The organism is Pseudomonas sp. UMAB-40, assembly GCF_900095275.1.
In the GTDB taxonomy this organism is placed as follows: Bacteria; Pseudomonadota; Gammaproteobacteria; order Pseudomonadales; family Pseudomonadaceae; genus Aquipseudomonas; species Aquipseudomonas mandelii_B.
Genome location: NZ_LT607555.1, coordinates 1 through 53,647, shown reverse-complemented (window position 1 = coordinate 53,647; position 53,647 = coordinate 1). Strand labels below are relative to the sequence as shown.

At 59.6% G+C, this 53,647-nt stretch carries 62 protein-coding genes and 2 pseudogenes (1 of these 64 cut by a window edge); 29 read left to right on the top strand and 35 right to left on the bottom strand.

The window, feature by feature from the left end:
- From pqqC to K0F88_RS08440, 4 genes are all read left to right on the top strand, one after another.
- Positions 1-718, top strand: partial view of a pyrroloquinoline-quinone synthase PqqC gene (gene pqqC / locus K0F88_RS08455; protein WP_094471969.1) — the 3' portion only. Its footprint begins 35 nt before the window's first position; the window shows 718 of its 753 coding nt (coding positions 36-753); its start codon lies beyond the left edge, outside the window; the stop codon is at positions 716-718.
- On the top strand, positions 715-1,848 hold the full coding sequence (gene pqqE / locus K0F88_RS08450; protein WP_010455116.1) for a pyrroloquinoline quinone biosynthesis protein PqqE: 1,134 nt from the start codon (positions 715-717) through the stop codon (positions 1,846-1,848). Before pqqC ends, pqqE begins: the two co-directional genes overlap by 4 nt.
- A gap of 207 nt (positions 1,849-2,055) precedes the next feature.
- Entirely contained in the window at positions 2,056-3,219 is a 1,164-nt protein-coding gene (gene ercA, locus K0F88_RS08445) for an alcohol dehydrogenase-like regulatory protein ErcA (RefSeq protein ID WP_094471970.1), read from the top strand.
- Positions 3,203-4,930: a NahK/ErcS family hybrid sensor histidine kinase/response regulator gene (locus K0F88_RS08440; protein ID WP_219094819.1), complete on the top strand. Its 1,728-nt coding sequence runs from the start codon at positions 3,203-3,205 to the stop codon at positions 4,928-4,930. The genes ercA and K0F88_RS08440 overlap by 17 nt, the downstream gene beginning before the upstream one ends.
- Here K0F88_RS08440 and K0F88_RS08435 read toward each other — a convergent pair.
- From K0F88_RS08435 to copC, 9 genes are all read right to left on the bottom strand, one after another.
- The gene (locus K0F88_RS08435) at positions 4,915-5,799 is read right to left on the bottom strand and encodes an aldose 1-epimerase (protein ID WP_219094818.1); all 885 of its coding nucleotides are present in this window, start codon (positions 5,797-5,799) and stop codon (positions 4,915-4,917) included. The two genes, K0F88_RS08440 and K0F88_RS08435, sit on opposite strands and share 16 nt — an antisense overlap.
- 170 nt (positions 5,800-5,969) lie before the next feature.
- On the bottom strand, positions 5,970-7,250 hold the full coding sequence (locus K0F88_RS08430) for a TRAP transporter large permease (RefSeq protein ID WP_094471973.1): 1,281 nt from the start codon (positions 7,248-7,250) through the stop codon (positions 5,970-5,972).
- Positions 7,251-7,778, bottom strand: a complete 528-nt coding sequence (locus tag K0F88_RS08425) for a TRAP transporter small permease (RefSeq protein WP_094471974.1) — start codon at positions 7,776-7,778, stop codon at positions 7,251-7,253.
- A gap of 78 nt (positions 7,779-7,856) precedes the next feature.
- Complete coding sequence (locus K0F88_RS08420; protein ID WP_094471975.1) at positions 7,857-8,828, bottom strand: TRAP transporter substrate-binding protein; 972 nt, start codon at positions 8,826-8,828, stop codon at positions 7,857-7,859.
- Positions 8,829-8,890: 62 nt separating this feature from the next.
- Positions 8,891-9,784, bottom strand: coding sequence for an SMP-30/gluconolactonase/LRE family protein (locus K0F88_RS08415; protein WP_219094817.1), 894 nt, complete (start codon positions 9,782-9,784; stop codon positions 8,891-8,893).
- 53 nt (positions 9,785-9,837) lie between these two features.
- Positions 9,838-10,656 carry an NAD(P)-dependent oxidoreductase gene (locus K0F88_RS08410; RefSeq protein WP_219094816.1) on the bottom strand — a complete coding sequence of 273 codons (819 nt, stop codon included), beginning with the start codon at positions 10,654-10,656 and terminating at the stop codon, positions 9,838-9,840.
- Between the two features lie 267 nt (positions 10,657-10,923).
- Positions 10,924-12,219 carry an OprD family porin gene (locus K0F88_RS08405; protein ID WP_219094815.1) on the bottom strand — a complete coding sequence of 432 codons (1,296 nt, stop codon included), beginning with the start codon at positions 12,217-12,219 and terminating at the stop codon, positions 10,924-10,926.
- 240 nt (positions 12,220-12,459) lie between these two features.
- Positions 12,460-13,317, bottom strand: a complete 858-nt coding sequence (copD, locus tag K0F88_RS08400; protein WP_219094814.1) for a copper homeostasis membrane protein CopD — start codon at positions 13,315-13,317, stop codon at positions 12,460-12,462.
- A gap of 3 nt (positions 13,318-13,320) precedes the next feature.
- Positions 13,321-13,686, bottom strand: a complete 366-nt coding sequence (gene copC, locus K0F88_RS08395) for a copper homeostasis periplasmic binding protein CopC (RefSeq protein WP_219094813.1) — start codon at positions 13,684-13,686, stop codon at positions 13,321-13,323.
- A gap of 139 nt (positions 13,687-13,825) precedes the next feature.
- Here copC and K0F88_RS08390 point away from each other — a divergent pair, with 139 nt between their 5' ends.
- A complete protein-coding gene (locus K0F88_RS08390; protein ID WP_084320882.1) occupies positions 13,826-14,446 on the top strand; it encodes a TetR/AcrR family transcriptional regulator in 621 nt (206 codons plus the stop codon).
- A gap of 141 nt (positions 14,447-14,587) precedes the next feature.
- On the opposite strand, the gene preA is transcribed toward K0F88_RS08390, so the two are convergent.
- The 4 genes from preA to K0F88_RS08370 form a co-directional block, all read right to left on the bottom strand.
- A complete protein-coding gene (preA, locus tag K0F88_RS08385; protein ID WP_219094812.1) occupies positions 14,588-15,862 on the bottom strand; it encodes an NAD-dependent dihydropyrimidine dehydrogenase subunit PreA in 1,275 nt (424 codons plus the stop codon).
- A complete protein-coding gene (locus K0F88_RS08380) occupies positions 15,863-17,230 on the bottom strand; it encodes an NAD(P)-dependent oxidoreductase (protein ID WP_219094919.1) in 1,368 nt (455 codons plus the stop codon).
- Positions 17,231-17,385: 155 nt separating this feature from the next.
- Positions 17,386-18,825, bottom strand: coding sequence for a dihydropyrimidinase (gene hydA, locus K0F88_RS08375; RefSeq protein ID WP_219094811.1), 1,440 nt, complete (start codon positions 18,823-18,825; stop codon positions 17,386-17,388).
- A 261-nt stretch (positions 18,826-19,086) separates the two neighbouring features.
- Positions 19,087-19,380, bottom strand: a complete 294-nt coding sequence (locus K0F88_RS08370) for a hypothetical protein (protein ID WP_141213525.1) — start codon at positions 19,378-19,380, stop codon at positions 19,087-19,089.
- On the opposite strand from K0F88_RS08370, the gene K0F88_RS08365 reads away from it, so the two are divergent.
- A complete protein-coding gene (locus K0F88_RS08365; protein WP_219094810.1) occupies positions 19,379-20,863 on the top strand; it encodes an NCS1 family nucleobase:cation symporter-1 in 1,485 nt (494 codons plus the stop codon). The genes K0F88_RS08370 and K0F88_RS08365 overlap by 2 nt on opposite strands.
- Positions 20,864-21,029: 166 nt before the next feature.
- Positions 21,030-22,313, top strand: a complete 1,284-nt coding sequence (locus tag K0F88_RS08360) for a Zn-dependent hydrolase (RefSeq protein WP_219094809.1) — start codon at positions 21,030-21,032, stop codon at positions 22,311-22,313.
- 64 nt (positions 22,314-22,377) lie between these two features.
- Here K0F88_RS08360 and K0F88_RS08355 read toward each other — a convergent pair whose 3' ends face one another.
- Positions 22,378-22,791, bottom strand: coding sequence for a DUF6691 family protein (locus K0F88_RS08355; protein ID WP_219094808.1), 414 nt, complete (start codon positions 22,789-22,791; stop codon positions 22,378-22,380).
- A gap of 2 nt (positions 22,792-22,793) precedes the next feature.
- A complete protein-coding gene (locus K0F88_RS08350; RefSeq protein WP_219094807.1) occupies positions 22,794-23,228 on the bottom strand; it encodes a YeeE/YedE family protein in 435 nt (144 codons plus the stop codon).
- A gap of 80 nt (positions 23,229-23,308) precedes the next feature.
- On the opposite strand from K0F88_RS08350, the pseudogene K0F88_RS08345 reads away from it, so the two are divergent.
- Positions 23,309-23,488, top strand: a pseudogene (locus K0F88_RS08345) (RNA polymerase subunit sigma-24); the annotation flags it as partial.
- A gap of 78 nt (positions 23,489-23,566) precedes the next feature.
- On the opposite strand, the gene K0F88_RS08340 reads toward K0F88_RS08345, so the two are convergent.
- The 5 genes and pseudogenes from K0F88_RS08340 to K0F88_RS08320 all read right to left on the bottom strand — a co-directional run bounded on the left by K0F88_RS08340 (position 23,567) and on the right by K0F88_RS08320 (position 26,398).
- Positions 23,567-23,791: a hypothetical protein gene (locus K0F88_RS08340; RefSeq protein WP_094471984.1), complete on the bottom strand. Its 225-nt coding sequence runs from the start codon at positions 23,789-23,791 to the stop codon at positions 23,567-23,569.
- A 108-nt stretch (positions 23,792-23,899) separates the two neighbouring features.
- The gene (locus tag K0F88_RS08335; protein ID WP_219094806.1) at positions 23,900-24,634 is read right to left on the bottom strand and encodes an ABC transporter substrate-binding protein; all 735 of its coding nucleotides are present in this window, start codon (positions 24,632-24,634) and stop codon (positions 23,900-23,902) included.
- A 174-nt stretch (positions 24,635-24,808) separates the two neighbouring features.
- Complete coding sequence (locus K0F88_RS08330) at positions 24,809-25,189, bottom strand: hypothetical protein (protein ID WP_219094805.1); 381 nt, start codon at positions 25,187-25,189, stop codon at positions 24,809-24,811.
- Between the two features lie 274 nt (positions 25,190-25,463).
- A pseudogene (locus tag K0F88_RS08325) lies at positions 25,464-25,622 on the bottom strand (two-component sensor histidine kinase); the annotation flags it as partial.
- A 35-nt stretch (positions 25,623-25,657) separates the two neighbouring features.
- Entirely contained in the window at positions 25,658-26,398 is a 741-nt protein-coding gene (locus K0F88_RS08320) for a response regulator (RefSeq protein WP_219094804.1), read from the bottom strand.
- Positions 26,399-26,691: 293 nt separating this feature from the next.
- Between K0F88_RS08320 and K0F88_RS08315 the strand changes: the two genes are divergently transcribed.
- Complete coding sequence (locus K0F88_RS08315; RefSeq protein ID WP_219094803.1) at positions 26,692-26,937, top strand: DUF2790 domain-containing protein; 246 nt, start codon at positions 26,692-26,694, stop codon at positions 26,935-26,937.
- A gap of 312 nt (positions 26,938-27,249) precedes the next feature.
- Here the strand turns inward: K0F88_RS08315 and ppnN are convergent, their stop codons facing one another.
- Entirely contained in the window at positions 27,250-28,623 is a 1,374-nt protein-coding gene (ppnN, locus tag K0F88_RS08310) for a nucleotide 5'-monophosphate nucleosidase PpnN (RefSeq protein ID WP_010455076.1), read from the bottom strand.
- A gap of 225 nt (positions 28,624-28,848) precedes the next feature.
- Between ppnN and K0F88_RS08305 the strand changes: the two genes are divergently transcribed.
- Entirely contained in the window at positions 28,849-29,376 is a 528-nt protein-coding gene (locus K0F88_RS08305) for a DUF3087 domain-containing protein (RefSeq protein WP_094471989.1), read from the top strand.
- A gap of 167 nt (positions 29,377-29,543) precedes the next feature.
- A complete protein-coding gene (locus tag K0F88_RS08300) occupies positions 29,544-31,121 on the top strand; it encodes a sensor domain-containing diguanylate cyclase (protein ID WP_094471990.1) in 1,578 nt (525 codons plus the stop codon).
- A 2-nt stretch (positions 31,122-31,123) separates the two neighbouring features.
- On the opposite strand, the gene K0F88_RS08295 is transcribed toward K0F88_RS08300, so the two are convergent.
- Together K0F88_RS08295 and K0F88_RS08290 are read right to left on the bottom strand one after the other, a co-directional pair.
- Entirely contained in the window at positions 31,124-32,041 is a 918-nt protein-coding gene (locus tag K0F88_RS08295; protein ID WP_219094802.1) for a LysR family transcriptional regulator, read from the bottom strand.
- 21 nt (positions 32,042-32,062) lie between these two features.
- On the bottom strand, positions 32,063-32,437 hold the full coding sequence (locus tag K0F88_RS08290) for a DUF2784 domain-containing protein (RefSeq protein ID WP_094471991.1): 375 nt from the start codon (positions 32,435-32,437) through the stop codon (positions 32,063-32,065).
- Positions 32,438-32,605: 168 nt separating this feature from the next.
- Between K0F88_RS08290 and K0F88_RS08285 the strand changes: the two genes are divergently transcribed.
- Genes K0F88_RS08285 through K0F88_RS08275 form a run of 3 tightly spaced genes read left to right on the top strand, consistent with a single transcriptional unit; the run spans position 32,606 to position 33,830 of the window.
- Entirely contained in the window at positions 32,606-33,304 is a 699-nt protein-coding gene (locus K0F88_RS08285; RefSeq protein WP_094471992.1) for an AzlC family ABC transporter permease, read from the top strand.
- Positions 33,304-33,615 (top strand): AzlD domain-containing protein, encoded by a 312-nt coding sequence (locus K0F88_RS08280; RefSeq protein ID WP_010455066.1) that lies wholly within the window; start codon positions 33,304-33,306, stop codon positions 33,613-33,615. The genes K0F88_RS08285 and K0F88_RS08280 overlap by 1 nt, the downstream gene beginning before the upstream one ends.
- A 59-nt stretch (positions 33,616-33,674) precedes the next feature.
- Entirely contained in the window at positions 33,675-33,830 is a 156-nt protein-coding gene (locus K0F88_RS08275; RefSeq protein WP_219094801.1) for a hypothetical protein, read from the top strand.
- A 261-nt stretch (positions 33,831-34,091) separates the two neighbouring features.
- On the opposite strand, the gene K0F88_RS08270 is transcribed toward K0F88_RS08275, so the two are convergent.
- From K0F88_RS08270 to K0F88_RS08245, 6 genes are all read right to left on the bottom strand, one after another.
- Complete coding sequence (locus tag K0F88_RS08270) at positions 34,092-34,322, bottom strand: hypothetical protein (protein WP_094471993.1); 231 nt, start codon at positions 34,320-34,322, stop codon at positions 34,092-34,094.
- 179 nt (positions 34,323-34,501) lie between these two features.
- On the bottom strand, positions 34,502-34,774 hold the full coding sequence (locus tag K0F88_RS08265; RefSeq protein ID WP_094471994.1) for a hypothetical protein: 273 nt from the start codon (positions 34,772-34,774) through the stop codon (positions 34,502-34,504).
- A gap of 251 nt (positions 34,775-35,025) precedes the next feature.
- Positions 35,026-35,706, bottom strand: coding sequence for an SOS response-associated peptidase (locus tag K0F88_RS08260; RefSeq protein WP_094471995.1), 681 nt, complete (start codon positions 35,704-35,706; stop codon positions 35,026-35,028).
- A gap of 49 nt (positions 35,707-35,755) precedes the next feature.
- A complete protein-coding gene (locus K0F88_RS08255) occupies positions 35,756-36,469 on the bottom strand; it encodes an ABC transporter ATP-binding protein (protein ID WP_219094800.1) in 714 nt (237 codons plus the stop codon).
- 3 nt (positions 36,470-36,472) lie between these two features.
- Positions 36,473-37,309, bottom strand: coding sequence for an ABC transporter permease (locus K0F88_RS08250; RefSeq protein WP_219094799.1), 837 nt, complete (start codon positions 37,307-37,309; stop codon positions 36,473-36,475).
- Between the two features lie 62 nt (positions 37,310-37,371).
- Positions 37,372-38,358, bottom strand: a complete 987-nt coding sequence (locus K0F88_RS08245; RefSeq protein WP_219094798.1) for an aliphatic sulfonate ABC transporter substrate-binding protein — start codon at positions 38,356-38,358, stop codon at positions 37,372-37,374.
- 295 nt (positions 38,359-38,653) lie between these two features.
- On the opposite strand from K0F88_RS08245, the gene K0F88_RS08240 reads away from it, so the two are divergent.
- Complete coding sequence (locus K0F88_RS08240; RefSeq protein WP_219094797.1) at positions 38,654-39,601, top strand: ABC transporter substrate-binding protein; 948 nt, start codon at positions 38,654-38,656, stop codon at positions 39,599-39,601.
- A 147-nt stretch (positions 39,602-39,748) separates the two neighbouring features.
- Positions 39,749-40,648, top strand: coding sequence for a polysaccharide deacetylase family protein (locus K0F88_RS08235; RefSeq protein ID WP_219094796.1), 900 nt, complete (start codon positions 39,749-39,751; stop codon positions 40,646-40,648).
- A 112-nt stretch (positions 40,649-40,760) separates the two neighbouring features.
- Here the strand turns inward: K0F88_RS08235 and K0F88_RS08230 are convergent, their stop codons facing one another.
- Positions 40,761-41,651 carry a LysR family transcriptional regulator gene (locus K0F88_RS08230; RefSeq protein WP_219094795.1) on the bottom strand — a complete coding sequence of 297 codons (891 nt, stop codon included), beginning with the start codon at positions 41,649-41,651 and terminating at the stop codon, positions 40,761-40,763.
- A 127-nt stretch (positions 41,652-41,778) separates the two neighbouring features.
- On the opposite strand from K0F88_RS08230, the gene K0F88_RS08225 reads away from it, so the two are divergent.
- From K0F88_RS08225 to K0F88_RS08190, 8 genes are all read left to right on the top strand, one after another.
- The gene (locus K0F88_RS08225; RefSeq protein ID WP_219094918.1) at positions 41,779-42,927 is read left to right on the top strand and encodes a muconate cycloisomerase family protein; all 1,149 of its coding nucleotides are present in this window, start codon (positions 41,779-41,781) and stop codon (positions 42,925-42,927) included.
- A 10-nt stretch (positions 42,928-42,937) separates the two neighbouring features.
- Positions 42,938-43,228: a muconolactone Delta-isomerase gene (gene catC, locus K0F88_RS08220; protein ID WP_219094794.1), complete on the top strand. Its 291-nt coding sequence runs from the start codon at positions 42,938-42,940 to the stop codon at positions 43,226-43,228.
- Between the two features lie 55 nt (positions 43,229-43,283).
- A complete protein-coding gene (gene catA, locus K0F88_RS08215; protein WP_219094793.1) occupies positions 43,284-44,213 on the top strand; it encodes a catechol 1,2-dioxygenase in 930 nt (309 codons plus the stop codon).
- A gap of 208 nt (positions 44,214-44,421) precedes the next feature.
- The gene (locus K0F88_RS08210; protein ID WP_094472000.1) at positions 44,422-45,381 is read left to right on the top strand and encodes an AraC family transcriptional regulator; all 960 of its coding nucleotides are present in this window, start codon (positions 44,422-44,424) and stop codon (positions 45,379-45,381) included.
- 186 nt (positions 45,382-45,567) lie between these two features.
- The gene (gene benA, locus K0F88_RS08205; RefSeq protein ID WP_219094792.1) at positions 45,568-46,932 is read left to right on the top strand and encodes a benzoate 1,2-dioxygenase large subunit; all 1,365 of its coding nucleotides are present in this window, start codon (positions 45,568-45,570) and stop codon (positions 46,930-46,932) included.
- Positions 46,929-47,417: a benzoate 1,2-dioxygenase small subunit gene (benB, locus tag K0F88_RS08200; protein WP_094472002.1), complete on the top strand. Its 489-nt coding sequence runs from the start codon at positions 46,929-46,931 to the stop codon at positions 47,415-47,417. The genes benA and benB overlap by 4 nt, the downstream gene beginning before the upstream one ends.
- A gap of 10 nt (positions 47,418-47,427) precedes the next feature.
- Positions 47,428-48,441, top strand: coding sequence for a benzoate 1,2-dioxygenase electron transfer component BenC (benC, locus tag K0F88_RS08195; RefSeq protein WP_094472003.1), 1,014 nt, complete (start codon positions 47,428-47,430; stop codon positions 48,439-48,441).
- Positions 48,442-48,531: 90 nt separating this feature from the next.
- Positions 48,532-49,305 (top strand): 1,6-dihydroxycyclohexa-2,4-diene-1-carboxylate dehydrogenase, encoded by a 774-nt coding sequence (locus tag K0F88_RS08190; RefSeq protein ID WP_094472004.1) that lies wholly within the window; start codon positions 48,532-48,534, stop codon positions 49,303-49,305.
- A gap of 15 nt (positions 49,306-49,320) precedes the next feature.
- Here the strand turns inward: K0F88_RS08190 and K0F88_RS08185 are convergent, their stop codons facing one another.
- On the bottom strand, positions 49,321-49,683 hold the full coding sequence (locus tag K0F88_RS08185; protein WP_094472005.1) for an NUDIX hydrolase: 363 nt from the start codon (positions 49,681-49,683) through the stop codon (positions 49,321-49,323).
- Between the two features lie 212 nt (positions 49,684-49,895).
- Between K0F88_RS08185 and K0F88_RS08180 the strand changes: the two genes are divergently transcribed.
- On the top strand, positions 49,896-50,096 hold the full coding sequence (locus K0F88_RS08180) for a DUF2188 domain-containing protein (protein ID WP_094472006.1): 201 nt from the start codon (positions 49,896-49,898) through the stop codon (positions 50,094-50,096).
- A 113-nt stretch (positions 50,097-50,209) separates the two neighbouring features.
- Complete coding sequence (locus K0F88_RS08175; RefSeq protein WP_094472007.1) at positions 50,210-50,557, top strand: hypothetical protein; 348 nt, start codon at positions 50,210-50,212, stop codon at positions 50,555-50,557.
- An 18-nt stretch (positions 50,558-50,575) separates the two neighbouring features.
- Here K0F88_RS08175 and osmE read toward each other — a convergent pair whose 3' ends face one another.
- Complete coding sequence (gene osmE / locus K0F88_RS08170; protein ID WP_219094791.1) at positions 50,576-50,929, bottom strand: osmotically-inducible lipoprotein OsmE; 354 nt, start codon at positions 50,927-50,929, stop codon at positions 50,576-50,578.
- A gap of 13 nt (positions 50,930-50,942) precedes the next feature.
- A complete protein-coding gene (locus tag K0F88_RS08165) occupies positions 50,943-51,191 on the bottom strand; it encodes a hypothetical protein (RefSeq protein ID WP_094472008.1) in 249 nt (82 codons plus the stop codon).
- A gap of 178 nt (positions 51,192-51,369) precedes the next feature.
- Between K0F88_RS08165 and K0F88_RS08160 the strand changes: the two genes are divergently transcribed.
- The 3 genes from K0F88_RS08160 (at position 51,370) to K0F88_RS08150 (ending at position 52,317) form a co-directional block, all read left to right on the top strand.
- On the top strand, positions 51,370-51,594 hold the full coding sequence (locus K0F88_RS08160) for a hypothetical protein (protein ID WP_094472016.1): 225 nt from the start codon (positions 51,370-51,372) through the stop codon (positions 51,592-51,594).
- A gap of 65 nt (positions 51,595-51,659) precedes the next feature.
- Positions 51,660-51,995, top strand: coding sequence for a hypothetical protein (locus tag K0F88_RS08155; RefSeq protein ID WP_094472009.1), 336 nt, complete (start codon positions 51,660-51,662; stop codon positions 51,993-51,995).
- Between the two features lie 100 nt (positions 51,996-52,095).
- Positions 52,096-52,317 carry a hypothetical protein gene (locus tag K0F88_RS08150; RefSeq protein ID WP_094472010.1) on the top strand — a complete coding sequence of 74 codons (222 nt, stop codon included), beginning with the start codon at positions 52,096-52,098 and terminating at the stop codon, positions 52,315-52,317.
- Between the two features lie 19 nt (positions 52,318-52,336).
- Here K0F88_RS08150 and K0F88_RS32800 read toward each other — a convergent pair whose 3' ends face one another.
- A complete protein-coding gene (locus K0F88_RS32800; protein WP_094472011.1) occupies positions 52,337-52,567 on the bottom strand; it encodes a DUF6555 family protein in 231 nt (76 codons plus the stop codon).
- Between the two features lie 483 nt (positions 52,568-53,050).
- Positions 53,051-53,239: a hypothetical protein gene (locus K0F88_RS08145; protein WP_094472013.1), complete on the bottom strand. Its 189-nt coding sequence runs from the start codon at positions 53,237-53,239 to the stop codon at positions 53,051-53,053.
- Between the last annotated feature and the right edge of the window lie 408 nt (positions 53,240-53,647).

Genomic DNA, 53,647 nt, shown 5'->3' with positions numbered 1-53,647 from the left:
GCAAGCCCTGCGCGCCAAAGGCGCCTATTACCACATTCATCACCCCTTCCACCAAGCCATGTACGCCGGCCGCGCCACCCGCGAGCAGATTCAGGGCTGGGTCGCCAATCGCTTCTACTATCAGGTAAACATTCCGCTCAAGGATGCCGCGATCCTCGCCAACTGCCCGGACCGCGACGTGCGTCGTGAATGGCTGCAACGCATCCTCGACCACGATGGCGTGCCTGGTAGCGAAGGCGGCATTGAAGCCTGGCTGCGTCTGGGTGAAGCGGTGGGGTTGGACCGTGAGCAAATCCTTTCTCATGAACGGGTGCTGCCCGGCGTGCGGTTCGCCGTGGACGCCTACGTCAATTTCGCCCGTCGCGCCTGTTGGCAGGAAGCGGCCAGCAGTTCGCTGACCGAACTGTTCGCGCCGCAGATCCACCAGTCCCGTCTCGACGCCTGGCCCACGCATTACCCGTGGATCGACCCGTCCGGTTACGACTATTTCCGCACGCGCCTGAGTCAGGCGCGGCGCGATGTCGAGCATGGTTTGCGCATCACCCTGGCGCACTACGTCACCGTCGAAGGCCAGCAACGCATGCTGGAGATTCTGCAGTTCAAGCTCGACGTGCTGTGGAGCATGCTGGATGCGATGAGCATGGCCTACGAGTTGGGCCGTGCGCCGTATCACACGGTGACCACGGAGAATGTCTGGCACCGGGGGATCGCCCTGTGAACCTGATCGAACAGCCACCCGGTCCGCCCTTGTGGTTGTTGGCCGAGCTGACCTATCGCTGCCCGTTGCAATGCCCGTATTGCTCCAACCCGCTGGATTTCGCCCAGCAAGGCGAGGAATTGAGCACCGAAGAATGGATTCGGGTGTTCCGCGAAGCCCGGGAGATGGGCGCGGCGCAACTGGGTTTTTCCGGCGGTGAGCCGTTGGTGCGCCAGGACTTGGCCGAGCTGATCAAAGCCGCGCGGGACATGGGTTACTACACCAACCTCATCACCTCGGGCATCGGCCTGACCGAGCAGAAAGTCCGCGACTTCAAGGTCGCCGGGCTGGACCACATCCAGATCAGCTTTCAGGCCGCCGACGAGCAGGTCAACAACATGCTCGCCGGCTCGCGCAAGGCCTTCGCCCAGAAGCTCGCCATGGCCCGGGCGGTGAAAGCCCAGGGTTACCCGATGGTGCTGAACTTCGTCACCCACCGGCACAACATCGACCAGATCGCGCAGATCATCGACCTGTGCCTGGAACTGGAGGCGGATTTCGTCGAACTGGCCACGTGTCAGTTCTACGGTTGGGCCGAGCTCAACCGCGTCGGCCTGCTGCCAACCCGCGAACAATTGCAGCGCGCCGAGCGCATCACCAACGAATACCGCGAGCGTCTCGAGGCCCAGGGGCATCCCTGCAAACTGATCTTCGTCACCCCGGACTACTACGAAGAGCGTCCCAAAACATGCATGAACGGCTGGGCCAACCTGTTTCTCGACATCACCCCGGACGGTACAGCGTTGCCTTGCCACAGCGCCCGCCAGTTACCGGTGGAATTTCCCAACGTGCGCGAGCACAGCGTCTCGCACATCTGGACCGAATCCTTTGGCTTCAATCGCTTTCGTGGCGATGACTGGATGAAAGAGCCGTGCCGTTCCTGCGATGAAAAGCACAAGGACCTGGGCGGCTGCCGCTGCCAGGCATTCATGCTGACCGGCGATGCCGAAAATGCCGACCCGGTGTGCAGCAAGTCCGCGCACCACGGGGTGATTCTCAAGGCTCGCGACGAAGCGGATGCGCCGGGGCAGGGTATGGAGCATCTGACGTTGCGTAACGAGAAGGCTTCGCGGCTGATCTATCGCGGATAGCCCACCCTGCACACAACCCCCTGTAGGCGCCGGCTTGCTGGCGATGAGGCCCGCGAGCCATACGTCGCCAGTGCGGCCGCCATCGCCAGCAAGCCGGCGCCTACAGGGGATCTGCGGTGAATGGGGACCAGCCATTGGTCTGATTGCATTCGCGTCGGGATGGGTTAGTGTGGTTCTACCTTCAAAACAATAAAAACAGGCTTTCCAATGAGCCAGAGTCTCAGCCAGCTGCGTAAATTCGTTTCGCCTGAAATCATCTTCGGTGCCGGTTGCCGGCACAACGTCGGCAACTGCGCCAAGACCTTTGGTGCGCGCAAGGTGCTGGTGGTCAGCGACCCCGGTGTGATTGCTGCCGGTTGGGTGGCCGATGTCGAAGCCAGCCTGCAAGCCCAGGGCATCGAGTACTTTCTCTATAGCGACGTGTCGCCCAACCCGCGGGTCGAGGAAGTCATGCTCGGCGCCGAGCTGTACAAGGAAAATCATTGCGATGTGATCGTCGCGGTCGGTGGTGGCAGCCCGATGGATTGCGGCAAAGGCATCGGCATCGTCGTCGCCCACGGCCGCAACATCCTTGAGTTCGAAGGCGTCGATACCATCCGCGTGCCCAGCCCGCCGTTGATCCTGATTCCGACCACCGCCGGCACCTCGGCCGATGTCTCGCAATTCGTGATCATTTCCAACCAGCAAGAACGCATGAAGTTCTCCATCGTCAGCAAGGCCGTGGTGCCGGACGTGTCGTTGATCGACCCGGAAACCACCCTGAGCATGGACCCGTTCCTGTCGGCCTGCACCGGCATCGACGCGCTGGTGCATGCCATCGAAGCGTTCGTTTCCACTGGTCACGGGCCGCTGACCGACCCGCACGCACTGGAAGCGATGCGCCTGATCAACGGCAACCTCGTGCAGATGATCGCCAACCCGACCGACATCGCCCTGCGTGAGAAGATCATGCTCGGCAGCATGCAGGCCGGTCTGGCGTTCTCCAACGCGATCCTCGGCGCGGTGCACGCGATGTCCCACAGCCTCGGCGGCTTCCTCGATTTGCCCCACGGCTTGTGCAATGCGGTGCTGGTGGAACACGTGGTGGCGTTCAACTACAGCTCGGCACCGGATCGCTTCAAGGTGATCGCCGAGACCCTGGGCATCGATTGCCGTGGCCTCAATCACCGGCAGATTTGCGGGCGGCTGGTCGAGCACCTGATCGCCCTGAAACACGCGATCGGCTTCCATGAAACCCTGGGTTTGCACGGGGTCAGCACCGCCGACATTCCGTTCCTGTCGCAGCACGCCATGCACGATCCGTGCATTCTCACCAACCCGCGCGAATCCAGTCAGCGTGATGTCGAGGTCGTCTATGGCGAAGCCCTCTGACGAGCAGCAACGCGCGCTCGCCGGGCTACTGGGACTGGGCAGCCACTCGGCGCGCAATAGCCATTACCCGGAACTCGCCGCACGGCTGGACGAGCTGGAAGCCGAGCGCAATCGCTACAAGTGGCTGTTCGAAAACGCCGTGCACGGGATCTTCCAGGCCAGCCTGTTGCAAGGCATGCGCGCCGCCAACCCGGCGCTGGCGCGGATGCTCGGCTATCAGGACCCGCAAGAGGTGTTGTTCTCGCTGGCGGACCTGGCGAGCAACCTGTTTGTCGGCGGTGCCCGGGAGCTGGAAAACATCGGCGAAATCCTCCGCCACCAGGGCAGCCTGCACGGCTATGAAACCCAATTGCGGCGCAAGGATGGCAGCAGCCTCGATGTGTTGATGAACCTTCTGCTCAAACCCGATCAGGAAGGGCTGGTGGAGGGTTTTGTCGCCGACATCACCGAACGCAAACTCGCCCAGCAGCGCCTGCAACAACTCAATGACGAACTGGAGCAGCGGGTGACCGCGCGCACCGACGAATTGCTCGAAGCCAATCGCAACCTGCAACAGCAAATCACCCAGAGTAAACAGATCGCGGAAGCCTTGCGCGACGCCCGGGACGCCGCCGAAGCCGCCAACCGCAGCAAGGACAAATACCTCGCAGCCGCCAGCCATGACTTGCTGCAACCGCTCAACGCCGCGCGTTTGCTGATCTCGACCTTGCGCGAGCGCAAATTGCCGGACGTCGAGCAGGTGCTGGTGGAGCGCACGCACCAGGCGCTGGAGGGCGCTGAAGATTTGCTCACCGACTTGCTGGACATTTCCCGGCTCGATCAGGCTGCCGTCAAGCCGGATGTCGCGTTGTACCGCCTCGACGAATTGCTCGCGCCGCTGGTCTCGGAGTTCCAGTCGGTGGCTGAGGCCGCCGGGTTGAACCTGCGGGTGCACATGGGCGATTACGCGATTCATACCGACTTGCGTTTGATGACGCGGATCTTGCGCAACTTTCTCAGCAATGCCTGCCGTTATACCGATGAGGGTAGCATTCTGCTGGGGGCCAGGCGGCGCGGCGACATGCTGCGCCTGGAAGTGTGGGACACCGGGCGCGGGATCGCGGCCGACCGGCTGGACTCGATCTTCCTCGAATTCAATCAACTGGATGTCGGGCGCGCCGCCGACCGCAAAGGCGTGGGGCTGGGGCTGGCGATTGTCGAGCGTATTGCGAAGATTCTCGGCTATAAAATCGGCGTTCACTCACGGCCGGGACGCGGTTCGATGTTCAGCATTGACGTGCCGATTTCCCATGAGGTTCCGCTGCCGATCAGTCTGGCTGCGCCGCAGCCGGGCACGGGTAATCCGCTGCCGGGCCGGCGCCTGCTGGTGCTGGACAACGAAGTGAGCATTCTGGAGAGCATGAGCGCGCTGCTCGGGCAGTGGGGCTGCGAGGTGGTCATTGCCACGGATGAGCACTCAGCGCTGGCGGCCCTGCAGGGACGGGCGCCGGAACTGATTCTGGCGGACTACCACCTCGATCACGGGGTGGTGGGCTGCGATGTGGTGCGGCATTTGCGCGAGCATTTCAGCCAGACGATTCCTGCGGTGATCATCACCGCCGACCGCACTGACCAATGTCGGCGCTCGTTGCAGCGACTTGGCGCGCCGCTGCTGAATAAACCGGTGAAACCCGGCAAGTTGCGTGCGGTGCTGAGTCAGATGTTGGGGTAGTCGAGAGGGCGATAGTGCAGGCTCAAACCCAGTTCGGTGGATTGACCTTGCTCCAGCAGACGCAGCCCCGGCCGACCCGGCAAGTGGTGGGCGTTGACCGGATGGCTGACCGGTTCGATGCAGAAAAACCCCAGGCCCACCGGGCAGTAGAGCAGGTAGTAATCGCTGCCGGTGGCCTGGCATTCCAGTTCATAACCGAGCTCGGGCTGCTGGATCAGGCAATGACCGTCCCATGTGCAGAAACCGTTGTCGACCAGCGTGTCCGGCAGCGTTTTGAGCTGATGAAAGTCCCACTCGGCGGGCACGTCCATCCGTTCGGTCGGCAGTTTCGATTGATCGCATAACCAGACTTTTTCCGCCTTGGCCTGTAGCCGGGTGTTGGCGGTGCGCGGAAAGTACGGGTGCAGGCCGAGCCCATGCCACGCAGGGTGTTTGGCCAGGTGGGTGACGTGCAGATCGATACTCAATCGGCCCTCTTTCAGATGAAACCGCTGCCGGGCGCGATAGGCGAAGGGTGCAGCGCTGTTGAGTTGCAGGACGACTTCGTCATGGGTCTGCGACATCACCTGCCACGGTTGTTGCCAGGCACTGCCGTGAATCGGCAGCGGATCGGTGAGGCTGTTGGGCGTCAACGCGAGCCAGCCATTGGGGCAGTCAAAACCTCCTTCGGCGATGCGGTTAGACCAAGGGGCCAAGGGATAGCAACCGAGTTTGCCTGGCAGGCCGGTGTTCAGCGCGTGGGCGTCGTTGTGGCGCAGCAGCGGTTGCCCGGTGCTGCGAACAGTCCAGTTGACAACGCTGCCGCCGAGTTCGGGGGCGAGGGTGAGGTGGGTGAGATCGTCTGTGAGTTCTAGAATATTTGGCGCCATGATTTTCCTGCTAATGAAGTGCTTTTGTGGCGAGGGAGCTTGCTCCCGTTCGGCTGCGAAGCAGTCGAGAATCCAGTCAACTTGGTTTGTCTGACCGAATGCAGGGGGCGGCTTCGCCCCCCAGCGGGAGCAAGCTCCCTCGCCACAGGGAGTCTTGCCCGACACCGGTTTTACAACACCAGATTCGGCAACCACAGCGACAGCGCCGGAATGTAGGTCACAGCCATCAGCACCAGGAACAGCACGCCGTAGAACGGCAGCAGCGCTTTCACGGTTTTCTCGATACTGACTTTGCCCACGGCCGACCCCACAAACAATACCGCGCCCACCGGCGGCGTAATCAACCCGATTCCCAGGTTCACCAGCATGATCATGCCGAACTGCACCGGGTCCACGCCAATGCCCAGAATCACCGGCATCAGGATCGGCGTCAGGATCAGGATCAGCGGCGCCATGTCCATCACGGTGCCGAGCAGCAGCAACATGACGTTGATGCACATCAGGATCACGTAACGGTTGTCCGACAGGGTCAGGAACATCGTGGTGATCTTCGACGGAATCTGCATCAGCGTCATGATGTAGCCGAAGCTCGCTGCGAAGCCGATCAGGATCATCACGATCGAAATCGTCCTCACCGTGCGGTGCATCAGTTTCGGTAGCTCGCTCCACTTGTAGTCGCGGTAGATGAACATGGTCACGAAGAACGACCACAGCACCGCAATCGCCGCCGATTCGGTGGCGGTAAAGATGCCCGACAAAATGCCGCCGAGGATGATGACCATCGCCATCAGGCCCCACATCGCTTCGCCGCAGATTTTCAGTGCCTGTTTCAAGGGAATGACTTCGCCCTTGGGGTAGTTGCGCTTTTTCGCGAAGATCAGGCACAGCACCATCAGGCACGCGCTCATCAGCAAACCCGGGACCACGCCGGCCATGAACAGCGACGCAATCGACACCGTGCCGCCCGCGGCCAGGGAATAGAGCACCGAGTTGTGGCTTGGCGGGGTCAGCAAGGCTTGCACCGAGCCGCTAACTGTTACGGCCGTGGCGAATTCACGGGGATAACCACGGCGTTCCATCTCTGGAATCAGCACCGAACCGACCGAGGCCGTGTCGGCCACCGATGAACCGGAGATCGCGCCGAAGAACGTCGAAGCCATGATGTTGACCAGCGACAAGCCGCCACGCACAAACCCGACCAGCACACCGGCAAAGGCCACCAGCCTGCGGGACATGCCGCCCTCGGCCATGATCGCGCCGGCCAGGACGAAGAACGGAATCGCCAGCAAGGAGAATTTGTTCACGCCGCCGGCGACCTGAATCATCAGCGCCTGGAACGGGATGTCGATCCACCACGCACCGATCAGGGCGGAAAGCCCCAGTGCATAGGCGACCGGCATGCCGATCAGGATCAACGCAATAAAACTGCCCAACAGAATCAACGCGTCCATTCAGGCAGCCCCTTCGCTTTCTTCAACCAGGTCGAAACGCACGACCCGACGGTTGCTCTGGTCACCGAGCAAGAGTTTTTCCAATACAAAGATCAGCGTCAGCAACCCGCCAATCGGGATCGGCATGTAGGTGATGCCGACGCGCAACGTCGGCATCGCGCTCATGAACTGATTCCAGGTCGACAGGCACAGCTTGGTGCCCCAGATCGCCATGAACAGGCAAATGGTCGCCATCAACAGCTGGGAGAAAATACTCATGGCTCTGCGCAACTCGGGGGCCATGCGATCAGTGAGCATCGCCACCGCCATGTGCGCACCGGCGCGGTAACTGGCCGCGGCGCCGATGAAGGTGAAGACCATCATCAGCAAGATGGCGGTGGGCTCCGGCCAGCTGGAGCCGGTGCCGAGTACGTAGCGGGCGAAGACGCCCCAGGGAATGATCAGGGAGATCGTCAGGACCGACAGACCGGCGACCCAGATGCAGGTCATGTAAATCCTGTCGTTGATGCGTAGCAGCAGATTCTTCATCGTGTTCCACCGTAACCGGGCGCGCGCTGACATACACCAACGTCAACGGCGCCGGGCCTTTCATGAGGGCAGGGAGGGTTACTGAACGGCTTCGATGCGCTTGATCAGGTCGGCGTAAGGCGCGCCGTATTTCTCGCGGATCGAGGCGGTGGCCTCATAGAAAGGTTTCTTGTCGACGGTGATGAATTCGACGCCAGCGGCCTTGAGTTTTTCTTCACTGCTGGCGGATTTCGCGTCCCACAAGGTGCGCTCCTGCGCCTGTGCGGCCTTGGCGGTTTTCTTCACCAGGACTTGCTGCTCGGGGGTGAGTTTGTCCCAGGTGATTTTCGACATCACGATCGGCTCAGGCAGGATCAAGTGGCCGGTCAGGCTGTAGAACTTGGCGTTCTGGTAGTGGTTGTGTTCAAGCAGGGTCGGCGGGTTGTTTTCCGCGCCATCGATCACGCCGGTTTGCAAGGCGCTGAAGATCTCGCCGGTGTCCATCGCAATGCCGTTGCCGCCCATGGCGTTGATGGTTTCGATGAACATCGGGTTGCCTTGCACGCGGATTTTCATGCCCTTGAGGTCTTCAAGTTTACGCACCGGTTTTTTCGTGTAGATGTTACGCGTTCCACCGTCCATCCAGGCCAGGGCGACCAGGTTGAATCCGGAGTTGGTGATCTTGTCGAGAATCTCGTCGCCGACGTCACCGTCGATGACTTTGCGCATGTGCGCCTGGTCGCGGAACACGAACGGCATGTTGAACACGTTCACGTCCGGCACTACCGGCCCGACGATGCCGAGGCTGACCCGGGCCATCTGGATGGCGCCGACCTGAGCCTGTTCAACCACTTCTTTTTCCGAGCCGAGCACACCGCCGGCGAACATCTTGAAGGTCAGGGTGCCGTTGCTGTCGGCCACCAGGGTTTTGCCCAGTTGTTCCTCGGCCACTACGGTCGGGTAACCAGCGGGGTGGATGTCGGCGAATTTGATTTCCAGCGCCTGGGCGGCACTGCTGAGGGTGAAGGCCAAGGGGAGTGCAGCGGCGAGCAAGGTGCGTTTGAAGTCCATTGGGGGTGTCTCCAGTTTGTTATTTTTTTTGTATTCAAGGCGCAGCGGTGCAGCAGAAGCGGTTAAAGCAGGTCGTTGAACAGCGGTTCCGGTAAACCTTTGACGCCGGGATTGAGCGCGAACACGCCGCCGGCCAATGATTGCGGGTCATGGTCGTCACCGGGGCGAATCGAGGTCACGAACAGCGTGTCCAGTCGACGGCCACCGAAGGCGCACATGGTGGGTTTTTTAACGGGGACGGCGAGGGATCGGTCCAGTCGGCCGTCCGGGGTGAAGCGGTGAATCAACCCGGCGTCGTTGGCACAGATCCAGTAGCCGCCTTCGGCATCGACCGCAGCGCCGTCCGGGCGGCCGGGGAATTGATTCATGTCGACAAACAACCGCCGATTGGATGGCGTGCCGCTGTCGAGGTCGTAATCGAAGGCCCAGATCTGCTGGACCAGTGGATGGGAATCAGACAGGTACATCGTCCGGCCGTCCGGGCTGAAGCCCAGGCCGTTGGGCACAATGAAGCCGTCGAGTCGCGCTTCAAGCGGCCCGCGTTGCCCGGCGCTGTAGCGATACAACGTGCCATCGGCGGCGTTGGCGCCCATGTTCAGCACCATGCTGCCAGCCCAGAAACGGCCCTGACGATCACAGCGACCGTCGTTCAGGCGCATGTCGACGCGGGCATGTTCAACGTGGGCCAGCAGTTCGCTGTCGAGGCTGCCGTCGTTGTGCGGCTGCAAATGGAAGAAGCCGCTTTCCATCCCGGCCACCCAGCCGCCATCGCGGTGACGGGCAATACAGGCGAGCATTTCCGGGGCTGTCCAGGCATCGACATGACCGCTGTCGGCGCTCCAGCGTTGCAATCCACCGGCAGGAATATCCACCCAATAAAGGGCGTTTTCCTCGTGGACCCAGACCGGGCTTTCACCGACCGCGTTACGGGCATCGACAATCAGTTCGGCTTGCATGGCAACTCATTCCCTTGGGTTTTTGTTGTGGGGATCAAGTGAAGTCAGCGGGTTCAGTCACCGAACGGGCCGGACGCCACAAACGCGCCACCCTGGTAAACCATGGCCGGGTCATCCGCGGCGGGCATCGGCTGCGCTTCGACTTTTTCGCGGAACACTTCGGAGCTGTCCTGCGGCGCATAGCCCAAGGCGGTCGCGAAACGGTTGTCCCACCAGACGTTCTTGTTGTCGGACATGCCGTAGACCACGGTATGGCCAACGTTCGGCGCGTACAGCGCGCGTTCGAGCAATTGGGTCAGGTCGCCGAAGCTCAACCAGGTGCTCATCATTCGGCGGTTTTGCGGTTCCGGGAACGAGGAGCCGATGCGGATGCTCACGGTCTCGATGCCGTAGCGATCGAAATAGAAACTGGCCATGTCTTCGCCGTAGGACTTGGACAGGCCGTAGTAGCTGTCCGGGCGGCGAGGGCAGTGGGCGTCGATGGTTTCGCCTTGCTTGTAGAAACCGATGACGTGGTTGGAACTGGCGAAAATCACCCGCTTCACCCCATGGCGGCGTGCGGCTTCGTAGATGTGGAAGACGCCGCAGATGTTGGCGCCGAGGATTTCTTCAAACGAGCGCTCCGTCGATACGCCGCCGAAGTGCAGGATCGCGTCCACGCCGTCGACCAACTGGTGCACGGCTTGCTTGTCCGCCAGATCGCAGGTGACGACTTCTTCGCGATCATCGATGGCCGGGGACATGTCGGCGATGTCCGACAGGCGAATGACGTTGGCATAAGGGCGCAGGCTTTCGCGCAAGACTTTACCGAGGCCACCGGCGGCACCGGTCAGCAACAGGCGATTGAAAGGGGCTGTGGAAGTGGTGGTCATGGGAGTCCCTGAGTGCGCAATTATTGTTGTAGGTTGTCGTATGACTTTGTCGAAGTATCGTAAGGCTTTCCGAGTCTTGTCAACGCGACTTTGGTTGAAAATGACGGAGGGTCATCGCAGTGCTGCATCGCTCTGTACTTCACACTGACCCTGTGGGAGCGGGCTTGCTCGCGAAAGCGGTGTAATGAGCGAAATGGATGTTTCCTGGCACACCGCTTTCGCGAGCAAGCCCGCTCCCACAGGTTTGAGCCAGCCAGAACAAACGCCTTACAACAACGAAATCGGGTAGCTGATGAAAATGCGGTTTTCATCGAATTCGTTGGTGCTGAAGCTCTTTCGAATGGTCGCGTTGCGCCATTTGACGTTGAGGTTCTTCAGCGGGCCGCTTTGCACGGTGTAGGCCAGTTCCGATTCGCGGCCCCATTCCTTGCCATCGGTGATCGCCCCGGTGTGCACGTTATCGCCGCTGATGTAGCGGTTCATCATCGTCAGGCCGGGAATGCCGAGGGCGACGAAGTTGTAGTCGTGGCGCAACTGCCAGGATTTTTCCTTGGCGTTGTCGTAGCTGGAGTTGTAGCTGTCGTTGGCCAACGTGCCCCCGCTGGTGCCGTTGACCCGCATCCAGACATCGTCGCCACTGAGTTTTTGCAGGCCGACGTAGAAGGTGTTGCCACCGTATTTGGCCGAGAGCATGGCGAACGCGGTTTTGTTGTCGAGGTCGCCGGCGAAGGCGCTGCCGTCTTCCTTGCCGATGAAATAACCCAGGTTGGCGCCCAGGGTCCAGTCGCCGATAGGCTGGCTGTGGCTCAGGTTGAAATATTGCTGCTGGTAAATGTCGCTGAGTTCCGAGTACCAGACGCCGACCTGGGTGCGCTTGTCGTTGAACGCGTATTCGCCGCCGCCGAAGTTGAAGCGGTCCGAGGTGAATGCGGCCTTGGTGTTCATGGACATATCTTCCATGCTCGCATCGTTGCGCGGGCTGTTCTGGCGGAACTGGCCGCCGTAGAGCGTCAGGCCGCTGATCTCGGTGGAGGTGACCTGGCCGCCACGGAAGGTCTGCGGCAGCGAGCGGCCGTCGTCGGAGCGCAGGATCGGCAGCACCGGCATCCATTCCCCGACCTTCAGTTCGGTCTTCGAGATTTTGCCTTTGAGGGCCACGCCCATGCGGCCGAAATTGTCGGCAGGGCGGCCGTCGTCGTGGATCGGCAACAGCTGTGTACCGCCCGTGCCTTTACCGCCGTCGAGTTTTTGCGAGTACAGGCCCAGCACATCCACGCCGAAACCGACGGGCCCCGGGGTGAACCCGGACCTGGCGTCGAGGATGAAGTTTTGCGTCCATTCCTCAGCCTTGCTCTGGGGATAGGCCGGGTTGGTGTAATTGCGATTGATGTAGGCGTTACGCAGGTTCAACGTGGCTTTGGCGTCATCAACGAAACCTTCTGCATAGCTGGTCATCGGCAAGGCAAAGGCCAGGCCGCTGCAACCGATCAGGCTCAGGGTAGTGCGGCGTACAAAGGTCGGGCGAGGGGTGCTGGCGAAGGAATTGCGGACGAGTTTGCTCACAGTGAAGCTCCCTTTTTTCTTGTTGTTTTTATTTTTTGTCATACGTCGTCGTACAACATTGCGGCGATTATTTGCGGGGCTTTCAGGGATTGTCAATCAGAAGTTATACGATGACTTGACGAGTTGTCGTCGAATCCCTGTGGGAGCGGGCTTGCTCGCGAAAGCGGTGGTTCGGCTTGCATGGGTGTTGACTGTGCTACCGCTATCGCGAGCAGGCTCGCTCCCACAGGGGATCCGGTTTCAGTTCATGATCACCGGGGGCAGGGTGCCCAGGAGGGAAACCGCTGCCACCGCACCAATCCCCAGCAACCATTCGACGATCACACTGGTTTTCAGCGTGGCGAGGCGTTGCTCGCACTCCTTGATCCGCAACCGATTGAACAACGCCAACCCCAGCATCATGGCGACCAGCACCACCTTGATCAGCAGAATCAACGCAAACCCGGACAGCAGCGGCGTCGGCCAGAACTGCCCGGTGAGGACGCGCACGTTGATCAAACCGGTCACCAGCAACCCGGCGACCAAGGCGTAACCGACCCCACTAAAACGTTGCAGAATTGCACGGACGGCATGGCCTGCCGGTTGCCGCAGGATCATCACCAGCACCATCAACCCGCCGAGCCACGCGCCGACGCAGGTCAGGTGAATGATTTGATTGAAGATCAGCCATTGGCCTTGAAGGCCGTCGAGCATGGCGCCGTGGCCGACTGGGGCGAGGGTCGCCAGCAGCAGGCTCGCGAGGCCGATCCGCAGGGAATGGCTGGAGCGCCAGGGCGTCAGCAGCAGCGCCACTAACAAGGCATTGAACAGCAAATGCCAGCGCCAGACCTGACCGAAAAACGTATTGCTCAACACCAGTCGCAGGGTTGACGGATCGAAGGCTGCGTCCCAAGCCCCGGCCATGCTGGCGGTGATCAGCAGCAACCAAAAGACGCCGGTCACCAGCGCCAGCGCTGCGAGCCATCGGGTCACTCGCGCCAGCGGTTTGCCCAGCGCCGTGTCTCGGGTTAGCAGCAGAGGCCCGAACACCCAGGCCCCGAACAGCATCAGCACCACGGTGAAATGCACAAAGCGGCACAGCACCATGGCGCTGGTCATGAATTACTGGCCAACCTTGAAGCTGTAGGCGCCTTCGCTTTTGTGGGTATCGACCGACACCGCATGCCATTCGACTTTATAAGCACCAGGTGTCAGAGACGCGGCCGGGGTGACGACCAGGGTTTTCTTGTCGCTGCCTTCGGTGGCCAGGCTTTTCACCGGCACATCGGCGCCGTCCTTGCTGACCGTGACCTTGGTGAAGGTCGCCTCGACGCCTTCGGAAAATACCAGGCGCAATTCCGTTGGTGCGGCCACGGTGCTGTCGGCGGCCGGGGTCTGGCTTTTCAGATGGGCATGGGCAAACACCGATGACGCGGCGAGCAACGAACCGAGCAGGGCGGCGGTGGTCAGGGCTTTCTTGAGCAGCATCGTGAATACCTCGGAGGCAGGTCGAAAGAAGCGCCAGTTTACCTGCGAGCACCTGGGTAAACGAAGTTTAGTTTTTCCCTTGTCGCCGCGAGGTAGAGCGGATGCTAGTCTTGGCCAACGCTGTAGTCAGGGAGCCCTCATGGGCAATCACAAGATCGAGATTCGTCGCAGTAACGTCGAGAAGATTTTGCTCGGGGCCGAAAAAGTCTTCGCCGAAAAAGGCTTCGGCGGCACCGCCATGGCTGACATTGCCGCAGAGGTGCAACTGCCGCGCTCCAACCTGCATTACTACTTCAGCACCAAGACCGAACTGTACAGCGCGGTACTGTTCGATCTGCTGGAAGTCTGGAAGCAGGACGCGTTGTGCTTCGAGATGTTCGACGATCCACGCGTGGTGCTCAGCAGCTACATCCGCGCCAAGATGAACCACTCGCGCAGCCGGCCTTATGGGTCGAAAGTCTGGGCCAATGAAATCATCCACGGCGCACCCACCCTGGGCGTGGCGCTGGACGCGAGCCTGTACGACTGGGCCAAGATGAAAGAAGCGAAAATCCGCCAGTGGGTGGACGACAAACGCATCCTGCCGGTGGAACCTTCAAGCCTGCTGTACATGATCTGGGCCTCGACCCAGCATTACGCGGACTTTGATCATCAGGTGAATATCCTCAATGACCATCAGCCGCTGTCGGACATGCAGTTCGAGCGGGCGGTGCAGACGGTGACAAGTGTGATATTGCGGGGGATCGGGTTGGAGCCTTGAGATTTACGTTGTTGCTGCCGACCCTATCGCGGGCAAGCCCGCTCCCACAGTGATTCATGTCGTACACACAGGCTGTGTACACCAGAGAATCCTGTGGGAGCGGGCTTGCCCGCGATGGCGTCCTGTCAGACGCCGCAGAACTCAAACGGCTACATGGTACGGATTCCTCGGATCATGATTCCAGTCCAGAAACGGCTTGCCGTTCTCCATCGGCACCATCTCGATGCAATCCTCCACCGGGCAGGTGATCTGGCACAGGTTGCAGCCCACGCACTCATCATCAATCACTTCATACTTATGCGTTCCGTCTGCCTGCTTCAAACTGGCCACCGCCTGGTGCGAGGTATCTTCGCAAGCAATGTGGCAGCGTCCGCAGCCAATGCACGCATCCTGATCAATCTTCGCGATCACCTGATAGTTGATGTCCAGGTACTTCCAGTCCGTGGTATTGCCCACCGCGCGACCGGAAAATTCCGGGATGCTGGCGTAACCCTGACTGTCCATCCAGCGTGACAGACCGTCCTTCATCTCCTCGACAATGCGGAAGCCATGCAGCATCGCCGCGGTGCACACCTGCACCGAGCCGCTGCCCAGGGCGATGAATTCTGCTGCATCACGCCAGCTGCCAATGCCGCCAATGCCGGAGATCGGCAGGCCCTGGGTCTGCGGATCGCGGGCGATTTCAGCGACCATGTTCAGTGCAATCGGCTTCACCGCCGAACCGCAATAACCGCCGTGGGTGCTTTGGCTGCCGACGGTAGGATTGGCGACCATGCGCTCCAGATTGACGCTGGTGATCGAGTTGATGGTGTTGATCAGCGACACCGCATCGGCCCCGCCGCGATGGGCTGCACGGGCGGCGACGCGGATGTCGGTGATGTTCGGCGTGAGCTTGACGATCACCGGCAGCGAGCAATACGTCTTGCACCAGCGGGTGACCTGCTCGACGTATTCCGGCACCTGGCCGACCGCCGCGCCCATGCCCCGTTCCGGCATGCCGTGGGGGCAACCGAAGTTCAGCTCGATGCCGTCGGCGCCCGTGGCTTCCACCAGCGGCAGTATGAATTTCCACGATTCTTCGACGCAGGGCACCATCAACGACACGATCAGTGCGCGGTCCGGCCAGTCCTTTTTGACTTGGGTGATTTCCCGCAGGTTGATCTCCAGCGAGCGATCGGTGATCAGCTCGATATTGTTGAAGCCCACCACTTCACGGTTGGCACCGAAGAGCGCGGAGTATCGCGAGGACACGTTGACCGCCGCCGGGTCTTCACCCAGGGTTTTCCAGACCACGCCGCCCCAGCCAGCCTCGAAGGCGCGAACCACGTTGTAGGCCTTGTCGGTCGGCGGCGCGGAGGCCAGCCAGAAGGGATTGGGGGATTTGATGCCGGCGAAGACAATCGAGAGATCGGCCATTTACGCAGCCTCCACGTTGAGCATCAGTTGAACGTTGATGGCCTCGGCTGCCCGTTTGCCATGCTGCACGGCTTGCACGGTGAGGTCCTGATCGAGGCTGGTGCAGTCGCCGCCGGCATACACGCCGGGGATGCTGGTGCGCAGCTGTTCATCGACCTGGATGCGGTCGCCCTGGCGCTGGAGTTCGCGTGCCATCGGGTCGGCGAGGGCGCTGGCATCGAAGGCCTGGCCGATGGCTTTGAAAATCGCGTTGGCGGCCAGCTCGAAGGTTTCGCCGGTGGTTTGCAGACGACCGTCCACCAGGTGCGTGCGGGCGAAGCGCATGCCGCGCACGTTGCCTTGGTCATCGAGCAGCACTTCTTCAGGTTGTGCCCACGTCAGCAAGCGCACTTGATTGGCCTTGGCGATGTCCTGTTCGTGGTCGGTGGCGCCCATTTCCTCGACGCCGCGGCGGTACACCAAATTCACGTCGTGGGCGCCGAGGCGGGCCATTTGCACGGCCATGTCGATGGCCGTATTGCCGGCGCCAAGGACGATGCAATGATCCGCCAGCGGCAGTTGGCTGAGGTCATCGGCCTGACGCAGTTCGCGGATGTAGTCGGTGGCAGCGAGCAGGCCGGGTGCGTCTTCGTGAGGCAAGCCGAGTTGCTTGCTGGCGGCCAGGCCGAGGCCGAGAAACACCGCGTCGAATTGCTGATGCAATTCGCTGAGGGTCAGGTTCTCGCCGAGTTTCTGGCCGTGACGGATTTCGATGCCGCCAATCTGCAGCAGGAACTCAAGCTCCTTCTGCGCATAGTCATCCACCAGTTTGTACTTGGCGATCCCGTATTCGTTGAGGCCGCCAGCCTTTTCCCGGGCCTCGAAAATCACCACGTCGTGGCCGTGCATCGCACTGCGGTGAGCGCAGGACAACCCGGCGGGTCCGGCACCGACCACGGCGATGCGTTTGCCGGTGGCAGCGGCGCGGTGGAAGGGGTGTTCGCTGAAGTGCGCATTGTCGACGGCGTAACGTTGCAACAGGCCGATCAACACCGGTGCGCACTCGTGATCGTTGTTGCGCACACAGGCTTGCTGGCAGAGGATTTCCGTCGGGCACACCCGGGCGCAGCTGCCGCCGAGGATGTTGGCCGAGAGGATTTTCTGCGCGGCGCCCTGGACGTTTTCCTGATGGATGTTGCGGATGAACGACGGGATATCGATCTCGCTCGGGCAGGCATTCACGCACGGCGCGTCGTAGCAATACAGGCAGCGCGAGGCTTCCAGGTGCGCCTGACGGTCGTTGAGTGGCGGTGCCAGGTCGGTGAAATGACCGGCGAGGGCGGCCGCATTCTCGTAGGGATGCGGGAGGTGGTTCAGGGACTTGATCACGGTGTTGGCCTCACGGTTATTTGAGGTGATGCCTCTGGTGGGCATTGGTATTCGTGTTGTCTGGGCCGACGCCATCGCCAGCAAGCCGGCTCCTACAGTTGAAATGCATTCTCCCTGTAGGAGCCGGCTCGCTGGCGATAGGCCGAAGGCCGCTCTCAGCGCTTGACGGCAGTCGGCCTGTTCAACTCCGCCCGCTTGCTCAGCAAATCAAACACCGCCGGATAAGCCGGCCGTTCGACATACCGCCCGGCACCACGCTCAGCGCGCAGATCACCATCGGCCCACACTACCCGGCCCTGGCTCACGGTATGGCTCGGCACACCGCGCACGGTCTTGCCTTCGAAGATGTTGAAGTCGACCTGCTGATGATGAGTCTTCGCCGAAATGGTCCGCGTCCCCTCCGGATCCCACAGCACCAGGTCTGCATCCGCACCCACGCGAATCGCGCCTTTGCGCGGGTAGAGGTTGAAAATCTTTGCGGTGTTGGTGGAGGTCAGCGCCACGAAATGCTGCATCGACAAACGGCCAGTGTTGACCCCTTCATCCCAGAGCACGGCCATGCGGTCTTCGATACCGGCGGTGCCATTGGGGATCTTGCTGAAGTCATCCCGGCCGGCGGCTTTCTGTTCGGCGCAGAAGCAGCAATGGTCGGTGGCAGTGGTGTGCAGGTTGCCTGATTGCAACCCGTGCCAAAGCGCTTCTTGATGGCCGCGAGGACGGAACGGCGGGCTCATCACGTAACCGGCGGCGGTCTGCCAGTCCGGGTGTTGGTAGACGCTGTCATCCAGCAGCAGATGCCCGGCCAACACTTCGCCGTAGACTTGCTGGCCCTTGCTGCGGGCGTAGGTTATTTCGTCCAGCGCTTCCTTGGTCGAGACATGCACCAGGTACAGCGGCGTACCCAGGGTTTCGGCAATGCGGATCGCCCGGCTCGCGGCTTCGCCTTCTACTTGAGAAGGGCGCGACAGTGGATGCGCTTCGGGGCCGGTCATGCCCTGGGCCATCAACTTGCGTTGCAAGTGATACACCAACTCACCGTTTTCCGCGTGCACGGTCGGCACCGCGCCGAGTTCCAGGCAGCGCTCGAAACTCGCGACCAGGGTGTCATCGGCCGCCATGATCGCGTTCTTGTATGCCATGAAATGCTTGAAGCTGTTGACCCCGTGCTGGCTGACCAGCTCCGCCATTTCCTCGCGAACCTGTTCGCTCCACCAAGTAATGGCGACGTGGAAACCGTAATCCGATGCCGACTTTTCGGCCCAGCCGCGCCACTGATGAAAGGCTTCCATCAAGGATTGCTGCGGATTGGGAATCACGAAGTCGATGATCGACGTGGTGCCACCGGCAAGACCTGCCGCAGTGCCACTGAAGAAGTCTTCACTGGCCACGGTGCCCATGAAGGGCAGTTGCATGTGCGTGTGCGGGTCGATGCCGCCGGGCATCAGGTATTGGCCGCTGCCGTCGAGCACTTCGGCGCCGGCCGGAACATCAAGATTGTCGCCGATGGCTTTAATCACGCCGTCGGCGCAATAGACGTCGGCGCGATAACTTTCATCATGGGTAATAACGGTGGCGCCACGGATCAACAGAGACATTCCGAGTTCCTCGCAGGCAATGACCGACTTATGTCGATTCTAGATGTTTTATATGAAGCGGGCGCAAACAGGAGTATTCCTGTCAGCGCTGTCAGGAATAGAAGCTAGTCTGAGTTAATGGAATGAGCAAGAATATTTTTTATAAGCTTATGTCTGTTTTAACGTATTGATTAATAACAAATAAATTGTTAATTCACCAAAATGGTGTGGCCCCGAACCATTTTGACGCACTTGACAGGTTCCCAAAATGAACGAGATTTCTTATGTGAAATCAGCTGCTTGAGGATGGTCTATGGTTGATGCGCAACTTTGAAAAAAAGACCCATGCACCAGATTGAGTCCTGACGGTTCGGACAACTTGCCCGGCATTCGGCCTGAGTGGACAGGCAAGTAACCGAGGGACCATTTGGACTGTATATAAAAACTGATAAACATCAGTTGGTTGCGAAGTTTTTGTGGAACTGCCCGATGCGCAAACGGGGTGGCCGGCACGCTTATTGATGCCACCAGCCCCTGATGAGCAAAAAATAATTCAAAGAACAGTGGAGCGGCCATGCAACAGATCAGATCGCAAGTGACCGAGCGCGACGGCTTGTTTGAGCTCGAAGCCGGCAGCGACGTCCTCGACAGTCCCCGTTACAACCACGACATGGCACCGACCAAGGTGCGTGAACGAACCTGGAACAAATGGCACATCACCGCCCTGTGGGTTGGCATGGCGATCTGCGTGCCGACCTACACCCTCGGCGGCGTGCTCACTGCCTATTTTGGTCTGAGCGTCGGCGAAGCGCTGCTGGCGATTCTGTTCGCCAACATCATCGTATTGATCCCGCTGACCCTGAACGCCTTCCCCGGTACCAAGTACGGCATCCCGTTTCCGGTGCTGCTGCGTTCGTCCTTCGGCATCCTCGGTTCCAACGTTCCTTGCCTGATTCGGGCGCTGGTGGCGTGCGGCTGGTTCGGCATACAGACGATGTTTGGCGGACTGGCCATTCACCTGTTTCTCGGCTCGGTGTTCGACGGCTGGAAAGCCCTCGGCGGGACCGGTGAAGTGATCGGCTTCATGATGTTCTGGGTCTTGAACCTGTGGGTGGTGATTCGCGGTGCGGACTCGATCAAATGGCTGGAAACCCTCTCCGCACCGTTGTTGGTACTGGTGGGCGTAGGCCTGCTGGTGTGGGCCATGCCGAACGTGTCGATGACCGAACTGATGGCGATCCCGCCCAAGCGCCCGGAAGGTGCGAGCGTGGTCAGTTACTTTGCCGCCGGCCTGACCGCGATGGTTGGGTTCTGGGCCACCTTATCCCTGAACATTCCGGACTTCAGCCGTTATGCGAAAAGCCAGAAGGACCAGATCGTCGGGCAGATTATTGGCTTGCCCCTGACCATGTTCCTGTTCGCCTCGCTGGGCGTGGTAATGACCGCCGCTTCGGTCAAACTGGTGGGCGTCACCGTCTCCGATCCGGTCACCCTGATCGGCCATATCCAGAGCCCGGTCTGGGTCGCATTGGCCATGGCGGTGATTATCATCGCCACGCTGTCGACCAACACTGCAGCCAACATCGTCTCGCCGACCAACGATTTCCAGAACGTCGCGCCAAAGCTTATCAACCGCACGAAAGCGGTGATCCTCACTGGTCTTGTTGGTCTGGCGCTGATGGCCCATGAGCTGTTGAAGAAGCTTGGATTGATCGTTTCGGATCTGAGCCTGGAGACGGTTTACTCCAATTGGCTGCTGGGGTATTCGAGCCTGTTGGGGCCGATCGCCGGGATCATGGTGGTGGACTATTTCCTGATCAAGAAACAGCAACTGGACCTGGCCGGGTTGTATCGCGATGACGTGTACCCGGCGTGGAACTGGTTCGGGTTTATCGCGTTTGGCGTGCCGGTGGCGTTGACGCTGCTGTCTCTTGGCAGCGATGCGTTCAGCTGGTTTTACAGTTATGGCTGGTTTACCGGCTCGGCGCTGGGGGGGCTGATTTATTACGGGTTGTGCTCGATGCGGCCTAGCCCGACTGTCGTGAAATCGGCGGTGTGAGCACTGGCCTCTTCGCGGGCAAGCCCGCTCCCACAGGGATTGAGGTCGTACACAAATGCTGTGTACACCCGATTCACTGTGGGAGCGGGCTTGCCCGCGATGACGGCCTCGAATTCACCGATGAAATACCTGAAAAAACCTATAACAACTGCCTGAGGAGATCACCATGAACGCTGCTGTAGACGTTCTGCAGTCCACCCATCAGCACATCAACCGCGACCGCTTGTGGCAGTCGCTCATGGACCTGGCCAAACTCGGCGCCACGGTCAAGGGTGGCGTCTGTCGCCTGGCCCTGACTGACCTCGACCGCCAGGCCCGGGACATTTTCGTCAACTGGTGTGAAGACGCCGGTTGCACCGTCAGCGTCGACGCCGTCGGCAACATCTTCGCCCGCCGCCCCGGCCGCAACCCGAACCTGCCCCCTGTGATGACCGGCAGCCACATCGACACCCAACCCACCGGCGGCAAGTTCGATGGCTGCTTTGGTGTATTGGCCGGCGTCGAGGTGCTGCGCACCCTCAACGATCTCAGCGTGGAAACCGAAGCGCCGCTGGAAGTGGTGGTCTGGACCAACGAAGAAGGTTCGCGCTTCGCCCCGTGCATGATGGGCTCCGGTGTGTTCGCGGAAAAATTCACCCTCGAAGAAACCCTGGCCAAAGTCGATGCCGATGGCGTCACCGTTGGCGAAGCCCTCAACGCCATCGGCTACGCCGGCTCACGCACGGTCAGCGGCCACGCCGTCGGTGCCTATTTCGAGGCGCACATCGAGCAAGGCCCGATCCTCGAAGACGAACACAAAACCATCGGCATCGTCATGGGTGCCCTCGGCCAGAAATGGTTCGACCTGAAACTGCGCGGCGTCGAAGCCCACGCCGGCCCGACGCCGATGCACCTGCGCAAGGATGCCCTGGTCGGCGCCGCGGTGATCGTCGGCGCCGTGAACCGCGCCGCCCTCGGCCATCAACCTCACGCCTGCGGCACCGTCGGTTGCCTGCAAGCCTATCCCGGCTCACGCAACGTCATTCCCGGCGAAGTACGCATGACCCTGGATTTCCGTCATCTGGAGCCGGCACGCCTGGACTCGATGATCGCTGAAGTGCGCGCAGTCATAGAAACCACCTGCGAGGAACACGGCCTGACCTTCGAACTGACACCCACCGCCGACTTCCCGCCGCTGTATTTCGATAAGGGCTGCGTCGAAGCGGTACGCGGGGCTGCCCAAGGCTTGGGGCTGTCGCACATGGACATCGTCAGCGGAGCCGGGCACGACGCGATCTTCCTCGCCGAACTCGGCCCGGCCGGGATGATTTTCGTGCCATGCGAAGGCGGCATCAGCCACAACGAAATCGAAAATGCCGCGCCGGACGATCTGGCGGCAGGGTGTGCGGTGTTGTTGCGGGCGATGCTGGCAGCGTCGGCGGCGATTGCCAGCGGCCAGCTGGCGGCCTGAAGGGCGCACACGATCGTAGACTTTGGCAGCGCCTGCGCCGCTGGAGCCTACGATCTACGGTGAGTCAGTGGCGCGCCTGCATTGCTTTGAAGATCAGCATCCCCGCAAGCATCGCGATGACAAACACCCAGGCCTGCCAATGCCCCGTTGGTAATAACACCAGCGCGGGGCCGGGACAGACGCCCGCAATGCCCCAACCGACCCCGAACAACAGGCTGCCAGCGATCAAGCGTCGATCGAGTTCACGACTGACCGGCAATTGCATCGGAGCGCCCAGCAAAGAGGTGGGGCGTTTCATCGCCCAATGAAACGGCGCCCAGGCCACCGCAATGGCAGCGATCATCACCAGTGCCAGGGAGGGATCCCATCGACCGGTGATATCGAGAAACCCCAGCACCTTGGCCGGGTTGGCCATGCCGGCCAACAGCAGGCCGATGCCGAACACCAGGCCGGCGAGGAAAGCGCTCAGCTTTTTCATGCTCAAAACCCCAACAGATGACGCATCACAAACACGGTCACAAAGCCTGTGAACATGAAGCTCAACGTCGCGACGATGGAGCGGGGCGACAGTCGCGAGACGCCGCACACCCCGTGGCCGCTGGTGCATCCCGAGCCATATCGGGTACCGATCCCGACACACAATCCAGCGATGATCAGCCCCACGGCGCCCGTCTTGAATTCAATGCTCGGCCACGCCTGAAACAACGCCCACAGCAGGGGGGCGACCAGTAGCCCGAGGATGAACAAGGCTTTTTCACCTCGACCGGAATCGCCCGGTGACATCAGGCTGCCCAGCAATCCGCTGATCCCGGCAACCCGTCCATTAGCCACGATCATCACGCTGGCCGCCAAGCCGATCAGCGCGCCACCAGCCAACGCGGACCACGGGGTGAAGTTAATCGTATCGAGCATCATCGCCATTCTCCTGGCCGGTAACTAACAGCCTGCAAGCACGCGCCTGCTTGAGCTTAGAGCAGCACCTGCGAGAAAACCTTACGACCCAACGGTTGCCCACGGAAATCAATGGTGCCCAAGGGGTGATCGTCAGGGCGGACGGTATCATCAGCGCGTCGTTGACCTTTGATTTTGATCAGGCGGGGCAGGTGAGCCGGATTTTCATCATGCGTAATCCGGACAAGTTGGCGGGGCTGGAAGCGTCATTGCTGTTGCAGTAGTTGAACCTGATACGAAGAAACCCCGGGCAGATCGGATCTACCCGGGGTTTCCTGTGTCAAGCGGCCCAAAGCCGTTGATCAATAACGCTGATACTTCGAACCAAACTCAGGGCGGTTTTCAGCGACGTAGAGTTTGCTGGCCTGGATGTCTTTGTGGTCAACGCCGACCGTGTTCACGTTCAGTGTTGCCGGTTGGCTGACTTTGGCTGCCGCAACGACTTGCGAGGTGGCATGTGGGGCGGCGATGGCGGACGTAGCGCCAAGAACCGACAGGGCGAAACCAAGACCAATGATGCTTTTCATGATGTTGCTCCAGTAGTGTGGGGAGAAGATGTGGCCACTGTAGTGCTGGAGCGTCGCGATGAGAAAACACCCTTGCGCATAGTTGATATCGAGCGCGTTGATCCACTGTCAGCGGGGTGTGGTGTCGCTGAGCCAACGCTGCTTGAGTTGTTCGAGCCGTCCGTCGCGTCTCATCTCATCCAGCGCCTGTTGCCAGCGCGCCACCTGACGAGCATCGGTGAGCGGGGAGAACGCAATGTAGGTGCCTTGCTTCATCAGTGGCATTTGATAATGCAACTGACTGGGCGCCAGGCCTTCTTCCCGCGCCAGGGTGGTGATGGAGAGGGTGTCCGCCACCACGAATTCGGTACGGCCCAGGCGCGCCAGGCGCATCATTTGTTCGGGCGTTTCCACGCCGTATAAGTTGTTCAAACCCTGCTTCTGCAAATAGCTGTAGACCAGCCATTTTCGCGGGACGACGATGCGCCCCAAGCTACCGGCGTCCTGCAAATTGTGCACCGGTTGTTGGGTGCCACTGGCGGAATAAAGTGCCGTTTCCACTTCCATCAATGGGCCGACCCACTGATATTGGCCATCGCGCTCGGCGGTGCGCAACACGGTAAACACGCCAGTGGCAGGCTCGGTGGTGGCAACACGCAAGGCGCGCAGCAAAGGGACTTGTTGAAAATGCACCTTATCGCCGGCGCTTTCGGCCAGCGCCTGCACCACATCGACACCAAAGCCCACCAGTGTGTTGCCTTGCTGGAAATGCAGGGGCGGATGGTTGTCGGTGAGCAGGTTCAAATCGGCCGCCACCGCAGTGAATGTCAGGAAAGACAGCAGGCAACCGGCAATGCGCTTCATGAATCGTCCTTGATCGAATGAGGTGCAAATCTTAGTACGGGCTCATTCAACTGTCCCGAAAATTTTGTCGGACTATTTCGTCAAACTTGAGGATTTATGGGTGTTGTGAACACTAAACAACTGTGGGAGCAGGCTCGCTCCCACAGTTGATCTCTGCCGGTTCGTAGAGCTTGATCAGTAGCGCTGATACTTGGAACCGAACTCAGGGCGATTCTCCGCGACGACAACACCCCCTTGTACGGCATTCTTCGGGCTGATCGACGCGACACGCTCACGAAGCTCTTGCAGGCGATCAGCACCGCCTTCGGCGACGCGGTTCTCGATCAGGCGATCGGAACCACCTTCAGCCACACGATTGTTTTGCAGGTTTTCAGAGCCATATTCAGCGACGCGATTCTGTTGCAACCGGTCCGAGCCACCTTCCACCAACAGTTGCTGGATCTGGCTGTGGGGCGCAGTGCTGACGGTATTGGCCGACGCCAGGTTCGACAGGCCGAGGCCGCCAACCAGTGCCAGACCGAGTGCCAGGGACGAGACTTTCGAGAAGTTGAACATGGGTGATTCTCCGTGCGCTTGAATGTGTGTGGGTCGGTAGCTGCGGCTATCCGGTGAACACAGTTAAACGCCGGGGTGTATCGGTGATGTGTGCTTGAACGTGCTGAAATCGGCTACTACGTATCCGTTCGGGGTTCATATACAGACGGATACAAAACCGTTGCGACTTTGCGCATAGCGCGGCCTCGGTCCCGTTCGGCTGCGCAGCAGTCGTAAAACCTGAACGCACGGTCTATCTGCCCGCGATCCAGCACTTTTACTGAATGACTGCCGTCGGCGTTTGCAGGTCATGGAAAATCGCCGCCAGCAGTTGCATGCGCTCTTTCAGATAAGCGGCAATGCGTGCCGGCATGGCATTGAACGCCTTGGCGGCATGGGCGACTTTGGTCGGGCCTTTTTCGTCCAGGTGCACCGCGTGGGTGTTCGGATCCAGGGAGCCCGGCAAGCCTTCGCCCAGCAGGTAACGTTTCATGATTCTGCGCCGAGCAATTCCACGGGGTAGGAGAACACGTAGCCTTCGCTGCGCACCGTTTTGATGTAGGTCGACTCCCGGGAGTCATCCATCAGTCGTTGGCGCAGACGGCTCACCAACAAGTCGATGGAACGGTCGAACAGGTCGGCATCGCGGCCCTGGGTGAGGTTGAGCAACTGGTCGCGACTAAGCACGCGTTGCGGGTGATCGAGGAAAACCCGGAGCAAGCGGTATTCGGCGCCACTGAGCGCAACCATCGTGCCGTCCTCGTCCAGCAAGTGGCGGGCGGTGGTGTCCAGGCGCCAGCGGCCAAACCCCAGCAACCGGCCGCTTTCGGTAATCAGCAGGTTGGGGGGCAGCATCCGGGTACGGCGCAGTACGGCGTTGATTCGCGCCAGCAGTTCGCGGGCGGCGAACGGTTTGGTCAGGTAATCGTCGGCGCCCATTTCCAGGCCGAGGATGCGGTCGGTTTCGTCGTTGCGGGCGGTGAGCATCAGTATCGGCGTGGCCTTGTGTTTGCCTGAGCGCAATTCACGGCACAGCAACAGGCCGTCATCACCGGGCATCATGATGTCGAGCACGATCAGGTCCACGGTGTTGGTTTCAAGAAAGCTGCGCATCTGTCGGCCATCGGCGACCACCGTGGTGCGCAGGCCGTTCTTTTTCAGGTAATTGCCGACCAGTTCGCGGATCTCGCGATCGTCATCGACGATCAGGATGTGGTTCACGTGTTCCATTGCTCAACCCTCTTATTATTCGCAGTCGCGCATTCTAGGGAGCCGCATCGCACCTGCCTGCCGGCCTTTGTATCTCACTGTATCTGGAGGTGACTTTGATACAGGGGCATACAAGACGGCTTTTTCAGGGGCAGGTGTATCGAACTGTATCGGGTGCCCGGTGTGACACCTTACGCCTTAATAGTCCCGGTTTTATGACACATGGCAGATACCTCCGGCCGTTTAAATGGGTTCCATCGAGACAGGACGACTTGCCTCGCTCCACTGCCCATTACGACGTTGAGGACATCATCATGAACTGGAACAAATTGGTTGCTGCTGGCTTCTTTGCTGTCTTGAACGTTGCGGCGTTTTCGGCGCATGCGGATGTTCAGGCCCACAGTAGTCACCTGGATATCAAGCAGGTGATTTCAACTGTAGAAGATGGCGGGGCGAATTGCGGGATTGTGAATGCGCGGATGACGTATCTGGATTCTAGCGGTACGCAGAAGGTGCTTGATTACAGTAAGTTTGCGGCGTGCGGTAATCAGGGCGGTTGACCTTGGCGGCCTTCGGGCCGACCAGGTTCCCCCCGATGTACCCCGTCCCACTGTAGGCGCGAGCCTGCTCGCGATGGCGGCCTGGTAGCCGACCAATCTCTTTCAGGTGTAAATACCCATTTCTGCGGTAACGGCCTGCCAGCGATGGCGGTCTGACAACCGACCATTTTATTGCGGATGTACACCAAGCCTTGTGGGAGCGGGCTTGCTCGCGAAGGCGGTGTGCCATTCAGCATTAATGTTGGATGACACTCCGCCATCGCGAGCAGGCTCGCTCCCGCAGGTTATTGGGTGATTGTCAGGCGCCGTTCATCACGCAACCACCTGATAACAAGGAACATAAGCCGCGCCACCCGGCAGTTTCATCCGATGCTGCGCAACGAAGGCCTTGAGCAGTTGATCAAGCGGATGCATGACCGCTGCATCGCCACGGATCTGGTAAGGCCCGTGTTCTTCGATCAGGCGGATGCCCTTGTCCTTGACGTTGCCGGCGACGATGCCGGAGAACGCGCGGCGCAGGTTGGCCGCCAGTTCGTGGGGTGGCAGGTCGCGGCTGAGTTTCAGGTTGGCCATGTTTTCGTGGGTCGGGTCGAACGGGCGCTGAAAGCCTTCGTCGATTTTCAGCAGCCAGTTGAAATGGAACGCGTCATTGCGCTCGCGGCGGAACTGTTTGACCGCTTTGAGGCCTTGGGTCATCTGGCGCGCGACTTCGGCCGGGTCGTCGATGATGATTTCGTAGTGTTGTTTCGCGGCATCACCCAGCGTTGCGCCGACAAACGCGTCCAGTTGCTCCAGATACGGCGCCGCATGTTTCGGCCCGGTGAGCACCACGGGGAAGGGCAGGCCCGCGTTGTCCGGGTGCATGAGGATGCCGAGCAGGTACAGGAACTCTTCGGCCGTGCCGGCGCCGCCCGGGAAAATGATGATGCCGTGGCCTACGCGCACGAAGGCTTCCAGGCGTTTTTCGATGTCCGGCAGGATCACCAGTTCGTTGACGATCGGGTTCGGCGCTTCGGCGGCGATGATGCCGGGCTCGGTCAGGCCCAGGTAGCGGCCGCCGTGGATGCGTTGCTTGGCGTGGGCGATGGTCGCGCCTTTCATCGGGCCTTTCATCACGCCGGGACCGCAGCCCGTGCAGATGTCGAGGCTGCGCAGGCCCAATTCGTGGCCGACTTTCTTCGTGTATTTGTATTCTTCGGTGTTGATCGAGTGGCCACCCCAGCACACCACGATCTTCGGTTCGACACCGGGGCGCAGGGTGCGGGCGTTGCGCAGCAGATGGAAGACGTAGTCGCTGATGCCCTGGGAGGTGCTCAGGTCGATGCGCTGGGCGTCGAGCTCGTTTTCGGTGTAGACGATGTCACGCAGGGCGCTGAACAGCATTTCCCGGGTGCTGGCGATCATTTCGCCGTCGACGAAGGCGTCGGCCGGGGCATTCAGCAGTTCCAGGCGGACGCCGCGGTCCTGCTGGTGGATGCGGATTTCGAAATCTTTGTAGGCTTCAAGAATGGTCTTGGCGTTATCAACATGGGCGCCGGTATTGAGGATGGCCAGGGCGCACTGGCGGAATAAGGTGTAGGTGCTGCCGGATCCGGCTTCGCTCAGTTGCTGTACTTCACGTTGAGAAAGGGTTTCCAGGCTGCCTTTAGGGCTGACGGAGGCGTTGATTACTTGTCGTTGGGTCATTCAATGATCCTTAAAACGATGCCGTTCAAACAGGCAAATGGCATCCGAATAGTGTGTATCCATGAAAGAAGATGGCACGAACTGCGCTGTATCGCCATGTTCCAGGGTGACGATGAAAAGTTGAAGAGGCGCCCAGCATAGCTAAATCCTGCACAGGGGCGATAATGCCCCGCAGTCTTTTCGCTCACCGAGCCTTTTTCCACTGATGCAAGGAACCCCGTCACGATGTTCGAAATCCAGCCGATGAACGCCGAACTCTTTCGAAAGCAGACGCGGCGCAGCACGGTCATTATTGCGCTGATATTCCTGGCGCTGGCGATGGTGCTGTCCACCGCGGCGGTGGCGTTGTTTGGCGAGCCCGGGGGCGACAATCTGCGGTTTAACGTCGGCGGCGTGTTTGTCGCGGTGTTGGCGATGGCGGCACTGATGCGCGGCACGTTCTGGTCTCAGGCGTGGATGGCGCCGGCGGTGTACGGCTGGCAGCTCAAGCGCAGCCTGATGAGCATCACCAATGTGATGCATCAGGTGACGGCGGCGGTGGAGGCAGGTGATCCGACGGCCATGAAACTGCTGCGTTTCTACCATCTGGGCCTGAGCCAGATGCACGAACTGGACGGCAACTCCAGCGACCATGGGCAATTGAGCCGGGAAGTGGAGCAACACAAGGCGCGGATGGAAGCGCTGGGGCTCGACACCGAACAGACACAATTGAACCCCGCCTGGCTTGAAGCGGTGAAGCAGATGCCGAAGTAAATCCCGTGGGGAGGCCTCGCCACCCCAACACAAACCCGTCACAACGCGAGCAAATCGCCTATCTTGTTTCTGGTGGGGCATAGCGGTCCGAGGGTCAGACACGACCGGATGGCGCTAGAAAGGGCGAACGGGAAAAGTCGCCATGTCATAACGAATCAGGGAGCGTCATGGGGCATCCGTCCATCAACGACCGAATTGAACACACCCGGCCCGTCGCGCCTTGGGTGCCCGAGCAGGTTGAGTCCAGGCTCAGGGTCCGTTACGCGGTTGTTTTGCTCGTGGCCGTATGCCTGTCTATGACAGCCATTGTGATCTGGGAAGCCTGGAACTCGCGTCAGTACCACTTGCATGACAAAGGGGTGGCGATGTCCAATCTCGCCCAGACCTTGGCGTCACAAGCGCAAGCGTCGATCAAACAAGCCGATACGCTGCTGTTTGCCTTGGTGGACCGCGTCGAAAACGAAGGCGTGGACCCGGCGCAGCTGCCCAGATTCAGACGTTTGCTCGCCGCCCAGCGCAGTGAGCTCACCCAGCTCCATGGCTTGTTCGTATTTGACGAAAAAGGCGGATGGATCGCCAATTCCAACGGTGCGGATATGCCCGGCGCGAACAATTCCGACCGTGAATATTTCATCTACCATCGTGATCATACTGACCGGGGACCTCATATCGGTCCGTCGATCAAGAGTCGATCGACCCGCGAATGGATCATGACCGTGTCGCGCAGGATCAATCATCCGGATGGCAGCTTCGCCGGTGTGGCGCTGGCAACGATCTATCTCAACCATTTCCTCGGGCTGTACGACAGCATCGACATGGGCAAAAACGGCGTGATCAACCTGATCGCCGACGACGCCAGCATCGTCGTTCGCCGGCCATTCAACGAAGCAGAAGTCGGCACCAGCGTCGCCAAGGGGCCGCTGTTCACGCAACTGTTGCCCAAGGGCAGTTCTGGCACGGCAACCGTCAAGTCTTATGTGGATGGTGTCGAGCGAGTGGTGGGGTTTCGGCGGGTCGAGGGTTATCCGCTGATTATCTTTGCCGCGCTGGACAAGGATGATGTCCTGGCCGGCTGGCGTGAGGAGTCAATCCTCAGTGCCGCCATCGTGCTGTTGCTGCTGGTATTTCTGGGAGGGCTCGGCTATCGCCTCATTCGCTTCATGAAGCAGCAGAACCACATTCAAAGCGTGTTGCTCGATGCCCAGGAAAAGCTCATCGAAGTCAACCGCAGCCTTGAATTGCTGGCGCTCGAAGATGCACTCACCGGGCTCTCCAACCGGCGTCAGTTCGATCTGTTCATTCTCGCGGAAATGGGCCGGGCCCGGCGCACGGTGACCCACCTCGCCATGCTGATGATCGATGTCGATCACTTCAAGAGCTTCAACGATCGTTATGGGCACGTGGCGGGTGATGAGTGTCTGCGCAAAATCAGCGCGATCATCAAGGACAACATCAAGCGCCCCGGCGATCTGGCCGCCCGCTATGGTGGCGAGGAGTTCACGGTGGTGCTGCCAGGCACCGACTATGTGGGGGCGTTTCTGGTCGCCGAAAAAATTCGTCGTGCGGTCCAGCAAGCCGGGATCGAACACAGCGAATGCGCGGAGGGTACGGTGACCGTCAGCGTGGGGGTGTGCGCCTACAACCCGGCCTCGCAGGATCAGCCCGACGACCTGGTCAGCGCTGCGGACAAAGCGTTGTACGTGGCCAAGGCCAGTGGGCGCAACATGAGCGTCATCGCCAACTGACTTCAAACGAAGCGGTCGCTGCCCTGGACCAGTTGGGTTGACAGGTACGATTGCTTGAGTTTTTCCAGCCACCAGCCCAACGCACGGCCGTCATGATCGCCGCGCCAGCCGGCGTACAGGATGTTTGGCTCTCGCGGATCAGCCATCTGCTTTTCCACCAGCGTGCCGTTTCTCAGTAACGCGCCGACCCGATGCCTGGGCAACCAGCCCACGCCGAGGCCATCGCATTGGGCGAGAATCTTTGCGCGCATGGTCGGCACGGCGAGGACCGGTTGGCCGCCGGAGACACCGTAAGTGCTGCCCTCTGTGGCCCGGGACGAATCGGCCACGACTATCGCCCGGTGCTGCGCCACCGTCGCCCGTGAAATCGGCTCCCTGGCCTTGGCCAACGGGTGTTTGGGCGAGACCGCGAACACCCATTCCATTTGCCCCAATTGCATCCAGCGCAGGCTGGGAATGGCCAGCGGCTCATTGGTGGCGCCGATGATCAAGTCCGCACGGCCTTCACGCAGGGCTTCCCATACGCCTTTGAGTACTTCGTGGGTGATGCGCAGCGGTACGCCGGACTCCAGCGCATCGAACTCGTGAATCACCGGGATCAAGGCTTCGAACTCGAGCAGTTCGTCGGTGACGATCCACAACCGGCTTTCCCAGCCGTTGGCCACTTGTTGCACCCGTTGCGTCAGCCGGGCGACATCCTGCATCAGCCGCGCCGACTCATTCACCAGCAACTCACCGGCCGGGGTCAGCTGCAAGCGGTAACGACGCCGGTCGAAGAGCAGCGCATCGAAGCGCTCCTCCAGTTGCCGCGCGGCGTAGGACACGGTTGAAGGCGCTTTGCCCAAGTGAGCGGCGGCCCGCGACAGGCTGCCGGTTTCGCGGATGGCTTGAAGTAACGTCAGGTCTTCAATCGACAGCATTTTCTATCCTCGGCGGGTGTTTCAGGTTGCCCGGTGTAACTTCCACAACCTGATCAGCCGAAGATAGACCACAAGGTTGATCACCAGCACTACGCTGCCCAGCGCCAGTTGAATCGCCGGAGTCAGCCCTGCAGGGTAGATGACCGGCCACACGTAGTGTTCGATGAAACCACCGCCATAACCGGTTTGCCCGGCGGCCTGGCGCATGACGTTTTCCCATTGAGTCAGGGGACACATCAGGTGGAAGACTTCCACACTCACGCCCCAGGCAGCGGCGGGCAGGTGCCACCAGATCAGGGGGCGCCATTTGAGCACCAGCAGCCCGCCGAACAGCACGAACAGAACGAACAGCAAGTGAAACAGCACCAGCCCATCGGCGGCGATCCGGTAAAGCATGTCGACTCCCTGACGCGTTAGGCGAATGGCTCCATGGTACTCGGGTTCTCATCCTTGCTGCTGCCCAGAGCCATTCGGCAAGCGCTGCCCGCAAGTGCGCAAGATTGTTCAAGCCATCGAACGCAACTGCTGGCACAGTCTGGCGTCTTCCCCTGGTTGTAGAGCGTTATGTCGAACTCACTCATGCCGCGCAATGCCTTTCTTCGCGGCGCCGTAGCGATCATGCCGTTGTCCCTGGCCACCGCGCCCTGGGGGCTGCTGGCCGGGTCCATGGCCATCGAGGCCAATCTCACGCCGCTGCAAGGTCAAGGGTTGTCGAGCATCGTGTTTGCCGGTGCCGCGCAATTGGTCGCCATTGGCATGCTCAAGGGCGGCGCCGGGATCTTTTCGATTTTGCTGACCACGCTGTTACTGACCTCCCAGCATTTGCTGTACGGAATGAGCATGCGTTCGGTGATTTCACCGCTGCCGGGTCGCTGGCGCGTTGGGCTGGGTTTTTTGCTCACCGACGAACTGTTCGCCCTGACCAGCCAGCATGACAAACAGCAGTTCAATCGCTGGTACGCCTTGGGGGTGGGCCTGACGTTTTACATCGCCTGGAACCTGTTCACGCTGGCCGGCATCGTCCTCGGCAGCAGCATTCCCGGTCTTGAGCACCTGGGGCTGGACTTCTCCATCGCCGCGACCTTCATTGCCCTGATCACCCCGGTGGTACGCAACGTTCCGACGGTGGTCTGCGTCGCGGTTTCGCTGTTTTGTTCAGTATTGTTCAGTTACTGGCAATGGGGCTCGGCGCTGGTGTTGTCGGGGTTGGCGGGCATGACTGCAGGCTTTGTCTGCAACAAATTCTATGGGGGGCGCACATGATGGTCTGGGCTGTGATTATCGGGATGGGCGTGCTCGTCTTCCTGAACCGCTACGTATTCCTCGAACCACGACTGCCGCTGCGCTTGAGCAGCAATGCCCGGCAGTTCCTCGGTTTTGCCGTGCCGGGGATGTTGACCGCGATCTGCGGCCCGATTGTGTTCATGCCGGACAAACAGCTGAATCTGCAGTGGGACAACCCGTACCTGATCAGTTCGCTGGTGGCGGTGGGGTTGGTGCTGTACACCCGCAATACCTTGCTCAGCATGTTGTTGAGCATGGGGTTTTTCTTTTTGCTGCGCTGGTGGCTTTGAGTCGCGCTTTGGAAATTGTTCTACGCTTAAGGGGAATTCCTTCAGGAAGCGAGGTGAGTATGGCCAATGATCCAAAACGTCCAGGTCTGGATGAAGATGAGGATGAACCCACCGAAGAAGAACTTGAGCGGCAAAGGCGTTCAACCCAAACCTGGAAGCATGACGACAGTCGAGAACTGTCAGACCGTGACGAAGAGCGCCCGCTGAAGCCCTGAACCAATAATCCCGCCATCAAGCGCAATGCTGTTCACTCAATCTTCAGTCGAACAAAAAACCTGTGGCGAGGGAGCTTGTCGGAACGCCGCACCGTCCCGCTTGAGTGCGAAGCACTCACAAAAATTGGCATTCTTGCCACATTCTTGGGGCCACTACGCAGCCCAGCGGGAGCAAGCTCCCTCGCCACAAAAGCAGGTGTGCCTGAAGTGCTTTGCTTGATTGAATGGCAATTCGCGATCAAGCGGGGGCAGGCAAGGCCGTCAGATCGCCTCATTCCAGCGAACCTTCGTGATGCCCAATCGTTGAGCGCTCAAGCGAGTCGCTTCGGGGGAAGCGTGGGCGGCGGCGATCTTTCGGTCGGATTGCAAAAACGCATGCGCCGAGGCTGAACGAATCGCGTCCACATCGGAGAACTGTTCGGCCAGCTTGAAAAAGTGCTGGCGGACGCCGTCGAGCAGAGAGTGCACGGCATAGGGAACGAGCTCGCTCATGTATCCCTCCTTAAATTCGCCGAGGCTTTGATTCAGGCGTCGAACCGGCAATTTGCAAAGTATGGGGAGCAATCCTTGTGCGGATAAGAGCTAAAAAAAGAGGCCCTGATGGGCCTCTTCTTCAGAGTGCAACAATGTCCGGTTCGTTCATCGTGTGCTGAACTCAGCGGCGCATCACATCAAAGATCTTCCAGTGACGGAAAATCCGGGTGGGAGGCCCGATAGCCCAACGTCTTGTCGATCCAGGCATTCAGTTCGTTGACCATGACCGGCGGCTTGCCGGAATAGGCTGCGAGGGTCGAACGCAGGATGTCGTTGATATTGGGGATGGAACGCAGGTTTCGGGTCTTTATGTATTGCCCGATAAAACAGTCAAGTTGATAGCGTTCTGTCAGCGACAGGTACACGCACTCCAGACCGCTGACTTGATTAATTACAAGATCGTCGCGCAACTTAGTTCTCTGCAAGGCTTGTTAGATTTAGGGATTTCCTTGTTTATTGACTCTTTGGTCAATTGTGTACTGCCAGGGGAAATGCGGCGCGCATGCTATCTGTAGCGTTACTAAATGTATGTACGATGTTTCAATTGTCAGACAAGCGGTTAGTGCGTCGTTTTGCCGCATTCCGGCAAGTGTTTCTTGGTTGAAACAGTCTGTGTAACGTTTAGGTCGTTCGGTTATTTAGTTGCCAAACTGGATCCAATTTAAATGAGCTTATTAATCAACATTGGACCCTGGTTCCTGACATTTCCCACTGCCTTATCGACCCTGTACCACTCGAACACTTCACTGACTTCTCCTTGCATGAGCACCATCTGCTCGGCACGCTCTTTGGGCGTGGCTGGGTCCAGCCATTCATGTGCCAGTTCCGCAGACAACACCACCGGCCGCCGGTCATGAATGTCGAGCATGCCGCCAGCGCTGTCCGCCGTGATGATGACGAAACCGTCGTCGCTGCGAGGCTCGCTGCCACCGTGGGGAAACTGGCCGATCGCCGCGCAGCAGATCGGCGCCCGATCCCGGCGACGAATGAGCCACGGCTGCCTCGTCGAAGCGCCGGCATCCACCCATTCGAACCAGTTGTCGATCGGCACGATAGCGCGGTGCGGCCAGATTGCCCGGAAGAACGGGCCGTGAGCCACTTTCTCGACCCGTGCGTTGATCGGCGCCGCCCGGTCCCTCGCCCAATGCGGCCGCCATCCCCAGCGCACCGAATCAGCGTGCAGCCCGTCAGGCTCAAGGTGCAGCAGGGCCAGCTGGGTGGTGGGCGCGGCGTTGTAGCGGGCCAGCGGTTCATCACCGACATGGTTGATCAGCGCGTCGGGAATGCTCAGCACCGCGACAAAGTCGTGAATGCCACGGTATTGCGAGAGTCGTCCGCACATCGGCTGATCTCCGGCTGGAAAGCGCTGGCTGGAGCGTTCAGCTTAGTCTTCAAATCACATGGGCACGCTGCAACTCGGTCAGCGACAACGCCTTCAATTGCGCGAGCAACGGGTCCCGCCGATCGCGAGGATGCGGCAGCTCCACAGCCAATTCCTGGCGAATGCTGCTCGGGCGATTGTCCATCACCAGGACGCGATCACTGAGGTACAGCGCTTCATCGACGTCGTGCGTCACCAGCAGCAAGGCGATGGCGTGACGCTCGGCCAGTTGCAGCAGCAGGTCCTGGAGTTTCATTCGCGTGAAAGCGTCCACTGCGCTGAACGGTTCATCGAGCAACAAAACCTGCGGCCGCGAGTAGAGGCCGCGGGCGATCGCCACCCGTTGCGCCATACCGCCGGACAAAGCTTTCGGTAACGCCTGAGCGAAACCGCCGAGGCCGACTTCTTCGATCAATCGCGCGACCCAGGCCTTGTCGTAATGGCTGTCGGCGCTGAAACCGATGTTTTGCTCAACTGTCAGCCAGGGCATCAGCCGAGGTTCCTGAAACACAAACGCGATGTCCCCGGCGTTGTTGCGCAGTTCACCCTGGAAGTCCTTTTCCAGGCCGGCGACGATCCGCAGCAAGGTGCTTTTGCCGCAGCCGCTGGGGCCCAGCAGGCTGACGGTTTCCCTGGGGTGCAATTGCAAATGGATGTTCTTGAGGACGGTCGTGGCGGCGAAGGTCTTGCGCTCGACGCGAATGTCCAGCAGGTGGTCGGTCATGGCTCAATCCTCTGCGCTTTGGCCGTTGAAAGTGTCGCGCCAGGCCAGGAAGTGTTTCTCCAGGCCGGCGAGGATGCCGTCGCTGAGTTTGCCCAGCAGCGCCAAAACGAGGATCGCGGCCAGGACGATGTCCGGGCGCGACGTCTCGCGCCCGTCACTGAGCAAGTAGCCCAGGCCCTTGGTGGCGGCGATCAGCTCGGCGGCCACCAGAAACATCCAGGCCAGGCTCATGCCGCTGCGCAGTCCGGTGAACAGGCCGGGCAGGGCGGCGGGCAGCAGGATACGTCGGACCAGACGCCACCGGCTGAAGCCGTACATCTGCCCGACTTCCACCCGTTTGCGGTCAATGTCGCGGATCGCCGCGACGCCATTGAGGTGCACCGGAAAGAATGCGCCGATGGCGATCAGGACGATTTTCGAGGTCTCGTCGATGCCCAGCCACAGCAGCAACAGCGGCACCCAGGCCAGGCTCGGAATCGAGCGCAACCCGGCGAACGTCGGTTCCAGCCACGCTTCGGCTTCGCGGCTCAAACCGACCCACGCGGCGAACACCAGGGCCAGACTGGCGCCAATGGCGAAGCCCAGCAGCACCCGCAGCAGACTGGCGCTGATGTGTTTCCACAGCGCGCCCTCGGCCAGGTCTCTGAGGGTCAGCGCGATCTCACTGGGTGCCGGCATCTGATAGGACGGCAACCAGCCGATGCGCACGACGAGTTCCAGCACCAGGATGATCAGCACGGGCAGCGCCAGGCCCTTGAGGCGTCGTAGCCAGGCACTGCTCAAACGGCGGGGTGCAGGTAATGTCAGGCAGGCGGGCATTTCTTTGCTTTTGCTGGTCATGGGTTTCTCCAGTCACGACGAATCCGCGACGGGCGCGGATTCGGTTTCAACGGTGGCGAAGGTTATTGACGGGCCACGGTTTCCTTGAAGCCGGTGTCGATCAACTGATCGATCACCTGATCGACATTCACCCCTCGGCGAACCAGTTCTTCAGAAACCAGAATCGGTGCGGCCGCCTTGGAGGCAATCACATCGCTGGCAGTCAATTGCGGGCTGCTCAGGTCGGTGCGCGACAGTTGCAGCTTGGCCACTTCCAGCGGCAGACCTGACTCGCTCGCGAGCAACTTCGCCAGTTCCTCAGGGTTTTTCACCGCCCACTCCCGGGCCTTTTCATAGGCGCTCAAGACGGTTTCGATGGTTTGCGGATGCTCTTTGGCATAGGTGTCGGTGACGCTGACCACGCCGTAGCTGTTGAAGTGGGTGTTGCGATACAGCAGGCGCGAACCGGCCTGGACTTCGCTGGCCGCCATGTGCGGATCAAGGCCGGCCCAAGCGTCGACGTCACCTTTCTCCAATGCGGTGCGACCGTCCGGATGCTGCAAATGCACCAGCTCGACATCGTCCTTGCTCAGGCCGGCCTGTTGCAGGCTGCGCAAGGTGAACAGGTACGGGTCGGTGCCTTTGGTGGCGGCGATTTTTTTGCCTTTCAGATCGGCCACGGTTTTGTATGGCGAATCCTTGCGCACCACCAAGGCGGTCCATTCCGCGCGGCTGTACACGTAGACCGATTTGATCGGGCTGCCGTTGGCGCGACTGAGCACGGCGGCCAGGCTGGCGGACGAGGCGAAATCGACGCCGCCGCTGTTGAGGTATTCCAGCGAGCGGTTGCTGCCCTGGCTCAACACCCAGCTGACCTTGGTCTGTGGCAGGGCTTTTTCAAGGAAGCCGAAGTGTTTGAGCACCAGGCTCACCGGCGAGTAATAGGCGTAATCCAGGTGCACTTCGGCCGGTGCGGTTTCGGCGGCTTGCGCCACGGGTTGCAGGCTCAAGGCCAAGGCGCAGGCACCCAGCAGGTACCTGAAGTCAGGAAAGCGGAAGGTCAGTTTCATGGCACAGCTCCGGGCAAGGCGGCGAGATTCTTATGTCCAAATAATTATTTTTAACGAATGCTTCCTGCATAAAAGGAATATTGCAGGCTCTGTGCCATGTTGTACGGGCGCAGGTTTTCGGGGCTTTGGCAGAAAGAAATCAGGGGTTGGCTGTCCAGGTGAAAACAGTCTGTTGAGTGGCTGTTGCTGGGCCAACAGCAGTGTTTGTCGGTGATGAGCTTATGCACAAATCGAATTTATTTTTGCCGTCGTAAGAGCGTTAGGGTCTATACAAATAACGTTCCTGGAGCCCTCGATGAACCTGTCCCGATTCGTGCGCGGTCTGTTGACCAGCGCCTTGTTTGCCGCGCCACTGAGCTACGCCGCAGAACCCGTCGTGTTGCACGTCGGGGATCAGAACTACTACAACGTTCGCGCTTCGGTGGAAGCGTCGGGTGTGCTGGAAGGGGCGCCTTATACCGTCGACTGGAAGCACTTCCAGGCTGCCGCTCCGCTGGCCGAAGCGTTGAACACCGGCGCCCTGGATCTGGGCTTTCTCGGCGATTCCGGCTTCCTGTTCCTGGCAGCCAAGCAGGCGCCGGTGAAGTTGATCGGCGTGTCGCGGCAGAACCCCGACACCATCGCCTTGCTGGTGCCCAAGGATTCGCCGGTCAAAACCATTGCCGATCTCAAGGGCAAGAAAGTCGCTTACTGGCCCGGTGCCTGGAGCCAGCAACTGACCCTGCGTGCATTGGAAAAAGCTGATCTGCCGGAAGACTACGTCGACTTCATCAAACTGATGCCAATCGATGCCGCTGCGGCGTTACCGCAAGGCAGCATTGACGCCTTCTCGGTGTGGGAACCCTACATTTCCCAGCAGATTCTGTTCTCCGGCGCCCGTCCGATTCTCACGGCGAAAAACCTCATGCCCGGCCTGAGCGCCATCGCCGCTTCGACGCCGTCGATCGACAGCAAGCGCGAAGCCATCGCCGACTTTCTGGTGCGCCTGAAAAAAGCCCGGGCCTGGGTCGACAGCCACACCGACGAGTACGCCGATCTCTGGGCGAAAAAAGCCAACCTCGACCAGAACGTGTCGCGCCATTGGCTGCGTCAGGCGCACATGACCGTCGGCCCGGTAGACGCGCAGGCGGCCAAGGATCTGCAGAGCACCGCGGACTTCCTGTTCAAGGTCAAGGCGCTGCCGACGGCATTGGCGACCGCGCCGCTTATCGACAGCTCGTTCCAGCAGTCGTTGGCGCAGTAAGCCACGAGGGTGAGCGCTGGAACCAAACACTGTGTACCCTGATCCAACTTGGGCCTGCAGCCACCTGCGGGCCGACAAAGGATCAATGGGCGAAGGGTTTTTGCCGTTTTAACGTGATGACCATTACGGTCTGGCCCAAGGCAAACCATGAAACAGTTGTTCAAGGTTCTCTCTGCGTTCGCCATCGCTGTCGGGCTGGTGGGCTGCATCGCTTCACCGATCGAACTGACCCCGCAGACCGAACAGCGTCTGCGCGCGCAGCCACCGATCCGCTTTCTGCTGACCTTCGACGACGGTCCCAGCGCATCAAGTTTCTGGAACCCGAGCATGACGGTGCTCGACAGCCTTGCGCAGAACCCGGTGCAACCGGGGATCAAAGCGGTGTTCTTCGTGCAGACCGGCGCACCACGGGCCGGTGACAGTGACATCGGACGCGGGGTCATGCACCGGGAGCAGGCTGAAGGGCATGTGCTGGGTTTCCACACCGCGACCCACTCGCACACCAACCACCGCTCGCTGAGCCCGGAAGAGCTGGAGCAATCGCTGAGCAAAGGCAGTGCCGACATCGCCGCGATCACCGGAGCACCGCCCACCCTGGTGCGCCCGCCGTTCTGGAACTACGACAAACGTGTGTTCGCTGCCTACCAGCGACACGGCCTGCACCTGCTGCTGACCGACCTGAGCGCCAACGACGGCAAGATATGGGGCTTCAACGCGAGTCCGCGTCGACGGGCCAACATGCTGCGGCAACTGTCCGAAGTGCGTGAACGGATTGCACTGGGCGAATTGCCGACGGTGGACGGTGTGGTTCCGGTGGTGGTGACCTTCCACGACCTGAATCGGTATACCGCCCGGCATGCCCGCGAATACCTGCAAATCCTCCTCGACAGCGCCCGCGCCACGGGGGTGACGGTGGCGCAAAAGCCGTTTTACGACGACAGGGCGGCGCTGCAACGGGCAGCTTTGGCGCGCACCGTCAGTAGTGGTTCAGAGGCAGTGAAGTTGCCGGGGATCTGGAATTGGCTGTGGGATGGGGATTCTCATTAGAACCTGAGCAAAAACGAGAAGTAGCCAACCCATGGAGTGGGGGCGCAGTCGTAGCGATGGCGAAAGCGGTTTCTCCCGAGCATCCGCGCTCGCCGGCTGCTACAAAATCGCGTTATGGCTGGTTCCGGGGCAGCAACTCATCAATCATCTTCAAGCAGTGATTCAACCCCTGCGTCACATCGCCCACACGTCGACTGAGAATGATCGGCGAGGTCGCGTTGTCTTCCAGCAACGGTGTGAATCCAATGTCGTCGCGGTGCAGCAACTGCACCGACGCGGGCACCAGCGTCACCCCGATCCCGGCCCCCACCAGACCGATTGCTGTTTGCAGTTCGTTGGTCCATTGCGCCACGTGAATGCTCACGCCGTAGGACTCAAACAGTGCAATCACATGGTCGGCGTAGCTGGGGCGAGGGTTGCCGGGGTACAGCACAAAGGGTTCCTTGGCCAGTTGGCGAAGGCTGATCGGCCCGGCCAGCAGCGGGTGGCCGGCGGGAAGGGCGGCGACCAGCCGGTCTTCGGTCAACACCGTCTGAATGATCGCCGGGTCGTCGATGCGAATCCGCCCAAAACCGATGTCGATGCGCCCTGCCTTGAGCGCCTGCACCTGTTGCAACGTGGTCATTTCCGAAAGCCCGAGCTCAAGCTCCAGGGGTTCGCCGCTGCGCAAGCGCCGAATGAGTTCCGGCAGCACGCCATACAGCGTCGATGGCGCAAAACCGATACCCAGCCAGGTCTTTTCTCCCAGGCCGATGCGCCTGGTGTTGTCACACACCTTGGCCAGCTGTTCGAGCAGGGCGGTGGAGTGTTCATGGAAGAAACGCCCGGCGTCGGTCAACTTCAGCGGACGGCCGCGCTCAAGCAATAACACCCCGAGTTCATCTTCCAGTTGCTGGATCTGTCGGCTCAAGGGGGGCTGGGCAATGTGCAACAGTTCGGCGGCGCGGGTGAAATTGAGGGTTTGAGCCAACACCTGAAAATACCGCAGGTGACGCAATTCCATGGTGCCTCCAGGCATTGAGCAGTTGAATACCTTTAAGGTATCGAGCCAGACCAATTCTATATTGGCCGTGGGCAAAAAGCCGTATGAGAATCCATTTCAGAACTTCAAGAACCTGACGGGTATCGACATGCGTGCAACTGCCATTGAATCGATCGAGACGATCATCGTCGATCTGCCGACCATTCGCCCGCACAAACTGGCCATGCACACCCTGCAGAACCAGACCCTGGTGATCATCCGCGTGCGCTGCGCCGATGGCATCGAAGGCATTGGTGAATCCACCACCATCGGTGGCCTGGCCTATGGCAATGAAAGCCCGGACAGCATCAAGACCAACATCGACAAACACTTCGCGCCGCTTCTAATCGGTGAGGATAGCGACAATGTGAACGCCGCGATGTTGCGCCTGGAGCGCAGTATCCGTGGCAACACCTTTGCCAAGTCCGGTATCGAAACCGCCTTGCTCGACGCCCACGGCAAGCGCCTTGGGCTGCCGGTCAGTGAGTTACTGGGCGGGCGCGTTCGTGATGCGTTGCCGGTGGCCTGGACCCTGGCCAGCGGCGACACTGAGAAGGACATCGCCGAAGCAGAAAAAATGCTCGACCTGCGGCGCCACCGGATCTTCAAGCTGAAAATCGGTGCCGGCGAAGTCAATCGCGACCTGGCCCACGTCATCGCCATCAAGAAAGCCCTGGGCGATCGAGCCAGCGTGAGGGTCGATGTCAATCAGGCCTGGGACGAAGCGGTCGCACTGCGCGCCTGCCGGATACTGGGCAGCAACGGCATCGACCTGATCGAGCAGCCGATCTCGCGCAACAACCGCGCCGGCATGGTGCGTCTGAACGCCATGAGCCCGGCGCCGATCATGGCCGATGAATCCATCGAGTGCGTGGAAGACGCTTTCAATCTGGCGCGCGAAGGGGCGGCTTCCGTGTTTGCCCTGAAAATCGCCAAGAACGGCGGGCCACGGGCCGTGCTCAGGACCGCCGCCATCGCCGAAGCCGCCGGTATCGGTCTGTACGGCGGCACTATGCTGGAGGGAGGGATCGGCACGTTGGCCTCGGCCCATGCCTTCATCACCCTGAATAAACTGGCCTGGGACACCGAGCTGTTCGGCCCGTTACTGCTGACGGAAGACGTGCTCAGCGAGCCGCTGGTCTATCGCGATTTTGCGCTGCACGTGCCGCAAACACCGGGCCTTGGCCTGAGCCTGGATGAGGAACGCCTGGCGTTTTTCCGGCGCGACAAAACATCCACTTCCGTTCATCAAGCCTGAGGAGAGCATCATGCTGTTTCACGTAAAAATGACCGTGAATCTGCCGGTCGACATCAATCCGGATCTCGCCACCCAGCTCAAATCCGATGAAAAAGCCCTGGCCCAGCGCCTGCAAGAGCAAGGCAAATGGCGTCACCTGTGGCGTATCGCCGGGCACTATGCCAATTACAGCGTTTTCGACGTCGACAGCGTTCAGGAACTGCATGACCTGCTGATGCAATTGCCGCTGTTTCCGTACATGGCGATCGAGATCGATGCGATGTGCCGGCATCCTTCTTCCATTCGCGAGGATGACCGCTGAACCCAGCCTGTTCAGTTCGCTACGCCCATAATTACAAGATGAGGAACCCCAAAAAATGAACGTCAAGATTGCCCACACTGCCAGTGCCCAGAAGTTTCTCGAAGACGCCAGCGGCTTGCTCAACGACGCTGGCGACCCGCGGGTCAAAGCCTTGGTTTACCGTATTTTGCGTGATTCGGTAAACATCATCGAAGACCTCGCCGTGACCCCGGAAGAGTTCTGGAAAGCGGTCAATTACCTCAACGTGCTGGGCGCGCGCCAGGAAGCCGGTTTGCTGGTGGCCGGCCTCGGCCTGGAACACTACCTGGACTTGCTGATGGACGCCGAAGACGAGCAGGCGGGAAAGGCGGGCGGGACGCCGCGGACCATCGAAGGCCCGTTGTATGTGGCGGGCGCGCCGTTGTCCGAGGGTGAGGCTCGACTGGACGATGGCGTCGATCCGGGCGTGGTCCTGTTCATGCAGGGCCAGGTGCGCAACACGGCTGGCGAACCATTGGTCGGCGCGGTGGTGGATGTTTGGCACGCCAACACGGGCGGCACTTATTCCTACTTCGATACCACGCAGTCGGAGTTCAACCTGCGCCGTCGCATTGTCACCGATGCCGAGGGTCGCTATCGCTTCCGTAGCATCGTGCCGTCGGGCTACGGTTGCCCGCCGGACGGACCGACCCAACAATTGCTCGATCAACTGGGCCGTCATGGCCAGCGTCCGGCGCACATCCACTTCTTTATCTCCGCGCCGGATCATCGTCACCTGACCACCCAGATCAACCTCGATGGCGATCAGTACCTGCATGACGATTTCGCCTACGCCACCCGCGACGAGCTGATCGCCCACATCGCTTTCAGAGACGACCCGCAGCGCGCGGCGGCCCATGGCGTCAGCGGCCGGTTTGCCGAGATCGACTTCGATTTCACCTTGCAGACCTCCGCGCAACCTGACGAGCAGCAACGCCACGAACGGGTTCGCGCACTCGAGGACTGATCGCAGGCCTTGCGGGAGCGCGCCTGCTCCGGGCGGCGTTCCGACGAAAGTAGAGTGTCAGTCAACATTGATGTTGAGACTGATGGCCCTATCGCGAGCCTGCTCGCGATAGGGCCAGAACCTTCCACAGGTCAGCCCACTGACACACCGTTGCAGGTACTGCTTAGAATGGCCCGACAACACCGATAACAACAACGAGAGTAACCCGATGATGCACGCGCAACTGTTGAGTCAGCGCAGCAGAATATTCGACCACGCCGACCCTTACGCGGTGTCGGGTTACGTCAATCAGCATGTCGGCAATCATTGCATCCTCATGCCCAGGGTCGGCCGCCCGCTGGCCAGTCTCGATCATCGCAAATTCGCCAGCCTCGACCTGTGCCGCATCAGCTACGGCGCCAGCGTGCGGGTGACCTCGGGCGCGCTGGAAACGATCTATCACCTGCAAGTGTTGCTGCGCGGCAACTGCCTGTGGCGCGGTCACGGTCAGGAACATTACTTTGAGCCGGGTGAATTGCTGCTGATCAACCCCGATGACCCGGTGGACCTGACGTACTCCGACGATTGTGAAAAATTCATCCTCAAAGTACCCACCCGGCTTTTTGAGTCGGTGTGCGAGGAGCAACGCTGGCGCTATCCGGGGCAGGGCGTGCGGTTTCTGGAGAACCGTTATCAGCTCGATGAGCTGGAAGGTTTCGTCGGCCTGCTGGCGATGATTTGCCAGGAAGCCGAGGCCACCGAGCAGATCCCTCGAGTGCAGGAGCACTACGCGCAGATCATCGTCAGCAAGATGCTCAGCCTGATGAAAACCAACGTCATCCGCAGCAGCCTCGGCTCGCCGTCGGCGACGTTCGAGGGAATTGCCGATTACATCGCGCGTAACCTCAAGCAGGACATCGACAGTGAAGAGCTGGCGCGCCAGGCGCGGATGAGCTTGCGCTCGCTGTACGGCTTGTTCGAGCGCAACGCCGGCACCTCGCCGCAAAACTACATCCGGCAGCAGAAACTCGAACGCATCAACCGGTGCCTGAGCGACCCGACCTGCAACGTGCGCAATGTCACGGAAGTGGCCATGGATTACGGCTTCCTGCACCTGGGGCGGTTCTCCGACAACTACCGCAAACAGTTCGGCGAATTGCCTTCGGACACCCTCAAACGCCGGCACTGACTGCAGACGACGAACACCTGTGGCAAGCCCCCTCGCCACAGGTCCGTGTCAGGCCTGATTGATAAGCATCAGCCATTCACCGCACGTTGCAGTAAACGGATACACGTCTGCACCCATCGGATAGTCCGCCCCATCCCCCCGTCCTAGCATGGCCCTGCCTGAATAAAAACAATGGAGGCGGCGGCCATGTCCCTGCGACCCGAATACCTTCACTCCCTGCTTGAAGATGATAAAGAACAAGGCATCTACCGCTGCAAGCGCGAGATGTTCACTGATCCACGGCTGTTCGACCTGGAGATGAAACACATCTTCGAAGGCAACTGGCTGTACCTGGCGCACGAAAGCCAGATCCCCAACATCAATGATTTCTACACCACCACCATGGGGCGTCAGTCGATCTTCATCGCGCGCAACAAGGAGGGAGTGCTTAACGCCTTCATCAACGCTTGCAGCCATCGCGGTGCGACGCTGTGCCGGCACAAGACCGGCAATAAGAGCTCCTACACCTGCCCATTCCACGGCTGGACCTTCAACAACTCCGGCAAACTGCTCAAGGTTAAAGACCCGGCGGCTGCGGGCTACCCGGCGAGCTTCAACTGCGAAGGCTCCCACGACCTGACCAAAGTCGCGCGTTTCGAGTCCTATCGCGGCTTCCTGTTCGGCAGCCTGAAGGCCGATGTGGTGCCGCTGGTTGAGCACCTGGGCGAGTCGGCCAAGATCATCGACATGATCGTTGACCAGTCCGCCGATGGCCTTGAAGTGCTGCGCGGTTCCTCAAGCTACATCTACGAAGGCAACTGGAAACTCACTGCCGAAAATGGCGCCGACGGTTACCACGTCAGCTCCGTGCACTGGAACTACGCTGCCACCCAGAACCAGCGCAAACAGCGCGAAGCCGGTGACAGCAATCCGACCATGAGCGCTGGGACCTGGGCTAAGCAGGGCGGGGGTTTCTACTCGTTCGACAAGGGCCATATGCTGCTCTGGACCCGCTGGTCCAACCCCGAGGATCGCCCGCTCTACGAGCGCCGCGACGAACTGTCCCGGGACTTCGGCCAGGCCCGCGCCGACTGGATGATCGAGAATTCGCGCAACCTGTGCCTGTACCCGAACGTCTACCTGATGGACCAGTTCAGCTCGCAGATCCGCATCGCCCGGCCAATCTCGGTCGACCGCACGGAAATCACCATTTATTGCATTGCCCCCAAAGGTGAAAGCGACCACGCCCGTACGAGCCGGATTCGTCAGTACGAGGATTTCTTCAACGTCAGCGGCATGGCCACCCCGGACGATCTGGAAGAGTTTCGCTCGTGCCAGACCAGCTATCAGGGCAGCGTCACGACGTGGAATGACATGTCTCGCGGTGCCGAACACTGGGTCGAAGGCGCCGATGAGGCGGCCAGGGAAATCGACCTGCATCCCTTGCTCAGCGGCGTGCGCACCGAAGACGAAGGCCTGTTCGTGCTGCAACACAAGTATTGGCAGCAAACCATGCTCAAGGCCCTGGCTGCCGAACAGCCCGAATTGATCGCTGTGGAGGCCGTGCAATGACCCTCACTTATGACGCCGTGCGCGAGTTTCTCTACCGCGAAGCGCGCTACCTCGATGACAAGCAATGGGACGACTGGCTGGAGATGTACGCCGCCGATGCTTCGTTCTGGATGCCGTCCTGGGACGACAATGACGAGTTGACTGAAGACCCGCAGCGGGAAATATCGCTGATCTGGTACGGCAACCGCACCGGCCTGGAAGACCGCATCTTCCGCATCAAGACCGAACGCTCCAGCGCCAGCGTTCCGGACACCCGCACTTCACACAACATCAGCAACATCGAGCTGCTCGAACAGGCTGACGGCCTGTGCAAAGTGCGCTTCAACTGGCACACCCTGAGCTTTCGCTACAAGACCGTCGACAGCTATTTCGGCAGCAGTTTCTACACCCTTGATGTGCGCGGTGAAAACCCGCTGATCAAGGCCAAGAAAGTGATCCTGAAGAACGATTACGTTCGCCAGGTCATCGATGTCTACCACCTCTGAGGCGGCCGTCATGACTCATTCCATTGCATTCAATTTTGAAGACGGCGTCACCCGGTTCATCGACGCCAATGTGGGCGAAACCGTGGCCGATGCCGCGTACCGCCAGGGCATCAATATTCCACTGGATTGCCGCGACGGCGCGTGCGGTACCTGCAAGTGTTTCGCCGAGGCCGGTCGTTATGACTTGGGCGAGGAATACATCGAAGACGCGCTCAGCGCTGATGAAGCGCAGCAGGGTTTTGTCCTGACGTGCCAAATGCGCGCCCAGAGCGATTGCGTGGTGCGCGTGCCGACTTCATCGCAGGTTTGCCGTACCCAGCAGGCCAGTTACGACGCCACCATCAGCGCCGTGCGGCAGTTGTCCGACAGCACCATCGCGCTGTCGATCAAGGGCGAGGCGCTGAGCAAACTGGCGTTTCTGCCGGGCCAGTATGTGAACCTTGGAATTCCCGGCAGCGAGCAGACCCGCGCGTACTCCTTCAGCTCGTTGCAGCGTGACGGCGAAGTGAGTTTCCTGATTCGCAACGTGCCCGGCGGCTTGATGAGCAGCTTCCTCACCGGTATAGCCAAGGCGGGCGATAGCATGCGTCTGGCCGGTCCATTGGGTAGCTTTTATCTACGCGACATTCGCCGGCCGTTATTGCTGCTGGCGGGTGGAACCGGTCTGGCGCCGTTCACCGCGATGCTGGAAAAAATCGCCGAGCAGGGCAGCGAGCATCCGCTGCATCTGATCTATGGCGTGACCAACGATTTTGATTTGGTGGAACTGGATCGGCTCGAAGCGTTTGCCGCGCGCATCCCGAATTTCAGCTTTAGTGCCTGTGTCGCCAACCCCGACAGCCAGCATCCGCTCAAGGGCTACGTGACCCAGCACATCGAGCCACGGCATTTGAACGAAGGCGACGTCGACGTCTACCTGTGCGGCCCGCCGCCGATGGTCGAAGCGGTCAGTCAGTTCATTCGCGAACAAGGCGTCGCGCCTGCGAACTTCTATTACGAGAAATTCGCCGCCAGCGCGGCTTGAGTCCATCCGCTGCGTGATCACATGCTCCCACAGGTCAGTGTTTTGTCTGGGACGTTTTCACTGAATGGCATCCTTCGTTACGAGGTCCACATGAACAGATTTCACGAAAAAGTTGCGCTGATCACCGGCGCGGCGCAAGGCATTGGTCGGCGGGTGGCGGAGCGCATGGCCGCTGAGGGGGCGCGGCTGATTCTGGTTGATCGCTCGGACCTGGTGTTCGAGGTGCAGCAACAATTGGGGCAGGGCAGCCAGGTGCTTGCCTTGACCGCTGACCTTGAGCAATACAGCGAATGCAGCCGCGTGATGCGTACCGCCGTCGAGCGCTTTGGGCGTCTGGATGTGCTGGTCAACAACGTGGGCGGCACGATCTGGGCGAAGCCTTTCGAACACTACGAAGAGCAGCAGATCGAAGCCGAAGTCCGTCGTTCTTTGTTTCCGACATTATGGTGCTGCCACGCCGCGCTGCCGTTCATGCTTGAACAGGGCAGCGGCGCGATCGTCAATGTTTCGTCCATCGCTACCCGCAGCATCAATCGCGTGCCGTATGGCGCGGCGAAGGGCGGTGTCAATGCGCTGACTGCTTGCCTGGCATTTGAAACCGCCGGTCGTGGAGTTCGGGTCAATGCCACCGCACCCGGTGGCACCGAAGCACCGCCGCGGGCCATTCCGCGAAACAGCGCAGAGCAGAGCGCCGAAGAAAAAGTCTGGTATCAGCAAATTGTCGGCCAGACGCTCGACAGCAGCTTGATGAAACGCTACGGCACGCTGGATGAGCAGGCAGGCGCTATTCTGTTTCTGGCCAGTGACGAGGCGTCGTATATCACCGGCATGATCATGCCGGTGGGCGGCGGCGACCAGGGCTGAGGCGGCTGCGCAAACTTACAAGCGACGCTGGAAGGCTTTGACGATCTTGAGCGTGGCGTCGCTTGTGTTCAGGTTCTGGACTGCGTCCAGCGGATACCACATGCAATCGAAAATTTCATTTTGTGGCCGGGCTTCGTCCGAGTTGAGGACCGACGCCTCGAACACATGGTGCCGGGTGCTGCCCGTTTCCAGTTCCATCAGGTACAACAAGCTGTCGACTCCCAGTCCTGTTTCCTCCTGGAGTTCGCGCATGGCGGCGCCCGCAGTGGTTTCGCCGCGCTCGACTTTTCCTCCTGGCAAGGTCCAGCGACACCTGGGTTTGCGCACCAGGAGAACATGCCGATCCTGCTCGCAAATGACTGTTGCCCGTACTTTCATGTGTTACTAAACCGCCGCTTGTCATAAAACAGTCATGAAAATGCAATATTCAGGCCCAAGCCTCTGTTTCAAAGGGATGGAGTGAGGGAGGCGGTAGAAAGTGCAAAGGAATGTCGAAAACCTGACACGACGTTTGGTAGGCACTTGGGCAGGGGGCGGGTGTAAGGTAGCCAAGTCAATCGTGGCTTATCACTGCCGAAAAGGAGGTGACTATGAGCGTTCCGATGCTGAATAAAATGCACATGAACGGTTATGACGTACTCAGCGTAAACAACGGCCCCTGGCGGGTGTGCACCAAAGGCGACCGTCTCGGGGCTTTTGGCAGCAAAGAGGAGGCACTGGCGTTTGCAGCAGCGCTTCCTGCCTATAAAGCAAGAACGGTTCGAACGACTCCAGGCCAGAAATCAGAATGAACGTTGAAGCCCTGGGATGCCGGGGCTTTTTTTGTCTTGAAACCAGGCGTTGGAGGATTTTAAACGTGACATTTGGATGATAGGGTGGCCGCTTTCAATTCAAGGAAGAAAGCATGTTGAAAGGTCGCTGGACTGCACTGGCAATGTTGTCTGCTCTTTACCTTGCCGGTGTCGGTCAGGTTCTGGCCCAGACGCAAGGCGAAATCCACACCAATCAAAAGGTCTGCGACGTTTTCCGTACATTGGCCGGATCGATCATGCAGTCTCGGCAAAAAGGCGAATCGAAAGAAAGTCTGCTGGCCGTGAAATCGGGTAATCCTGATCACGACAAGTTAGGCGCCATGTTGATCAACGAAGCGTACAACCAGCCGGTCCTCGATTCTCCAGAACTGAAAAGCCAAGCCATTAACAGGTTCGCGGATAAATGGCGGGACACCTGTAACAAACCCGCTTCCAGCTAGCTCGCCATCCATTGCTGGCTAGTAACCTCCGCCACCCGTACTGCGAGAGGGTTCCCTGGCTTTCTGCTGTGCGTGACTCCATTCCGCGCAGGTCATGAAGCTTTTGTGGTCGACCTTGCCCCGGTCATCGAAGCTGATGTTGTAGGGCTTCTGTTGGCCTGCCTGGGTCAACTTGTAGTCAAAGCACGTGCCAGGCACCACTGTGCGCTCCGTTATCGTTAAAGGCTTACCCCCAATCTGCTGAACCTGATCCTTGTTCATGCCGGTCTCGACTTTGGCGACCAGCGGCTGGTCCCGATAAACGTGTGAATCTGTGCTGCAGCCACCCGTCGCCGCCAGCACGACGACCAGCGCCAATAGAGGCGTGTTCATGCCAACGCTCCCGTTAGTGAGCTTTCGGAGCTTTCGTCCGACTGATGATTTTGGCTTTCACTTCTTCTGCGTAACCCGCCAGTCGCTCTTCATCGCCTTGAAATAGATTGCACAACTTCATGGCCGCTTGCGCATCCACATCATTGCCGGCCAGGCGTAGCTGCTCTGCGATGCGTAAGAGTTCCACTGCCGACCACCTCAGGTCCGACGCAAGTCCTTGCAGATCACGCCGAAGTTCGTTTTCATCTTCGTTGAGCCACATGATGACCTCCTGCTAATACCCCGATACAAAAGAGTAGCCCCAATTAACGGGCGGGGCGTTTGCTCGCCTGCTGCTCAATGGATGGAAGGTACGCCGCTTGTCGGGAGAATGAGCGCGAACGAACCGGTGTGATGTCGTACTGAAGTGGCGAATGTTCGCTAGGGCGAGGCAACTTCAAATGACCAGCACCGATGATTTCAGATTCCATGCGCATGAGCTGATTGTTGATCTGGACGCAGCAACTACGGAGATGATGAAGCTTATTTCGGCTCATCAGTTGAGTGGGCCGGAGTGGGAGAGGGTCACTCAATGGCAGCATGAAGCGTATGAACGATGGATGACGTATTTGAACGAACGGTCTTATCCCGACCCCGGTGATCACAACGTAACCCCTGAGGGCTGATTCTATAGATGGATGTCTGGATCGCTACGCGCTACATTCGCCGTTTTTCAGGATAAGGAAGCGTCATGCGGATGTTGATTGGGGGAGTAGCGATGGCGATGCTGGCGGGTTGTTCGCTGCCGGCATCCCTGGTTCCAGGTGAGCCTAACGTCAGCAAGTACAGTAACAAGGCGCCCAAAGAATACGCCGCTTGTCTTTTGCCGCTTTGGCAGCAGGAAGTCCCCAAGACGACTCAGACCGGTATTTCCAATGGCTACCGGATCAATGCGCCGAGCATTATCACGGCTGACGAAATTCTGGACGTCGTGAAATACAAGGACGGCAGTCGAGTCTCTCTGTATCAGGGGCCGCCGTGGGCCAAGTCGGACGCGATGCGTAAAGCGGTTCGCAGCTGCTTGTAAAGCTCACTCCGTGAGTTTTGTATAAGCGCCGTATGTCGGAACCGAGGAACGGTCATTCACTGGAAACTTCCAAGTGAAAACTGTCCCTGGGAGTTTGGCGATGAATGATGATCAAAAGAAGCAAGCCCTGGCGGCCTGGCACAAGCTCCTGAACGAGCCCGAAATTCGCATGGATGCTGAAGAACAGTACGACGAGTTGCTCAAGGCCGCCGACGAGATGGAACGTACCGGGCTGATCAACAGCTCGGAATGGCGCAAGTTGGTGAAGGCGGCGGGTACTTCATTTGCAAAAGCGATAGAGGGCGTGGGCGGCGGCACTTAGCTGGGCCGCACACTGGCATTTAAGGCAACTCCTCCCAACTAACCTGGATCAAGCCATTTTCCTGTGCGTGGCTTCGCAGCGCATCAAAGTCTTGTTGATCGTGATTGTCCCCATATGAAAGCCCAATCCCTGAATGCAGGCAGGCGTAGTACCACGCGTCTGCCTCAGACATGTGGGAGTCGGGTTGAATAAAAATATGCCGAGTCTTGTTGAAGCCATACGTGATTTGAAAATATCGAGGGCGGGTCATCCGAATCTCCAGGTGCTGTCACTACGACATTGATGGCGTAGTGCCAGTTCCTTCTGTTTTCGGACTTTTGTCTGCTTCAATAAATAAGCGATGTTTTGCCTTCATTCAGTCTTGCACGCGCTCAGGGCATATTGACGCGGGGGCGCTCAGCCAGCATGCATTGAAGGCATTCGTTATTAAGCTGCAAACATTCTTCCTCGGCTTCTTTCCGTGTCGGGTAGGTTGTGGGCAGCCTGCGCTTTTCTTCATTGTCATAGAGGTTGAACCCTATGGGGGCGGTTTTGCAGTAGAAGCGCGTTCCGTTGCGCGTTGACCCCGTTTCCGTGGGAATGGCGGGAACCACAACGAATCTTGGAATCATCCTCGCGTACTCCTTCTGAATTCACCTTAATGGATAGCGGCTACTGGCCACTACCGCAAGGGAGCATTTGAAGTATCCGATGAAAAGGCCGGTCTGCTAAACAGTTGCTGGCCGGGAAGTCATCAGGAGCTAGAGCGGCGGCGATCGACGCCAGAAGGGTTGCCGGTGTTTATCAGCCTTCGCTCTGCCAGGATGTTGTGAAGTGCCTGGCGGGCGTCAGCGTCCAGCTGGTGCTCTCTTTCCTTGAGTTCAAGGAGAATGGGGCTGGACCAGGTGCGATAGGTTTTCTCGGCTTTGTGAATAGACGTCATTTATCCTCCTTGATCACGCGCCCGCTGGGTAACAGGGCCATACGATTCGGTAGAAACCCTAGTCGAGGAAATGGCTTTGCGCCAGTGAATTGCACTGCAATGGTGCGTCTGTTGACGCATGGCAGGTCAAGTGGGTCTCTGAGATTTCGATTGCCGCTCGCCTGATGAAGAAAAGCAGACTTTTTGGATTAGGGGGTTGACCACGTATTTAGATGCTGTACTATTCGCCTCCCGCTAACGAGCATGTAGATGTTTGTTCTGGCGTAAGTAATTGATTTTACTAGTGAAATCAGAAACTTTTTAGGTTGCAAATTGAAAAGGGTGTGCTGTAGAATGCGCGCCTCGGTTGAGACGAAAAATCTTAACCAACCGCTCTTTAACAACTGAATCAAGCAATTCGTGTGGGTG

Excerpts from the sequence above, each read along its gene's own strand:
- ercA (WP_094471970.1), top strand. The coding sequence starts at position 2,056 with ATGAGCCAGAGTCTCAGCCAGCTGCGTAAATTCGTTTCGCCTGAAATC.
- K0F88_RS08440 (WP_219094819.1), top strand. The coding sequence starts at position 3,203 with ATGGCGAAGCCCTCTGACGAGCAGCAACGCGCGCTCGCCGGGCTACTG.
- K0F88_RS08435 (WP_219094818.1), bottom strand. The coding sequence starts at position 5,799 with ATGGCGCCAAATATTCTAGAACTCACAGACGATCTCACCCACCTCACC.
- K0F88_RS08430 (WP_094471973.1), bottom strand. The coding sequence starts at position 7,250 with ATGGACGCGTTGATTCTGTTGGGCAGTTTTATTGCGTTGATCCTGATC.
- K0F88_RS08425 (WP_094471974.1), bottom strand. The coding sequence starts at position 7,778 with ATGAAGAATCTGCTGCTACGCATCAACGACAGGATTTACATGACCTGC.
- K0F88_RS08420 (WP_094471975.1), bottom strand. The coding sequence starts at position 8,828 with ATGGACTTCAAACGCACCTTGCTCGCCGCTGCACTCCCCTTGGCCTTC.
- K0F88_RS08415 (WP_219094817.1), bottom strand. The coding sequence starts at position 9,784 with ATGCAAGCCGAACTGATTGTCGATGCCCGTAACGCGGTCGGTGAAAGC.
- K0F88_RS08410 (WP_219094816.1), bottom strand. The coding sequence starts at position 10,656 with ATGACCACCACTTCCACAGCCCCTTTCAATCGCCTGTTGCTGACCGGT.
- copD (WP_219094814.1), bottom strand. The coding sequence starts at position 13,317 with ATGACCAGCGCCATGGTGCTGTGCCGCTTTGTGCATTTCACCGTGGTG.
- copC (WP_219094813.1), bottom strand. The coding sequence starts at position 13,686 with ATGCTGCTCAAGAAAGCCCTGACCACCGCCGCCCTGCTCGGTTCGTTG.
- K0F88_RS08390 (WP_084320882.1), top strand. The coding sequence starts at position 13,826 with ATGGGCAATCACAAGATCGAGATTCGTCGCAGTAACGTCGAGAAGATT.
- preA (WP_219094812.1), bottom strand. The coding sequence starts at position 15,862 with ATGGCCGATCTCTCGATTGTCTTCGCCGGCATCAAATCCCCCAATCCC.
- hydA (WP_219094811.1), bottom strand. The coding sequence starts at position 18,825 with ATGTCTCTGTTGATCCGTGGCGCCACCGTTATTACCCATGATGAAAGT.
- K0F88_RS08365 (WP_219094810.1), top strand. The coding sequence starts at position 19,379 with ATGCAACAGATCAGATCGCAAGTGACCGAGCGCGACGGCTTGTTTGAG.
- K0F88_RS08370 (WP_141213525.1), bottom strand. The coding sequence starts at position 19,380 with ATGGCCGCTCCACTGTTCTTTGAATTATTTTTTGCTCATCAGGGGCTG.
- K0F88_RS08360 (WP_219094809.1), top strand. The coding sequence starts at position 21,030 with ATGAACGCTGCTGTAGACGTTCTGCAGTCCACCCATCAGCACATCAAC.
- K0F88_RS08355 (WP_219094808.1), bottom strand. The coding sequence starts at position 22,791 with ATGAAAAAGCTGAGCGCTTTCCTCGCCGGCCTGGTGTTCGGCATCGGC.
- K0F88_RS08350 (WP_219094807.1), bottom strand. The coding sequence starts at position 23,228 with ATGATGCTCGATACGATTAACTTCACCCCGTGGTCCGCGTTGGCTGGT.
- K0F88_RS08340 (WP_094471984.1), bottom strand. The coding sequence starts at position 23,791 with ATGAAAAGCATCATTGGTCTTGGTTTCGCCCTGTCGGTTCTTGGCGCT.
- K0F88_RS08335 (WP_219094806.1), bottom strand. The coding sequence starts at position 24,634 with ATGAAGCGCATTGCCGGTTGCCTGCTGTCTTTCCTGACATTCACTGCG.
- K0F88_RS08330 (WP_219094805.1), bottom strand. The coding sequence starts at position 25,189 with ATGTTCAACTTCTCGAAAGTCTCGTCCCTGGCACTCGGTCTGGCACTG.
- K0F88_RS08320 (WP_219094804.1), bottom strand. The coding sequence starts at position 26,398 with ATGGAACACGTGAACCACATCCTGATCGTCGATGACGATCGCGAGATC.
- K0F88_RS08315 (WP_219094803.1), top strand. The coding sequence starts at position 26,692 with ATGAACTGGAACAAATTGGTTGCTGCTGGCTTCTTTGCTGTCTTGAAC.
- ppnN (WP_010455076.1), bottom strand. The coding sequence starts at position 28,623 with ATGACCCAACGACAAGTAATCAACGCCTCCGTCAGCCCTAAAGGCAGC.
- K0F88_RS08305 (WP_094471989.1), top strand. The coding sequence starts at position 28,849 with ATGTTCGAAATCCAGCCGATGAACGCCGAACTCTTTCGAAAGCAGACG.
- K0F88_RS08300 (WP_094471990.1), top strand. The coding sequence starts at position 29,544 with ATGGGGCATCCGTCCATCAACGACCGAATTGAACACACCCGGCCCGTC.
- K0F88_RS08295 (WP_219094802.1), bottom strand. The coding sequence starts at position 32,041 with ATGCTGTCGATTGAAGACCTGACGTTACTTCAAGCCATCCGCGAAACC.
- K0F88_RS08290 (WP_094471991.1), bottom strand. The coding sequence starts at position 32,437 with ATGCTTTACCGGATCGCCGCCGATGGGCTGGTGCTGTTTCACTTGCTG.
- K0F88_RS08285 (WP_094471992.1), top strand. The coding sequence starts at position 32,606 with ATGTCGAACTCACTCATGCCGCGCAATGCCTTTCTTCGCGGCGCCGTA.
- K0F88_RS08280 (WP_010455066.1), top strand. The coding sequence starts at position 33,304 with ATGGTCTGGGCTGTGATTATCGGGATGGGCGTGCTCGTCTTCCTGAAC.
- K0F88_RS08275 (WP_219094801.1), top strand. The coding sequence starts at position 33,675 with ATGGCCAATGATCCAAAACGTCCAGGTCTGGATGAAGATGAGGATGAA.
- K0F88_RS08270 (WP_094471993.1), bottom strand. The coding sequence starts at position 34,322 with ATGAGCGAGCTCGTTCCCTATGCCGTGCACTCTCTGCTCGACGGCGTC.
- K0F88_RS08260 (WP_094471995.1), bottom strand. The coding sequence starts at position 35,706 with ATGTGCGGACGACTCTCGCAATACCGTGGCATTCACGACTTTGTCGCG.
- K0F88_RS08255 (WP_219094800.1), bottom strand. The coding sequence starts at position 36,469 with ATGACCGACCACCTGCTGGACATTCGCGTCGAGCGCAAGACCTTCGCC.
- K0F88_RS08250 (WP_219094799.1), bottom strand. The coding sequence starts at position 37,309 with ATGACCAGCAAAAGCAAAGAAATGCCCGCCTGCCTGACATTACCTGCA.
- K0F88_RS08245 (WP_219094798.1), bottom strand. The coding sequence starts at position 38,358 with ATGAAACTGACCTTCCGCTTTCCTGACTTCAGGTACCTGCTGGGTGCC.
- K0F88_RS08240 (WP_219094797.1), top strand. The coding sequence starts at position 38,654 with ATGAACCTGTCCCGATTCGTGCGCGGTCTGTTGACCAGCGCCTTGTTT.
- K0F88_RS08235 (WP_219094796.1), top strand. The coding sequence starts at position 39,749 with ATGAAACAGTTGTTCAAGGTTCTCTCTGCGTTCGCCATCGCTGTCGGG.
- K0F88_RS08230 (WP_219094795.1), bottom strand. The coding sequence starts at position 41,651 with ATGGAATTGCGTCACCTGCGGTATTTTCAGGTGTTGGCTCAAACCCTC.
- K0F88_RS08225 (WP_219094918.1), top strand. The coding sequence starts at position 41,779 with ATGCGTGCAACTGCCATTGAATCGATCGAGACGATCATCGTCGATCTG.
- catC (WP_219094794.1), top strand. The coding sequence starts at position 42,938 with ATGCTGTTTCACGTAAAAATGACCGTGAATCTGCCGGTCGACATCAAT.
- catA (WP_219094793.1), top strand. The coding sequence starts at position 43,284 with ATGAACGTCAAGATTGCCCACACTGCCAGTGCCCAGAAGTTTCTCGAA.
- K0F88_RS08210 (WP_094472000.1), top strand. The coding sequence starts at position 44,422 with ATGATGCACGCGCAACTGTTGAGTCAGCGCAGCAGAATATTCGACCAC.
- benA (WP_219094792.1), top strand. The coding sequence starts at position 45,568 with ATGTCCCTGCGACCCGAATACCTTCACTCCCTGCTTGAAGATGATAAA.
- benB (WP_094472002.1), top strand. The coding sequence starts at position 46,929 with ATGACCCTCACTTATGACGCCGTGCGCGAGTTTCTCTACCGCGAAGCG.
- benC (WP_094472003.1), top strand. The coding sequence starts at position 47,428 with ATGACTCATTCCATTGCATTCAATTTTGAAGACGGCGTCACCCGGTTC.
- K0F88_RS08190 (WP_094472004.1), top strand. The coding sequence starts at position 48,532 with ATGAACAGATTTCACGAAAAAGTTGCGCTGATCACCGGCGCGGCGCAA.
- K0F88_RS08185 (WP_094472005.1), bottom strand. The coding sequence starts at position 49,683 with ATGAAAGTACGGGCAACAGTCATTTGCGAGCAGGATCGGCATGTTCTC.
- K0F88_RS08180 (WP_094472006.1), top strand. The coding sequence starts at position 49,896 with ATGAGCGTTCCGATGCTGAATAAAATGCACATGAACGGTTATGACGTA.
- K0F88_RS08175 (WP_094472007.1), top strand. The coding sequence starts at position 50,210 with ATGTTGAAAGGTCGCTGGACTGCACTGGCAATGTTGTCTGCTCTTTAC.
- osmE (WP_219094791.1), bottom strand. The coding sequence starts at position 50,929 with ATGAACACGCCTCTATTGGCGCTGGTCGTCGTGCTGGCGGCGACGGGT.
- K0F88_RS08165 (WP_094472008.1), bottom strand. The coding sequence starts at position 51,191 with ATGTGGCTCAACGAAGATGAAAACGAACTTCGGCGTGATCTGCAAGGA.
- K0F88_RS08160 (WP_094472016.1), top strand. The coding sequence starts at position 51,370 with ATGACCAGCACCGATGATTTCAGATTCCATGCGCATGAGCTGATTGTT.
- K0F88_RS08155 (WP_094472009.1), top strand. The coding sequence starts at position 51,660 with ATGCGGATGTTGATTGGGGGAGTAGCGATGGCGATGCTGGCGGGTTGT.
- K0F88_RS08150 (WP_094472010.1), top strand. The coding sequence starts at position 52,096 with ATGAATGATGATCAAAAGAAGCAAGCCCTGGCGGCCTGGCACAAGCTC.
- K0F88_RS32800 (WP_094472011.1), bottom strand. The coding sequence starts at position 52,567 with ATGACCCGCCCTCGATATTTTCAAATCACGTATGGCTTCAACAAGACT.
- K0F88_RS08145 (WP_094472013.1), bottom strand. The coding sequence starts at position 53,239 with ATGACGTCTATTCACAAAGCCGAGAAAACCTATCGCACCTGGTCCAGC.